This is a genomic window from Plantactinospora alkalitolerans (genome assembly GCF_015690345.1).
Classification (GTDB): domain Bacteria; phylum Actinomycetota; class Actinomycetes; order Mycobacteriales; family Micromonosporaceae; genus Plantactinospora; species Plantactinospora alkalitolerans.
Map to the genome: position 1 here is coordinate 1 of NZ_JADPUN010000211.1, position 57,101 is coordinate 57,101.

At 69.3% G+C, this 57,101-nt stretch carries 54 protein-coding genes and 1 pseudogene (1 of these 55 running past the window's edge); 21 read left to right on the forward strand and 34 right to left on the reverse strand.

Translation table 11 applies throughout. The features are described 5' to 3' along the window. Positions 1-3 precede the first annotated feature (3 nt). Positions 4-873 carry an FAD:protein FMN transferase gene (locus I0C86_RS23130; RefSeq protein ID WP_196203434.1) on the forward strand — a complete coding sequence of 290 codons (870 nt, stop codon included), beginning with the start codon at positions 4-6 and terminating at the stop codon, positions 871-873. Between the two features lie 360 nt (positions 874-1,233). Then, positions 1,234-1,587, forward strand: a complete 354-nt coding sequence (locus I0C86_RS23135; RefSeq protein ID WP_196203378.1) for a hypothetical protein — start codon at positions 1,234-1,236, stop codon at positions 1,585-1,587. Between the two features lie 61 nt (positions 1,588-1,648). Here the strand turns inward: I0C86_RS23135 and serA are convergent, their stop codons facing one another. The 6 genes from serA to I0C86_RS23165 all read right to left on the reverse strand — a co-directional run bounded on the left by serA (position 1,649) and on the right by I0C86_RS23165 (position 11,273). Then, positions 1,649-3,250: a phosphoglycerate dehydrogenase gene (gene serA / locus I0C86_RS23140; protein ID WP_196203379.1), complete on the reverse strand. Its 1,602-nt coding sequence runs from the start codon at positions 3,248-3,250 to the stop codon at positions 1,649-1,651. A gap of 271 nt (positions 3,251-3,521) precedes the next feature. Next, positions 3,522-4,826 (reverse strand): mannosyl-3-phosphoglycerate synthase, encoded by a 1,305-nt coding sequence (gene mpgS, locus I0C86_RS23145; RefSeq protein WP_323373797.1) that lies wholly within the window; start codon positions 4,824-4,826, stop codon positions 3,522-3,524. Between the two features lie 166 nt (positions 4,827-4,992). Next, positions 4,993-6,006: a ketol-acid reductoisomerase gene (gene ilvC, locus I0C86_RS23150; protein ID WP_196203381.1), complete on the reverse strand. Its 1,014-nt coding sequence runs from the start codon at positions 6,004-6,006 to the stop codon at positions 4,993-4,995. Positions 6,007-6,075: 69 nt separating this feature from the next. Next, positions 6,076-6,591, reverse strand: a complete 516-nt coding sequence (ilvN, locus tag I0C86_RS23155) for an acetolactate synthase small subunit (RefSeq protein ID WP_196203382.1) — start codon at positions 6,589-6,591, stop codon at positions 6,076-6,078. Between the two features lie 10 nt (positions 6,592-6,601). After that, positions 6,602-8,551 (reverse strand): acetolactate synthase large subunit, encoded by a 1,950-nt coding sequence (locus tag I0C86_RS23160; RefSeq protein ID WP_196203383.1) that lies wholly within the window; start codon positions 8,549-8,551, stop codon positions 6,602-6,604. Positions 8,552-8,825: 274 nt separating this feature from the next. Continuing rightward, on the reverse strand, positions 8,826-11,273 hold the full coding sequence (locus I0C86_RS23165; protein WP_196203435.1) for a putative bifunctional diguanylate cyclase/phosphodiesterase: 2,448 nt from the start codon (positions 11,271-11,273) through the stop codon (positions 8,826-8,828). Positions 11,274-11,543: 270 nt separating this feature from the next. Between I0C86_RS23165 and ilvD the strand changes: the two genes are divergently transcribed. Then, positions 11,544-13,391, forward strand: coding sequence for a dihydroxy-acid dehydratase (gene ilvD, locus I0C86_RS23170; RefSeq protein WP_196203384.1), 1,848 nt, complete (start codon positions 11,544-11,546; stop codon positions 13,389-13,391). A gap of 52 nt (positions 13,392-13,443) precedes the next feature. Here the strand turns inward: ilvD and I0C86_RS23175 are convergent, their stop codons facing one another. After that, on the reverse strand, positions 13,444-13,749 hold the full coding sequence (locus I0C86_RS23175; RefSeq protein WP_196203385.1) for a hypothetical protein: 306 nt from the start codon (positions 13,747-13,749) through the stop codon (positions 13,444-13,446). A 139-nt stretch (positions 13,750-13,888) separates the two neighbouring features. Further along, positions 13,889-14,497 (reverse strand): TetR/AcrR family transcriptional regulator, encoded by a 609-nt coding sequence (locus tag I0C86_RS23180; protein WP_196203386.1) that lies wholly within the window; start codon positions 14,495-14,497, stop codon positions 13,889-13,891. Between the two features lie 153 nt (positions 14,498-14,650). Between I0C86_RS23180 and I0C86_RS23185 the strand changes: the two genes are divergently transcribed. Beyond that, complete coding sequence (locus I0C86_RS23185) at positions 14,651-15,370, forward strand: siderophore-interacting protein (RefSeq protein ID WP_196203387.1); 720 nt, start codon at positions 14,651-14,653, stop codon at positions 15,368-15,370. Between the two features lie 134 nt (positions 15,371-15,504). Here I0C86_RS23185 and I0C86_RS23190 read toward each other — a convergent pair whose 3' ends face one another. From I0C86_RS23190 to nudC, 4 genes are all read right to left on the reverse strand, one after another. Beyond that, the gene (locus tag I0C86_RS23190) at positions 15,505-16,296 is read right to left on the reverse strand and encodes a maleylpyruvate isomerase family mycothiol-dependent enzyme (protein WP_196203388.1); all 792 of its coding nucleotides are present in this window, start codon (positions 16,294-16,296) and stop codon (positions 15,505-15,507) included. A gap of 183 nt (positions 16,297-16,479) precedes the next feature. Further along, on the reverse strand, positions 16,480-17,115 hold the full coding sequence (locus tag I0C86_RS23195) for a YbhB/YbcL family Raf kinase inhibitor-like protein (RefSeq protein WP_196203389.1): 636 nt from the start codon (positions 17,113-17,115) through the stop codon (positions 16,480-16,482). Between the two features lie 301 nt (positions 17,116-17,416). Next, entirely contained in the window at positions 17,417-17,911 is a 495-nt protein-coding gene (locus I0C86_RS23200; RefSeq protein ID WP_196203390.1) for a hypothetical protein, read from the reverse strand. Between the two features lie 130 nt (positions 17,912-18,041). Beyond that, positions 18,042-18,977, reverse strand: coding sequence for an NAD(+) diphosphatase (nudC, locus tag I0C86_RS23205; protein ID WP_196203391.1), 936 nt, complete (start codon positions 18,975-18,977; stop codon positions 18,042-18,044). A gap of 366 nt (positions 18,978-19,343) precedes the next feature. On the opposite strand from nudC, the gene I0C86_RS23210 reads away from it, so the two are divergent. Next, a complete protein-coding gene (locus I0C86_RS23210) occupies positions 19,344-20,621 on the forward strand; it encodes an LPXTG cell wall anchor domain-containing protein (RefSeq protein WP_196203392.1) in 1,278 nt (425 codons plus the stop codon). A gap of 28 nt (positions 20,622-20,649) precedes the next feature. Here I0C86_RS23210 and I0C86_RS23215 read toward each other — a convergent pair whose 3' ends face one another. Continuing rightward, positions 20,650-21,366: a carbonic anhydrase gene (locus I0C86_RS23215; RefSeq protein WP_323373798.1), complete on the reverse strand. Its 717-nt coding sequence runs from the start codon at positions 21,364-21,366 to the stop codon at positions 20,650-20,652. Positions 21,367-21,528: 162 nt separating this feature from the next. Beyond that, entirely contained in the window at positions 21,529-22,095 is a 567-nt protein-coding gene (locus tag I0C86_RS23220; RefSeq protein ID WP_196203393.1) for a TetR/AcrR family transcriptional regulator, read from the reverse strand. A gap of 69 nt (positions 22,096-22,164) precedes the next feature. On the opposite strand from I0C86_RS23220, the gene I0C86_RS23225 reads away from it, so the two are divergent. Further along, positions 22,165-23,340 carry an FAD-dependent monooxygenase gene (locus I0C86_RS23225; RefSeq protein ID WP_196203394.1) on the forward strand — a complete coding sequence of 392 codons (1,176 nt, stop codon included), beginning with the start codon at positions 22,165-22,167 and terminating at the stop codon, positions 23,338-23,340. A 92-nt stretch (positions 23,341-23,432) separates the two neighbouring features. Here the strand turns inward: I0C86_RS23225 and I0C86_RS23230 are convergent, their stop codons facing one another. After that, positions 23,433-25,340 carry an AfsR/SARP family transcriptional regulator gene (locus I0C86_RS23230; RefSeq protein WP_196203395.1) on the reverse strand — a complete coding sequence of 636 codons (1,908 nt, stop codon included), beginning with the start codon at positions 25,338-25,340 and terminating at the stop codon, positions 23,433-23,435. Positions 25,341-25,517: 177 nt separating this feature from the next. Here I0C86_RS23230 and I0C86_RS23235 point away from each other — a divergent pair, with 177 nt between their 5' ends. The 4 genes from I0C86_RS23235 (at position 25,518) to I0C86_RS23250 (ending at position 31,525) form a co-directional block, all read left to right on the forward strand. After that, positions 25,518-26,030 carry a hypothetical protein gene (locus I0C86_RS23235; protein WP_196203396.1) on the forward strand — a complete coding sequence of 171 codons (513 nt, stop codon included), beginning with the start codon at positions 25,518-25,520 and terminating at the stop codon, positions 26,028-26,030. 265 nt (positions 26,031-26,295) lie between these two features. Then, the gene (locus I0C86_RS23240) at positions 26,296-30,237 is read left to right on the forward strand and encodes a GDSL-type esterase/lipase family protein (protein ID WP_196203397.1); all 3,942 of its coding nucleotides are present in this window, start codon (positions 26,296-26,298) and stop codon (positions 30,235-30,237) included. A 147-nt stretch (positions 30,238-30,384) separates the two neighbouring features. After that, the gene (locus I0C86_RS23245; protein ID WP_196203398.1) at positions 30,385-31,026 is read left to right on the forward strand and encodes a hypothetical protein; all 642 of its coding nucleotides are present in this window, start codon (positions 30,385-30,387) and stop codon (positions 31,024-31,026) included. A 151-nt stretch (positions 31,027-31,177) separates the two neighbouring features. Beyond that, positions 31,178-31,525, forward strand: coding sequence for a hypothetical protein (locus tag I0C86_RS23250; protein WP_196203399.1), 348 nt, complete (start codon positions 31,178-31,180; stop codon positions 31,523-31,525). 94 nt (positions 31,526-31,619) lie between these two features. Here the strand turns inward: I0C86_RS23250 and I0C86_RS23255 are convergent. Continuing rightward, positions 31,620-32,819 (reverse strand): annotated as a pseudogene (locus tag I0C86_RS23255) (3'-5' exonuclease); the annotation flags it as partial. Between the two features lie 50 nt (positions 32,820-32,869). Between I0C86_RS23255 and I0C86_RS23260 the strand changes: the two are divergent. Beyond that, entirely contained in the window at positions 32,870-33,667 is a 798-nt protein-coding gene (locus I0C86_RS23260) for a hypothetical protein (RefSeq protein ID WP_196203400.1), read from the forward strand. Here the strand turns inward: I0C86_RS23260 and I0C86_RS23265 are convergent. The 4 genes from I0C86_RS23265 to I0C86_RS23280 all read right to left on the reverse strand — a co-directional run bounded on the left by I0C86_RS23265 (position 33,636) and on the right by I0C86_RS23280 (position 38,668). Next, positions 33,636-34,496 (reverse strand): galactose-binding domain-containing protein, encoded by an 861-nt coding sequence (locus I0C86_RS23265; RefSeq protein WP_196203401.1) that lies wholly within the window; start codon positions 34,494-34,496, stop codon positions 33,636-33,638. The two genes, I0C86_RS23260 and I0C86_RS23265, sit on opposite strands and share 32 nt — an antisense overlap. Before the next feature lie 14 nt (positions 34,497-34,510). Further along, positions 34,511-36,106: an alkaline phosphatase D family protein gene (locus tag I0C86_RS23270; protein WP_323373800.1), complete on the reverse strand. Its 1,596-nt coding sequence runs from the start codon at positions 36,104-36,106 to the stop codon at positions 34,511-34,513. A 196-nt stretch (positions 36,107-36,302) separates the two neighbouring features. Next, positions 36,303-38,510, reverse strand: coding sequence for a hypothetical protein (locus I0C86_RS23275; protein WP_196203402.1), 2,208 nt, complete (start codon positions 38,508-38,510; stop codon positions 36,303-36,305). After that, positions 38,510-38,668 (reverse strand): hypothetical protein, encoded by a 159-nt coding sequence (locus tag I0C86_RS23280; RefSeq protein WP_196203403.1) that lies wholly within the window; start codon positions 38,666-38,668, stop codon positions 38,510-38,512. Before I0C86_RS23280 ends, I0C86_RS23275 begins: the two co-directional genes overlap by 1 nt. Positions 38,669-39,025: 357 nt before the next feature. On the opposite strand from I0C86_RS23280, the gene I0C86_RS23285 reads away from it, so the two are divergent. Beyond that, a complete protein-coding gene (locus tag I0C86_RS23285) occupies positions 39,026-39,247 on the forward strand; it encodes a winged helix-turn-helix domain-containing protein (protein WP_196203404.1) in 222 nt (73 codons plus the stop codon). A 460-nt stretch (positions 39,248-39,707) separates the two neighbouring features. On the opposite strand, the gene I0C86_RS23290 is transcribed toward I0C86_RS23285, so the two are convergent. After that, positions 39,708-40,433: a hypothetical protein gene (locus I0C86_RS23290; RefSeq protein ID WP_196203405.1), complete on the reverse strand. Its 726-nt coding sequence runs from the start codon at positions 40,431-40,433 to the stop codon at positions 39,708-39,710. A 209-nt stretch (positions 40,434-40,642) separates the two neighbouring features. On the opposite strand from I0C86_RS23290, the gene I0C86_RS23295 reads away from it, so the two are divergent. Then, positions 40,643-40,870 (forward strand): hypothetical protein, encoded by a 228-nt coding sequence (locus tag I0C86_RS23295; protein ID WP_196203406.1) that lies wholly within the window; start codon positions 40,643-40,645, stop codon positions 40,868-40,870. An 81-nt stretch (positions 40,871-40,951) separates the two neighbouring features. Here the strand turns inward: I0C86_RS23295 and I0C86_RS23300 are convergent, their stop codons facing one another. The 3 genes from I0C86_RS23300 to I0C86_RS23310 all read right to left on the reverse strand — a co-directional run bounded on the left by I0C86_RS23300 (position 40,952) and on the right by I0C86_RS23310 (position 42,895). Beyond that, positions 40,952-41,932: a hypothetical protein gene (locus tag I0C86_RS23300; protein WP_196203407.1), complete on the reverse strand. Its 981-nt coding sequence runs from the start codon at positions 41,930-41,932 to the stop codon at positions 40,952-40,954. Between the two features lie 55 nt (positions 41,933-41,987). Continuing rightward, a complete protein-coding gene (locus I0C86_RS23305; protein WP_196203408.1) occupies positions 41,988-42,194 on the reverse strand; it encodes a hypothetical protein in 207 nt (68 codons plus the stop codon). Positions 42,195-42,274: 80 nt separating this feature from the next. Then, positions 42,275-42,895 carry a TetR/AcrR family transcriptional regulator gene (locus I0C86_RS23310; protein WP_196203409.1) on the reverse strand — a complete coding sequence of 207 codons (621 nt, stop codon included), beginning with the start codon at positions 42,893-42,895 and terminating at the stop codon, positions 42,275-42,277. A gap of 144 nt (positions 42,896-43,039) precedes the next feature. On the opposite strand from I0C86_RS23310, the gene I0C86_RS23315 reads away from it, so the two are divergent. Continuing rightward, on the forward strand, positions 43,040-43,933 hold the full coding sequence (locus tag I0C86_RS23315; RefSeq protein WP_323373801.1) for an SDR family NAD(P)-dependent oxidoreductase: 894 nt from the start codon (positions 43,040-43,042) through the stop codon (positions 43,931-43,933). Positions 43,934-44,122: 189 nt separating this feature from the next. Next, complete coding sequence (locus tag I0C86_RS23320) at positions 44,123-45,523, forward strand: restriction system modified-DNA reader domain-containing protein (RefSeq protein ID WP_196203410.1); 1,401 nt, start codon at positions 44,123-44,125, stop codon at positions 45,521-45,523. A 45-nt stretch (positions 45,524-45,568) separates the two neighbouring features. Here I0C86_RS23320 and I0C86_RS44530 read toward each other — a convergent pair whose 3' ends face one another. Further along, positions 45,569-45,697 carry a hypothetical protein gene (locus I0C86_RS44530; protein WP_255527797.1) on the reverse strand — a complete coding sequence of 43 codons (129 nt, stop codon included), beginning with the start codon at positions 45,695-45,697 and terminating at the stop codon, positions 45,569-45,571. Between the two features lie 55 nt (positions 45,698-45,752). Here I0C86_RS44530 and I0C86_RS23325 point away from each other — a divergent pair, with 55 nt between their 5' ends. The 3 genes from I0C86_RS23325 (at position 45,753) to I0C86_RS23335 (ending at position 47,831) form a co-directional block, all read left to right on the forward strand. After that, complete coding sequence (locus tag I0C86_RS23325) at positions 45,753-46,238, forward strand: hypothetical protein (protein WP_196203411.1); 486 nt, start codon at positions 45,753-45,755, stop codon at positions 46,236-46,238. Between the two features lie 49 nt (positions 46,239-46,287). Continuing rightward, positions 46,288-46,695, forward strand: coding sequence for a hypothetical protein (locus I0C86_RS23330; RefSeq protein ID WP_196203412.1), 408 nt, complete (start codon positions 46,288-46,290; stop codon positions 46,693-46,695). A gap of 179 nt (positions 46,696-46,874) precedes the next feature. Then, positions 46,875-47,831, forward strand: coding sequence for a DUF3500 domain-containing protein (locus I0C86_RS23335; protein WP_196203413.1), 957 nt, complete (start codon positions 46,875-46,877; stop codon positions 47,829-47,831). 142 nt (positions 47,832-47,973) lie between these two features. Here the strand turns inward: I0C86_RS23335 and I0C86_RS23340 are convergent, their stop codons facing one another. The 4 genes from I0C86_RS23340 to I0C86_RS23355 form a co-directional block, all read right to left on the reverse strand. Continuing rightward, complete coding sequence (locus tag I0C86_RS23340) at positions 47,974-48,408, reverse strand: hypothetical protein (protein ID WP_196203414.1); 435 nt, start codon at positions 48,406-48,408, stop codon at positions 47,974-47,976. Between the two features lie 80 nt (positions 48,409-48,488). After that, entirely contained in the window at positions 48,489-50,123 is a 1,635-nt protein-coding gene (locus I0C86_RS23345) for an alpha/beta hydrolase (protein WP_196203415.1), read from the reverse strand. Further along, positions 50,120-50,416, reverse strand: coding sequence for a WXG100 family type VII secretion target (locus tag I0C86_RS23350; protein ID WP_196203416.1), 297 nt, complete (start codon positions 50,414-50,416; stop codon positions 50,120-50,122). Before I0C86_RS23350 ends, I0C86_RS23345 begins: the two co-directional genes overlap by 4 nt. Before the next feature lie 65 nt (positions 50,417-50,481). Further along, positions 50,482-51,009: a hypothetical protein gene (locus I0C86_RS23355; protein ID WP_196203417.1), complete on the reverse strand. Its 528-nt coding sequence runs from the start codon at positions 51,007-51,009 to the stop codon at positions 50,482-50,484. A gap of 245 nt (positions 51,010-51,254) precedes the next feature. On the opposite strand from I0C86_RS23355, the gene I0C86_RS23360 reads away from it, so the two are divergent. Both I0C86_RS23360 and I0C86_RS23365 read left to right on the forward strand, forming a co-directional pair. Beyond that, on the forward strand, positions 51,255-53,009 hold the full coding sequence (locus I0C86_RS23360; protein WP_196203418.1) for a hypothetical protein: 1,755 nt from the start codon (positions 51,255-51,257) through the stop codon (positions 53,007-53,009). A gap of 220 nt (positions 53,010-53,229) precedes the next feature. Further along, on the forward strand, positions 53,230-53,679 hold the full coding sequence (locus tag I0C86_RS23365; protein WP_196203419.1) for a hypothetical protein: 450 nt from the start codon (positions 53,230-53,232) through the stop codon (positions 53,677-53,679). 139 nt (positions 53,680-53,818) lie between these two features. On the opposite strand, the gene I0C86_RS23370 is transcribed toward I0C86_RS23365, so the two are convergent. Together I0C86_RS23370 and I0C86_RS23375 are read right to left on the reverse strand one after the other, a co-directional pair. After that, entirely contained in the window at positions 53,819-54,163 is a 345-nt protein-coding gene (locus I0C86_RS23370) for a DUF1801 domain-containing protein (protein WP_196203420.1), read from the reverse strand. A gap of 62 nt (positions 54,164-54,225) precedes the next feature. Then, positions 54,226-54,774 (reverse strand): dihydrofolate reductase family protein, encoded by a 549-nt coding sequence (locus I0C86_RS23375; protein ID WP_196203421.1) that lies wholly within the window; start codon positions 54,772-54,774, stop codon positions 54,226-54,228. A gap of 99 nt (positions 54,775-54,873) precedes the next feature. On the opposite strand from I0C86_RS23375, the gene I0C86_RS23380 reads away from it, so the two are divergent. Further along, entirely contained in the window at positions 54,874-55,344 is a 471-nt protein-coding gene (locus I0C86_RS23380) for a MarR family winged helix-turn-helix transcriptional regulator (RefSeq protein ID WP_196203422.1), read from the forward strand. Between the two features lie 51 nt (positions 55,345-55,395). Here the strand turns inward: I0C86_RS23380 and I0C86_RS23385 are convergent, their stop codons facing one another. The 3 genes from I0C86_RS23385 to I0C86_RS23395 form a co-directional block, all read right to left on the reverse strand. After that, on the reverse strand, positions 55,396-55,866 hold the full coding sequence (locus I0C86_RS23385) for a hemerythrin domain-containing protein (protein WP_196203423.1): 471 nt from the start codon (positions 55,864-55,866) through the stop codon (positions 55,396-55,398). Positions 55,867-56,111: 245 nt separating this feature from the next. Then, entirely contained in the window at positions 56,112-56,588 is a 477-nt protein-coding gene (locus I0C86_RS23390; protein WP_196203424.1) for a DUF1707 and DUF4190 domain-containing protein, read from the reverse strand. Positions 56,589-56,701: 113 nt separating this feature from the next. Then, positions 56,702-57,101, reverse strand: partial view of a cellulase family glycosylhydrolase gene (locus I0C86_RS23395; RefSeq protein ID WP_196203425.1) — the end only. The gene runs 1,598 nt beyond the window's last position; 400 of the gene's 1,998 nt are visible here — the last part of the coding sequence; its start codon lies beyond the right edge, outside the window; its stop codon occupies positions 56,702-56,704.

The window sequence follows — 57,101 nt, forward strand, 5'->3', positions numbered from 1 at the left end:
AACATGCGGATCCCGGGGGGCGGTCGGGGCCGGGGACAGCATCGCCGAGGTCTGTCTCCGGCACCGGCGGTGGGTCGGGGACGGCCCGACCTGCGGCTGGGTGCCGGTAGACGGAACGTCCGGCCGGGCGCCGGGCTCGCCGACCGGGTGGTCGCCCGACACACGGTGCAGACCTCGATCGCCGAATACACCCTGGTACTGAACGGCGTCGGCGAGGTCGGCTGGCGGGGGGTCGGCGACGCGCTCCGGGACGCGGTCGCCGAACTGCGGGCCATCGACCTGACCTACAGCCCGGCCCGACCGGCCAGTCTCGTCTCCCGGCTGCGCCGTGCCGAGATCTCGGCCGAGGCGTACCCGCCGCTGGCCGACATCGTCGCGCGCTGCGCGGCGATGCGGGCGGCCACGGACGGCTGGTTCGACGCCTGGGCGGTACCCGGCGGCTTCGACCCGGGCGGCCTGCTGGTCGGCTGGGCGGTGGAGCGGGCCGCCGCCCGGCTGCGGACCGCCGGAATCGAGAACTACGCCGTGGTCAGCGGTGCCGACCTGACGGTACGCGGCCACGCCCCGCACGGCGGACCGTGGCGGATCGCGGTGCACCATCCGACCGAGAACGACCGCCCGCCGATGATGCTGGAGATGACGTCGGGTGCGATCGGCACCTCCGGCGTCGCCGGCCGGCGCGACCACGTGGTGGACCCGCACACCGGAGAGCCGGCCAACCGGCTGGTCGCGGCTACGGTCGTCGGGCCCGACCTCGCGGTCGCCGACGGCTACGCGACCGCCCTGTACGCCGCCGGTCGGGCGGGCCTGGACTGGTTTCCCACGAAGGACGGCTACCGGGCACTCTTCGCCACCGCACGCCGACCTGCCTGATCAGCCGGTGGCCCGACGCCGACCTGCCTGACTAGTCGGTGGTCCCACGCCGACCTGCCTGATCAGCCGTGCCGGGGCGGCCCGGATACACCCGCCCAGACGCGATCGGCCCCCGCGAACTCGGCAACGGTCGCGGGGGCCGATCAGCGACGAGTGCGCGTGGCTCGCGCACACGGGGGTGCTGGCTACCCGGCCGGCGCGACGCCTCATCACCCGAAGACGAGCCCACGCCCAGGAACGCGCCGGGTATCCGCGTCAATACGCTATCGACCCGACGCGAGTCCTCGCAAGAGTTGCCCCTCCGCGTGTCGGCCGGTATACGGCGAACACCTCCGCTTCGGGATGGCACCCTGTTCCCCCGTGAGTTTCGATCTGATCGTATGGGCCCTCGGACCCGGCGCCTCGCCGGTCGACGTGCGGGCGGCCCACGGCCGATGCCGCCAGGGACACCACGTGGGCGGCACCCTGGAGCCACGGATCTCGTCCTTCTACCGGGCGGTCACCGCCCGCTACCCCGACCGACCAGGTCGGGGTAGCCCGTGGGCGGTGAGCCCGCTGCACGTCGCGGCGGATCACGTCGAGATGAACCTCGACGAGTCCTGTGCGGACGAGGTGCTACTCGACATCGAACGGCTGGCCGGCGTGCACGGCCTGCTGCTGCTCGACCCACAGGACGGTTCCGTCTACCCGCCACCGACTGCCGTGACGGGCTGACGAAGGACGGGGCGGCCGACCTGCGGCTCGCCCCGTCCGGAATATCAGGAGGTTTCCCTGGTCACGACTCGTCGCGCAGGTCGGCGGCGCTCGCCGCCACCGCACCGATCGACTCGGCGGCCGAGTTGAGCAGCTCCGCCGCGATCGCCGAGTCCACGGTCAGGGTCATCAGCGCCTCGCCACCGGCGGACCGCCGGGCCACCTGCATCGCCGCGATGTTGACACCCGTCTCGCCGAGAATCGAGCCGACGGTGCCGACCACACCCGGCCGGTCGGCATAGCGGAAGAACAGCAGGATCCCGTCCGCGCCGAGCTCCAGATCGAATCCGTCCACTTCGGTCAGCTTGAGCACGTCGCGGGTGCCGGTGTGCACGGCGGTGCCGGAGACCGACACGGTCCGGCCGTCCGGCAGCGCGCCGCGCACGGTGACCAGGTTCGGGTGGTCGATGGTCTCCGCGTGCGTGGTCAGGGCCACCGTGACGCCCCGGTCGGCGGCCAGCAACGGCGCGTTGACGTAGCTCACCTGCTCCTCGACCACCGAGGTGAACAGGCCCTTCGTCGCGGCCAGCTTCAGCACCGAGACATCGTTGGCGACGATCTCGCCGCGTACCTCGACGGTCACGCTGGCGGCGACCCCGCCGGCGACCGCGGTGAAGACCTTGCCCAGCTTCTCGGCCAGCGGCAGGAGCGGCCGGACGTCCTCGGCGACAACGCCACCGGCCTGGACGTTGACGGCGTCCGGCACGAACTCGCCCTGCAACGCCAGCTTGACGCTGCGGGCCACCGCCAGACCGGCCTTGTCCTGGGCCTCGGCGGTCGACGCACCCAGGTGCGGCGTCGCCACCACGTTGTCGAAGGCGAACAGCGGGGACGCCGTGCAGGGCTCCTTCGAGTACACGTCGATGCCCGCGCCGCCGACCCGTCCCTCGGCGATCGCGTCGGCCAGGGCCTGCTCGTCGACCAGCCCGCCGCGCGCCGCGTTGATGATCCGTACGCCCGGCTTGACCAGCATCAGCTCCTTCTCGCCGATCAGCCCGACCGTCTCCGGGGTCTTCGGCAGGTGGATGGAGATGAAGTCACTCTCCCGCAGCAACTCCTCCAGGCCGACCAGCCGTACCCCGAGTTGCGCCGCCCGGGCCGGCTGGACGTAGGGGTCGTACGCGATCAGCCGGGTGCCGAAGGCCGCGATCCGCTGGGCGAAGAGCACACCGATCCGGCCGAGGCCGACCACGCCGACCGTCTTGCCCTGGATCTCGATCCCGGTGTACTTGGACCGCTTCCACTCCCCCGCCTTCAGCGCCGCGCTGGCACTTGCGGTGTTCCGGGCCACCGCGAGCAGCAGCGCGAGGGCCTGCTCGGCGGCCGAGACGATGTTGGAGGTCGGTGCGTTGACCACCATCACGCCCCGGGCGGTGGCGGCCGGCACCTCGACGTTGTCCAGTCCGACCCCCGCGCGGGCGATCACCTTGAGCCGCGGCGCCGCGGCGATGGCCTCGGCATCGACCTGGGTGGCGCTGCGCACGATGACCGCGTCGGCCTCGGAGAGCGCGCTGAGCAGGGCCGGGCGGTCGGTGCCGTCGACGTGGCGTACGTCGAAGTCGTGCGCGAGCACGTCGATGGCGGCGGGAGCGAGCTCTTCAGCGATCAGTACGACGGGAGTCATTGGTCCTCGTATGTGTCGGCCGGGCGAGGTCTGCGGCCACGTGGGCGCCGCTCTGCGTCCCGCGCTCCGCCAAACGGGTGAGTCCCTACGGTGCGGACGCACCTATCTGCCGATCGTAGGCGTCGTGCTGCACACGGTGGCCCACAGCCCCGCGTGAGTGCCCTCACAAGCCCGTCCGGCATCTGCCGGACGGGCCCACGTGCCCGACCTGGCCGGTGGAAACGCCCGCTCCGGCGGCGCACCGACGTGGCCGGACTCACCCCGGCACGGCTTACGCCGAGGTGACCACCTCCGGTGCGGACAACCCGGGCAGGACCTGGCGTGGCCGCAACTGGGTCACCCACGCCGCGGGGCCGATCTGGCGGAAGGTCCCGGCCTCGGTCCCCAGTACGTCCCGCAGCAGGTCCAGTTCGAGCGAGCCGACCGGCGGATAGATCCGCTCCCGGGGCGGCTCCTCCCCCGGCGCGAGCGCTCCCTGGGCGACCATGAAGTCCACGATCGCCTGCCGGACCGGCGGAAGCGAGACCGGCGAGTGGTAGAGCACGTTGAGGGCCTGCATCCGCATGCCCTGGACGTGGTCCTCACCCTTGTTGTCGTGGAAGTGCGGGTTCCGGGTCTCGATCTGCAACACCGGCACCGAACTCGCCATCACCTCGGGATGGGCGCTCTCGAGCACACCGCCGAACTGCTCGAACAACTCCACGAACTCGAACGGCTCCACGGCGAACCCGCCGGCGAGCCGCATCCGCAACCCCAGGTCCAGGCTGAGCGCGTGTTCACCGGCATTGCCGGTGGCGATCACCTCGGTACCGAAGCCGGAATACTCGGCGACCAGTCGGTTCAGGAACTCGTTCGTGATCTCCGAGCTGCGGCCCCGGCGGCTGAAGAAGAGTCGGCCGTCCCGCAGCTTCGGTTTCGAGTGCCAGGAGATCCGGACCATCGCGTACGGGTTGGCCGCGAGGTGCAGGCCCGCGGCGTAGACCTTGACGTACTCGTGCACGGCACCCGGTACGTAATTGTCCGCGTCGATATATCCGACGTACTTCCGGCCGGTCAGCGCGGCGACCGCCATGCCGATCAGCATCGCCTCGCCCTTACCGGCCCGGACGAGTCCGTCGTCGTCGATCAACTCCGGCATGCCGGCCGCCTTGAACGCGGCGGCCACCCCCGGATCCCGCTGGTGCAGCACGATCGCCGGCCGTTCGGCCGCCCGGCAGTACTGCTCCAGCGTCTGCACCTCGATCTCGTAACGGTCGACCGGATGTCGGGCGCTGTTCGAGACGAGCACGATCAAACAATCATGAGGAATCCCCGAGAGCACGCCTTCGATTACTCTGCGTGTCTCGTTCATGCAGGGAATGACGATGACCATTTGCCGCTCGATCGCGCGCATCGCCTCGTGCGAGACGATGCCTTCGCCGGTCGTCCCCGTGGCATCTCCCGAGTCCAGCTGTATGACCCGCTGAAGTTCGTGGATGCGAACGGCGCCGAAACGCTCGGTGCGGTGCGTTTGCTCCAGACGCATGCGGCGACAGTACCCGAGCGGACGCATTAACCGCCCGTAACTGCCGACCATTTCCTGATGCCAACAGTTCAGGTACCCATTGGACCCCGAATAGCAATGATCCAGTAACGAGCCAGGTCAAGTTGCGGTAACCAGGTGGATCATCCGCTGTCGTACGCGGCGCCCCCCGGTGTCGGCACGGTCACCGACCCCGGGGGGCGCGTCGCGACGAAGAGGATCAGGCCGTCTCGGTGATCGGCCGGTCGACCCAGCTCATCATCCCGCGCAGCTTCTTGCCGGTCTCCTCGATCGGGTGCGCCGCACCCTCCGCCCGCCACTTGGTGAAGTTGGGGCGGCCCGCGTCGTCCTCGCCGATCCACTCCCGGGCGAACTCGCCGGACTGGATCTCCGACAGGATCTTGCGCATCTCGTCCTTGACCCGGGCGTCGACCACCCGCGGGCCCCGCGAGTAGTCGCCGTACTCGGCGGTGTCGGAGACGCTGTAACGCATCCGGGCAATGCCGCCCTCGTACATCAGGTCGACGATGAGCTTCAGCTCGTGCAGGCACTCGAAGTACGCGACCTCCGGGGCGTAACCCGCCTCGGTCAGCACCTCGAACCCGGTCTGCACCAGCGCCGACGCGCCGCCACAGAGCACCGCCTGCTCGCCGAACAGGTCGGTCTCGGTCTCCTCCTTGAAGGTGGTCCGGATCACTCCGGCCCGGGTCCCACCGATCGCCTTGGCGTAGGCCAGGGCGAGCGGGAAGGCCGTACCGGTGGCGTCCTGCTCCACCGCGACCAGGCAGGGCACGCCCTTGCCGTCGACGTACTGCCGGCGGACCAGGTGACCCGGGCCCTTCGGCGCGACCATCGCCACGTCGACGTCGTCCGGCGGCGTGATGAAGCCGTACCGGATGTTGAGGCCGTGGCCGAACAGCAGCGCCTTGCCGGCGGTCAGGTTCGGCGCGATGGCCTCGGCGTAGAGGGACCGCTGCGCGGTGTCCGGCGCCAACACCATGATCACGTCGGCCTCGGCCGACGCCTCGGCCGGGCTGAGCACCCGCAGGCCCTGCTCCTGGGCCTTGGCCCGGCTCTTCGACCCCTCCGGAAGACCGATCACCACGTCGACCCCCGAGTCGCGCAGCGACAGCGCGTGGGCGTGGCCCTGGCTGCCGTACCCGAGCACCGCGACCTTCTTGCTCTGGATGAGCGCCAGGTCGGCATCGTCGTCGTAGAACACCTCAGCGGTCATGACTTTCCTCTCCTGCGGCGGCCCGAGGCGGGCCCGCCGTTGTCATTCGTTACGCGGGGACAGCCCTGCTCAGGCGGCCCGCAGTGCCGAGCCGGTGGTGATCGAGCGGGAACCCCGTCCGATGGCCACCAGTCCCGACTGCACCATTTCCTTGATTCCGAACGGTTCGAGGTCGCGCAGCAGCGCTTCCAGCTTGTCAGCGGTACCGGTCGCCTCGATCGTGAGGGTGTCCGGCGCGACGTCGACGACCCGGGCCCGGAACAGGTTCACCGTCTCCAGCACCTGGGCCCGCTGGGCCCGGTCGGCCCGGACCTTGACCAGCACCAGTTCGCGGGCCACCGAGACGCCCGGATCCAGCTCGACGATCTTCAACACGTTGACCAGCTTGTTGAGCTGCTTGGTGACCTGCTCCAGCGGTGAGGAGTCGGCGTTGACCACGATGGTGATCCGGGAGACCTCGGGGTTCTCGGTCTCGCCGACGGCCAACGAGTTGATATTGAATCCACGGCGGGAGAACAGCCCGCCCACCCGGGCCAGGACGCCGGGCTTGTTCTCCACCAGCACCGAAAGCGTGTGCTTGCTCATGTCTGCGGCCTCACAGGTCGTCGTCGTCGAAGGCCGGGCGGACTCCCCGGGCGAACATGATCTCGTCGTTGCTGGTGCCGGCCGCCACCATCGGCCACACCATGGCGTCCTTGCCGACCACGAAGTCGACCACCACCGGGGCGTCGTTGATCGCCATCGCGGCCTCGATGGTCCGGTCCACGTCGGCCGCGCTCTCACAGCGCAGGCCGATGCAGCCCAGCGCCTCGGCGAGCTTCACGAAGTCGGGGATCCGATGCTTGTGGGTGCCCAGCTCGGTGTTCGAGTAGCGCTCGCCGTAGAACAGTGTCTGCCACTGCCGGACCATGCCGAGGTTTCCGTTGTTGATCACCGCGATCTTGACCGGGATGCCCTCCAGCGCGCAGGTCGCCAACTCCTGGTTGGTCATCTGGAAGCAGCCGTCACCGTCGACCGCCCAGACCGTGGCGTCGGGCCTGCCGACCTTCGCTCCCATCGCCGCCGGCACGGCGTAGCCCATCGTGCCCAGCCCACCGGAGTTGAGCCAGGTGTACGGCTTCTCGTACGAGATGAACTGGGAGGCCCACATCTGGTGCTGGCCGACCCCGGCGACGTACACGGCGTCCGGCCCGACGATCTCGCCCAGCCGCTTGATCACGTACTGCGGGGCGAGGGTGCCGTCGGTCGGCTCGTCGTAGCCGAGCGGATAGCGGTCCCGCAGGTCGTCGAGCTGCGACCACCACTCGGTCCGGTCGATCCCGGTCCCGGACTGGCCCGCCGCGGTGGCCCGGACCGCCTCGATCAGCTCGTCGATCACGTACCGGGCGTCGCCGACGATCGGCACGTCGGCGGTGCGGTTCTTACCGATCTCCGCCGGGTCGATGTCGGCGTGCACGATCGCCGCGCCCGGGGCGAACGAGTCCAGCTTGCCGGTCACCCGGTCGTCGAACCGGGCGCCCAGGGCGACGATCAGATCCGCCTTCTGCAGGCCGTAGACGGCGGCCACCGTGCCGTGCATGCCCGGCATGCCCAGGTGCTGCGGGTGCGAGTCCGGGAAGGCGCCCCGGGCCATCAGGGTGGTCACCACCGGGATGCCGGTCAGCTCCGCCAGTTTGCGCAGCCCCTCGGTGGCACCGGCCTTGAGCACCCCGCCGCCGACGTAGAGCACCGGCCGCCGGGCCGTGCTCATCAGCCGGGCCGCCTCCCGGATCTGCTTGCCGTGCGGATGCAGGGTCGGCCGGTAGCCGGGCAGGTCCAGGGTGGGCGGCCAACTGAAGGTGGTCTGCGCCTGGAGGACGTCCTTGGGGATGTCCACCAGCACCGGGCCGGGCCGACCGGTCGACGCCAGGTGGAACGCCTCGGCAAGGATCTGCGGGATCTCCTCCGGCGTCTGGACCAGGAAGTTGTGCTTGGTGATCGGCAGCGTGATGCCCTGGATGTCCGCCTCCTGGAAGGCGTCCGTGCCGATCGCCGGCCGGGCCACCTGACCGGTGATCGCCACCATCGGCACCGAGTCCATGTACGCGTCGGCGATCGGCGTGACCAGGTTGGTGGCGCCCGGACCGGAGGTGGCGATGCAGACCCCGACCCGGCCGGTGGCCTGGGCGTACCCCGTCGCGGCGTGCCCCGCGCCCTGCTCGTGGCGGACCAGGATGTGCCGCACCGACGAGTCGTAGAGCGGGTCGTACGCCGGCAGGATCGCCCCACCGGGAATGCCGAACGCGACCTCGACCCCGAGCGCCTCCAGCGACTTGACCAGCGAGCCGGCGCCGGAGACCTGGACCGGCGCTACCACCTGACCGCTCGCGGCGACGGCGCGGGCCGGCGCCTCACCGAGCGGACCGGTCGCCTCACCGGACACCGGGGCGCCCGGCCGGAGTCGGCGGGGGTACTGGTCGGAGGAGGGGTCGTTGACACCCTCGGCAGCAGCGGGCCGGTGCCGGCGCGCACTGTTGGCCAGGGTCTCTGGTGTGGGTCTCGTCATGGCTATTCAGGCCTTCGGCTCGGAGCAGTGTTCTTTTCCAGGTATGGGGGCGGTGCGGATGGGGCCTCGCCTCGGGAGGCGGGCAACTCCGTCCGGCGTGGCCGGATCCGCACGAGCCGGCAGGTCCGGTACGCCAGCGAAGGTGGCCCGCCCTGCCAACGAAGTACGTGGCCAATAAAAACGGCCCACGTGCTGATGCACGGGGCCTGCGCACTCTCGAGGTCGAGAGTGCGCTCAGATAAGTACTCGGAAGGACCTGGTCGACGACATGCGGCTAAGCCTGACGCATCTCACGCGATGAGTCAACTGATCCCGCATTCTGGACGGACTCCGCGTCCGGCCTGGGCTTCTTCCGGTTTCCGGACGGGCGGTTGTCGGACGTCGCCCCGGCCTCGTTGGGGCCGTTGCCCGCTGTCTGGGCGGCCGGCGGACGGGCGTCGACCGGGGTCCGTGGTGCCGGCAGGCGGGGTCGCGACGTGGTCGGGGAACCCGGCGGCGCGGACCGGGCCTCGGGTGGGCTGGCCGCCTCCAGCATCGCCTCCAGATGTTCGGCCGGTACCCCCCAGCCGAAGAGCTGTCCCTGCCCGAACCGGCATCCGGCCTCGACCACGGCCGCCAGTTCGATGGGGTTGGTCACGCCCTCGGCGATCACCTCCAGGCCGAGCTGATGGCCGAGCCGCATCACCACGTCGACCATCGGGGCGAAGGCCCGGCCACCCGGACCCGACGACCGGACCGGCTCCGGCTCGGCGACCAGGCTGTGATCGATCTTGAGGATGTCGATCGGCAACCGGCGGAGCTGCCCCAGGGAGGAGTACCCGGCGCCGAAGTCGTCCAGGGCGATCCGTACCCCGGTCAGCCGCAACGCCCGCAGCCGCCGGATCAGTTCGTCCAGGTCGGTCGCCACCGCGTGTTCGGTGACCTCGAGCACCAGCCGCTGCGGTGGCACCCGGTGCGCCCGCAGCGCCTCGGCGACCTGGACGACGTACTCGGGGGCGTGCAGTTCACGGGGGGACACGTTGACCGAGACCCAGACGTCGTGGCCGTCGGCGAGCCAGATGGAGAGCTGGTGACACGCCCGGTGCAGTACCCAGGCACCGAGCTTGGCAATCATCCCGCACTCCTCGGCGAGCGGGATGAACTCGTCCGGGCCGACGTTGCCCAGCTCCGGATGGTGCCAGCGGAGCAGCGCCTCCGCGCCGACCGGCCGGACCGAGGGCACCGACACGACCGGCTGGAACGCCAGGTGCAGCTCGTCGCGCTCGATCGCCCCGCGCAGCTCGTGCTCCAGCGTGGTGCGCCGGCGCAGCAGCCGGTCGTAGGCCACGTCGTACCGTTCGACGCGGTTCTTCCCCCGCTGCTTGGCGTAGCGCAGGGCCAGATCCGCGTTGCGGAGCAAGGTCTCCACGTCCGCCGCGTCGGTGTGCTCGGCGGCACCGACGCCGGCCGACCCGGCGACGCCGACCGACCCGGCGACCCCGACGCCTGTCGACTCGGCGACCCCGATGCTGACCGACAGGAAGACCGACCCGGCCTCGTGCCGGTACGCCGACCCGACGACGCCGAGCAGCCGCTCGGCGATCCGCTGGGCCTCCGCCGGACGGGCCCGCATCAGCACCGCGAACTCGTCGCCGCCGAGCCGGGCGGCCAGGTCACCGGGGCGGAGGTTGCTCCGCAGCCGCCGGCCCACCTCGATCAGCACCGCGTCGCCGACGTCGTGCCCCCGCATGTCGTTGACGTTCTTGAAGCCGTCGAGATCCAGCCCGAGCAGGACCCAGGGCGTGTCCGAGGCCGTCTCCTGGTGCACGGCCCGTAACAGCCCCCGACGGTTGGCCAGCCCGGTCAACGGATCGGTGTGGGCCAGCTCCCGGAAGTGCGCCTCCCGCTCGGCGAGCCGGCTGGCGTAGCCGCGCACGTCGTTCAACGCCAGGTACTGCCGGGCCACCAGGCCGAAACCCTCGACGATGCCGGCCATCACCGCGAAGATCGTGAACGTGCCGCCGATCACGAGGTGGTAGACGGCGGAGACGGCCATCGCCATCATCGGCAGGAAGGCGTACGCCGTGCCGCGTCGGATGACGTCCGCGTCCGGCCCGCCCGTCGTCTCCGTTCCCTGGCTGGCCCGGGCGACCACCAGCAGACCGCACGGCAGCAGCACCGCGCCGAGCAGCGCCACGGCGGGGCCTACCTGGCAGACCCCGGCGGCGATGGCCAGCCCGCACCCGGTCACCAGGGTCACCCCGCCACCGGCCAGCAGCAGGCCGTGTCCCGGCGACCGCGAACGCGCCCCGACGATGAAGGTGAGCCCGGCCGCCAGCGCCGTGGTGACGGTGGCCACCAGGATCGCCAGGCAACCGCCGGAGGCGAACTCGCCGAGCAGCCGGGTCGGTTCGGCGACCAGCACCCAGCCGACGAACCACAGCGCCGCGCCGATCACCAGCCCGTCCAACACGAGCCGGAGCGCCGCGGCGCCGGTCTCGGCGGCACCGGGCAACCGGAGCAGACCGGCGCAGAGCAGCACCCCGCTCACCGCCGTGCCGACGGAGACCAGGGTCGCCAGTCCGGTCCGCTGGGCCTGCTGATGACTCCAGTGCTCGGCCATCGTGAGGATCGCGACCAGCCCGATGCCGGAACTGACGGCCGCCAGCGCACCGCCCACCGCGAGTAGCCAGAGACCCACCCGGCGGGCGCCCGTGTGGCGCTGGGCGGAGAACGCCAGCATGACCGGCCCGCAGCAGGACGCGAGGCCGGTCGCCACCGCGAGGGCCGGTACGCCGGAGGCGAGTTGCACGCATTCACTCTGCCGGATCGATCGCACTCCATGGGCCCCGTGCGCCTGATCCGCGATCTGGGGCACAGACCCCCCATTCGGGCATCGTCGGCGCGATCGGGGCGTTCGGTCGACGCCTCCCGACGCCACCGGCGTCCCGCTTGCTGGACGGCCCGGACCGGCACAACGGCGGAACGGCGGGCGTAGTGCCACACTTGTCGAATGCCTGACCTGCGGTCAAAGACCTCCACGCATGGCCGGACGATGGCCGGCGCCCGCGCGCTGTGGCGGGCCACCGGGATGACCGACGACGACTTCGGCAAGCCCATCGTCGCCATCGCGAACAGCTTCACGCAGTTCGTGCCCGGTCACGTACACCTCAAGGATCTCGGCGGCCTGGTCGCCGACTCGATCGCCGAGGCCGGCGGCATCGGCCGGGAGTTCAACACGATCGCGGTGGACGACGGGATCGCGATGGGCCACGGCGGGATGCTCTACTCCCTGCCGAGCCGGGAACTCATCGCCGACGCCGTGGAGTACATGGTCAACGCGCACTGCGCCGACGCCCTCGTCTGCATCTCCAACTGCGACAAGATCACGCCGGGCATGCTGCTCGCCGCGCTGCGGCTGAACATCCCGACGGTCTTCGTCTCCGGCGGCCCGATGGAGGCCGGCAAGACGGTGGCGATCGAGGGCATCGTGCACGACAAGATCGACCTGATCGACGCGATGATCGCCTCGTCGAACGACGCGGTCACCGACGACCAGCTCGGTGAGATCGAGCGCTCCGCCTGCCCGACCTGCGGCTCCTGCTCCGGCATGTTCACCGCCAACTCGATGAACTGCCTGACCGAGGCGATCGGCCTCGCACTGCCCGGCAACGGCTCGGTACTGGCCACCCACGCCAGCCGTAAGGCACTCTTCGAGCGGGCCGGCAAGGTGGTCGTCGACATCGCCAAGCAGTGGTACGACGGCGACGACGCCTCGGTGCTGCCCCGCGCGATCGCCTCCCGGGCCGCGTTCGAGAACGCGGTCGCCCTGGACGTGGCGATGGGCGGGTCCACGAACACCGTGCTGCACCTGCTGGCCGCCGCCCGGGAGGCCGACCTGGACTTCGGGGTCGCCGACATCGACGAGATCTCCCGGCGGGTGCCCTGCCTGGCCAAGGTCGCGCCGAACTCCCCGAAGTACCACATGGAGGACGTGCACCGGGCCGGCGGCATCCCGGCCATCCTCGGCGAACTCGACCGGGCCGGCCTGCTGCGTCGGGACGTCCGCTCGGTGCACTCCCCGGACCTGGACGGTTGGCTGGCCGACTGGGACATCCGCAGCGGCGCGGCGACGCCGGAGGCGGTCGAACTGTTCCACGCCGCTCCCGGTGGCGTCCGCACCACCCAGCCCTTCTCCACCAGCAACCGCTGGTCCAAACTGGACACCGATCCGGTCGACGGCTGCATTCGGGACAAGGCGCACGCTTACACCGTCGACGGCGGGTTGGCCATCCTGCACGGCAACCTCGCCCCGGACGGCGCCGTGGTCAAGACGGCCGGGGTGTCGGCCGACCGCCTCACCTTCCGCGGCCCGGCCAAGGTCTACGAGTCACAGGAGGCGGCCGTCGACGCGATCCTCGGCAAGCAGATCGTCGCCGGGGACGTCGTGGTGATCCGGTACGAGGGCCCGAAGGGCGGACCCGGGATGCAGGAGATGCTCTATCCCACCTCGTTCCTCAAGGGACGCGGCCTCGGCAAGGACTGCGCCCTCATCACCGACGGCCGGTTCTCCGGCGGCACCTCGGGGCTCTCCATCGGACACGTCTCCCCCGAGGCGGCCGGTGGTGGGCTCATCGCGCTGGTCGAGTCCGGCGACGAGATCGTCATCGACATCCCCACCCGCACCCTGGAACTGGCGGTGGCACCCGACATCCTGGAAGCCCGCCGCATCGCGCAAGAGAAGCGTGACCGGCCCTACACCCCGCTCGACCGCCAGCGTCCCGTCTCCGCGGCCCTCCGGGCGTACGCCTCGATGGCCACCTCGGCCAGCGACGGCGCCTACCGCCGCGTCCCCGACTGAGGTGTAAGGAAGGGCCCCTTCTTATCGTTTTCTGTAGAAGAAGGGGCCCTTCCTAACGCCTGGGGTCGTCGAGCAGGCGGTCGCGGACCGACGAGGGCAGTACGCCGCCGTCGGGGTGACGGGTCAGCTTTCCCCGGGTGACCAGGTCGTGGACGCCCTGTCGGGTGATCCCGAGCATCGCCCCCGCCACCGCGTACGACACCGATTCGGCGGCGGGATGCCCGACCCGCCGGACGATGATCTGAGCCAGCGGGCTGCGCCACCAGTCGACCGGGGGCTCGAACGGGCCGTCTCCGGGATAGAGCGTCGAGGCGATCCGCATGGCCGTGCCGAGCGCTTCCCGGTCGTCGCCGTTCACCAGCCGGTACGCCCAGTTCCCGGCGCGGACCCGGACGATCGTCCGCAGTGCGTCGACCGCGTCGTGCCCGAGCCGGCGCCCCCGACCGGGCGCTCCCGGCAGCGCTGCGGGTACCCGTCGTCGCGGCGGGTCCGGCCGGTCAGTCGGTGGGCCCGACGGGATTGAGCAGAGCCGTGAGGACGCCGTCCACCCGATCGAGCACCGATCCGGCGGCCGCATCACCGGCGAACGCGGCCTCCATCACCCCGTGCAGGCCGTGCAGGAGGAACTCGACCGTGAACGCGGGGTCGTCGACGGCCAGCTCGCCCGCGTCCACGCCCTCACGCACCAGCTTCAGCAGGCTCGTTCTGATCGGACCGAGTTCGTCGCGCTCCTCGATTCCGACCTCGTGGAACAGCAGGGCCACCAGCGATGCGTTCGCCATCCCGAACCCGAACATGCCGGCGACGAACCGACGTACCCGGTCCAGCGCGGATGTGGCGGGCGAGGCCGACACCGCGTCCGCACCGGCGGCCAGGATCTGCTCGTTGCACCGGTTGCGCAGCGCGGTGAACACCTGGGCCTTCGAGCCGAAGTACTCGTAGACGGTGCCCTTGCCCAGACCGGCCTCGGCGGCGATGCCGTCGATCGTCGCGTCGGGGCCCTCCCGTAACAGCACCCGAGCCGCCGCGTCCAGGATCTGCGCTGGTCGCTCGGCCGGTGCCCGGGGCGCGCGGGAGCGTTTCGTCGTCGGTCTGGTGCCGCTCATATCGCCGGAGCCTAGCGCCGACCTTGACAACCGACCACCGGTCGGTAGGTTGTGTCACACCAACCGACCGACGGTCGGTCGGTAACTGGCCGCCTGTCGTAGCCGTGACGGCGGGCGCCGCCTTGGCGACCCGACCGAGGAAGGACCTGACGCATGAGAAGCCCGGTCGAACTGCTCTTCCTGCCCGGCACCGTCGAGGAGATCGAACAGATCACCAGCCGGATGCGTCGGATACGCATCGCCGTGGAGCGCCTCAAGACCGTTCCGTGGCTGCCCGGACAGCACGTACGGGTCAACGTCACGCCGCCCCGGCAGTGGCTCCGCCATCCCGGCGACGCCCGCCGGACCTACTCCGTCTGGCAGCTCGACCGCACCCGGGGCACCCTCGATCTCTGCATCCTCGACCACGGGGACGGCCCCGGCGCGCAGTGGTCCCGGACGGCTCGTCCCGGCAAACCGGTCACCCTGTCCCGGCCGGAGGGGCGGCTGACCCTACGCGAGTCGCCGTACCACCTGTTCATCGGCGACGAGACCGCCGCCGTCGCCTTCGCCGCCATGCTGCGGGCCCTTCCGCCGCAGACCCCCGGGTACGGGGTCCTCGCGACGGACGCCCCCGAAGGGGAGGTACCGCTGCCGCCCGGCCATCACCTGTCCTGGGTCCACCGTGGCGACGCCGACCCCGCCGATCCCGGAGCGCTGCTCGGGGCCGTGCGCACCCTCGACCTGCCCGACGGGCCGGGCACCGCCTACCTCGCCGGTGAGGCGCGTACCTGCCAGGCGGTCCGGGAGCACCTGGTCCGGGAGCGCGGTTGGAACCGCCGCCAGATCGTCGTCAAGCCCTTCTGGGCACCCGGCAGACGAGGGCTGGACTGATCCTGGGCCCAGTCGTCGACAGGTGGCTGCCGGAGACCGGGCCCATCCGGACCAGTCTGGAGCCGTACAGGTTTCCCGGCACCGTACCGGCCGGCACCCCGGCAACGTTCCGGTGTGCCGGCCGATGCCGGGACTCAGAAGCCGGGGAAGACCTTGCGCAGGTCGTCCAGGCTGAACGGGCCGGTCACGGTCACCCCGTCGGGAGTGTGCTCCGGCGAGAGGCGGCCGGTGGCCAGCCGCAGGAACGCCTCGGCGGGCGCCACCAACTCGCCGTCCGGCTGCTCCGGCGCCTCGGTCAGCTCGACCCGCTCGCCGAGCCGCAGCCCGAGGGAGCGCTCGGGGTCTTCCAGCCGCAACGCCAGGTGCGCCTGCCGGCCGTCGAGCGCCTCCGGCTTCGCGACCCAGCCGAGCAGCATCCCTACCTGGTCCACGAGCAGCGGCACCGCCTCCGGCGCCACCGTCGCGAACGAGTTGAAGCCGACCTCGACGTCCCACTGGTGCAGGGCGAATTCGGTGAGCCGCATCCGGGCGGCGGTGCCAACGTCGACCGGCTCGGGCAGGAAGCCCAGGTCGATCTGCAACTTCTCGCGCGCGGTCGCGTCCAGCGACTCGTACTGCTCGACGAGCTGCCGGTTGGCCTCGAGAAAGCCCTCGGCGTGTTCGAGCGGCGCCATGGCGTCCCATCGGGCCCAGATCCGCTTGTTGAACTCGCTGTCCAGGGCCGGGCTGCCGGTGAGCGCCACGGTCAGGGTTGCCTGGTTGATCTCCGCCCCGCTGCCGAGGTGGCTCAGTACCTGGGACACCTGCCACTGACTGGCCCCGGACGGCCGGACCAGATCGGTCGGACCGAGATCCCGGACGAGCGCGGCGAGTTCGTCGTGGCCCGACCGCAGGGCGGCGATGGGCTGGTCGGCAAAGGTGGCCATGGTCTTCCTGTCTCCCGAGTGGTACGCCGCCGACCCCGAACCGGCCGACGCGACAGAACAATCATGCCCGGCGCCGCCGACAACCCGCCGCCGCTTCGATCGGCGACCACACCGACGCCGTCGGCGGCGCCACGGTCAACTACCGAAGCGGCGCCAGGACCAGCTACCGAAGCGGCGCCAGGATCAGCTACCGAACAGGCCGGTCAGCGTGCCGGTGCCGACCGCTAGGGACTCGATCACCTTGCGTGCCTCGTTCCCCTCGGCATCGGCAGCCAGGCCGGGGTCCGCCTTGAGGGCGTAGACGGTGAACCGGTAGCGGTGCTGGCCGCTCGGCGGGCACGGCGGAGCCCAGTTCGCGAGGCCGGCCGAGTTCTGTCCCTCCAGTACCCCGGACGGCAGGTCGCCCGCCGGCAGCGCACGGGTGTCGGCCGGGATGTCGAAGACGACCCAGTGCAGGTAGGTGAAGCCGGGCGCGTCCGGATCGTCCACGACGACCGCGAACGAGACCGCCTCGGCGACGTCGCCCGACCACTCGATCGCGGGCCGATCGCCGGCGCCCTGGCAGGTGTACTGCTCCGGAATCCGTCCACCCTCCTGAAAGGCCGGACTGGTCACCGTGAGCGTCCGCTGCGGCGGCGCCGTGCTGGCCGGCGCGGGATCGTCCGCGCCGCAACCGGACAGCGTCGCGCCGGCGACGGCCAGTACGGTCAGGGCAAGCCGGAGCTGCCGTCGGGGCCGACGCGGCGCCTGTCGGCTGGCCGGGTCGCGAGGTTCTCGACGGCCGAACATCGCGGAGTCCACAGCGGACGATCTCGGCATCGCGGTCGGTCCTTTCGGTGGGAGCGCTTCCATCGCTCACTGAAGCACACTCGGGAATCCCTCCGACAGCCTTTGATCGACTTCCTGCCGATCACGACGAGTTCTCTGTCGGGCGTACCCATCGACATGACCGAACGGCCACCCGCTCGTCATCCCTTGCCCGCAAGGGCGACTCCACCCGGCGCCGCTGCCTCCACTGAGGACCGACAGACCCTGGGCGAGGCACCGGATCGGACCGGACGCCGGCCTGGGGCGCCGCCGTACCGGCGGGGACGGCGGCGCCCCATGGCGTACCCAGGACTCAGACGGCGCAGTCCTCGTCGATCATGGTGCCCACCTGTACGAGGTCGGTCTCGAGGAACTTGACCGGGTCGGACGACTTGGCGCCCGACTCGAGCCTCGCCACCATCTTCTCGATCAGGGACTTGATCTCGGGATCGTTCGCCTTCTCCGCCTGCACCTCCAACTGCTCGGCCAGGCTCGCGAGGGTGGTCCTGATCTGCTTCGCCTGCGCGGCCTGGTTCAGCCCCTTCTCGATGGCCTTCACCGAATCGTCGGCGATCTTCACGCTGCCGTCCAGGAAGACGTCGAGAACCGCCGCACAGACCTCCTTGCTGTTCGTCGGGCCGGCTGGCGTGGCGCTGGGAGCCGCCGCGCTCGGGCTACCCGCCGAGGCACCGCTCGACGGAGCTGCCGCCGTTCCTTTCCCGCCGTCCGGCTGGCAGCCGGCGGCGAGCACCGCCACGACCGTGAAGGACAACGCGATATAACCCGCTTTAAACAAACTCTTCCTCATACAAGCTCCCATGTCTTGATCAACGGCGGAAGAGTAACAACGACGATCAAGGGCGGGCTGAAGCCGAACCAGCGGCACCGGGCGGGACGGGCTCGGTAGCCGAACCCCCGCCACGACCAGGGACTCGCGCTCAGCCGGGCTGGCTCGCCCCGTCACCGGCGTCGAGCCAGTACTCCAGCAACAGCCGGTCGATGGAGTCCGGCGTACCCAGGCGACCCCGTGCCGCCCGTCGGGCCCGCAGGTCCGCCCGGCTGAACCACCGGGTCTCCAGCAGTTCCTCGCCGTCGACCCTGGTGACCTCGCTACCTGCCCGGGCGACGAAGCCGACCATCAGCCCGGACGGAAAGGGCCACGGCTGGGACGCGAAGTAGCGGACCGAGTCGACGACGACGCCGGCCTCCTCCGCCACCTCCCGCCGGACCGCGTCCTCCAGGCTCTCGCCGATCTCGACAAAACCGGCCAGCAGGGCGAAGGAGTCCTCGTCCGCTCCGGCGTGCCGGGCCAGCAGGCACCGGCTCGGCGGCCCGGCGAACTCCACCAGCATGATCACCGCAGGACTGATCCGGGGAAAGATCGGCAGGTGGCAACCGGTGCACTCCCGGGCCGCGCCGCCCTCGACCGGTCGGGTCCGCGCACCGCAGGTGCCGCAGAAATGCTGGTTGCGGTGCCAGTGGCAGAGGCCGCGGGCGTACCCCAGCACTGCGGCCTCGGTCGGATCCAGCCGGTGCACGACCTTGCGTACGTCCACCGTCCGGTCGGCACCGACCGCGCCGAGCGCCTCCGCCTCCGGCACGTCGCTCAGGTCGACCGCGAACACGGGCCGATCGGCATGCAGACCGAGGAACACCAGGTCGTCGCCCCCGGCCGGCAACCGGTGCCGGTCGGTGCCGACCAACCGGATCACCGCCTCGTCCGTCACCAGGCAACGGTCCCGCCACAGCGGGATGACCTCGGCACCGTCGCGGCCCGCCAACGTCCGCAACGCCACCGGATCGCGCCGGAGTTGACCCGCGCGATCGAGGGCACCTCCGGCGTACGGCGTGACGACCTCACCGCCGAGGCTCACGACCCGGCACCGCCGGGCCGACGGCCCAGGCCCGTACCCGTACCAGGACCGGGACGGCCACCCGCCGAGCGCGACATGGTCAGAGGCACCATCGCATGCTACGGCCCGGCCGGAGCGGTAGTCCGGCAACCGGCGGGGCCGCCGCACTCGTTCCGGTGGTCGGCGGGGCCGGGCCTCCGGTGCGGTGGTCGACCAGGCCGGCCAGCCGGCGCGGTGGTCGATCAGGCCGGCCGGAATTCCTTCGGGCCGGACAGCGGGCCGGCGGACCTGAGGAACAGCGGAGCGCTGACCATCGCCGGGGCGGCTCGGTAGGGCGACTCGCCCCTGAATGGACGCTATGTATTCGCCGGGTTCACGATCGGCGAGGTGGAGGAGTACGGTGACGGCGTCCCGGGACAGATGGCCGTGATAGTGCTCTTGAAGGGTATCGAGATGCGACCGTTGCGAATTGTCCTGGCGGCACTGCTTTTCGCCGCCGCAGGTCCGCTCGCCGCCACTCCGGCGAGCGCCGCCGCGGACACGGCACCCCCGACGCTGGGAGACATCACGATCTCGCCCGACACGGTCGATGTGGCCGGGCTGGACCTGATCCCGGTGACGGTGGCGGTCCGGCTGCGCGACGAGTCCGGAGTGGTACAGAGCGGCGAGGTGGGCGGGGGCATGACGCCCTTCGTCGGCCTGCAACGGGTGAGCGGTGGCAGCGGCCACAACCTCGCCGGAGGAGAGCTGGCGCTCACCTCCGGTACGGTGCAGGACGGCATCTGGAGTGTGACGATCCAGGTGCCCTCCACCTGGGACGGCCGGTGGGAGGTCAACCACGTCGTCGCCGACGACGCCGTCGCCAAACGGCTCGACGTCGACCCCCGCACGGCGGGGCAGACCGTGACGCTCGACGTCACCGGGACCCACCAGCCCGCCGTGAGCATGCAGTTCTCACCCGACCCACTGGTCGGTGACGGTCCGTTGACGGTCAAGGGACGGTTCTACTTCAAGGACACCAACCGGGGGATCCCCAACCAGCCGATCTTCTTCGGTGCCGACAACCTCTGCGTCGAGTACGACGCGACGCCCAACGGCCGTACCGCCGCCGACGGCACCTTCTCGAAGACGTACCCGAAGGGCGACGGCTTCCTGCGGTGCGTCGGCATCCTGCGACCGTCGAACAGCGCCTTCCAGCCCGCCTTCATCGTCGTCACCAGCGGACATCCACGGGTCAGGCCCGCCGTTACCGCGACCGCGAGCCGGACCAGCGTGACGGCCGGCACGAAGATCACCATCAGCGGTACGGCGTTGCCGTTCGGCGTGGCGGGCACGGTCCGGCTCCAGCAACTGCGGAATTCGTCCTGGCGCACGCTGGGCAGTACCCAGGTCGACGACCGGGGCCGGTACACGTTCGACGTCCGGCCGCAGACGGCGGGCGCCAACCGGTACCGCGTCATCAGCCCCGGCAGCGAGGAAGATCTGACCGGTGTGTCGCCGACCCTCGTCGTGACGGTGGGATCGTCCGGCGGCGGTGGCGGCGATGACGAGACCCTGCCGATCACCGGCCCGGCACCGCTGCCGATGGCGGGTGGCGCGGGCATTCTCCTCCTCGTCGGCGCGGGCCTCCTGCTGTTCGGCCGCCGACGCCGGATCGCGGCGTAGGCGGCCTTCCGGGTGTCGACGCCCCGCGTCAGCCGAGCAGCACAACTCTCCCGCTGTCGAGGTCGTACCGGGCACCGACGATCGCCAGTTCACCAGCGTGGACCTTCTCCCGAACGGTCTCGCTGACCTCGGTGAGGTGCCGGGCCTGGGCCAGCACGTTGGCCCGGACGGCCGCCTCGACCACGTCGCCGGGCCCGCCGATCAGCGGCTCGACGACCGGACGCAACGCCTCGACGATCGCGCCGATCGCACCCGGGGCGTGGCCGCCGCTTCCGATCACCTCGACGGCGGCGGAGACGGCACCGCACCGCTCGTGACCGAGTACCACCAGTACGGGCGGAGCGAAGTGCTCGACCGCGTACTCGATGCTGCCCAACATGATCGTATCCACGATGTTGCCGGCGACCCGGTTGTCGAACAGGTCTCCGAGGCCCTGGTCGAAGAGCACCTCCGGCGATACCCGGGAGTCGGCGCAGCCGACGACGATCGCGAACGGGTCCTGCCCGTTCGCGAGTTCGCGGATGTCGCGCGGCGACTGGTGCGGATGCCGGCCGCGTCCTCGGACGAATCGCCGGTTGCCCTCCCTCAGGCGGGCGAGTGCCGCCTCCGGGGTGTCCACGGGTGCGTCCCCGGACGGTTGCGCGGCGGCCGGGCCGGCGAGTCCGACGGTCCCGGCGGCGGCCAGCCCGCCGACGGCCAGAAGTGATCGGCGGGAGACGGGCTGCTGCTGTGGAATGTCCTGCACAACCAGTCAACGTACGCCTGCGGATGCTCTTTGCCACGTATCTCCGCTGCGACCGGTTTGTGGCATCGCCGATGCGACCGGTTCTGTGCTCTCGACGCGGCCGCTCGACCGTCGGGTTGGGTTGTTCCTACCGCCCCCGCTGCTGCAACCTCGGACGGCGGATCACTGCGGGCGCAATCCGTCCATCATGACGGTGATGTAGGCGTCGGCGAGTTCGCCGGACGTTGTGGAGGATCGGGCGATCGCGAATGCCGACTCGCCGATCAGGACCGCGATGACCTCGGGTTCCAGGTCCGCCCGGACCACGCCGTCGCGTCGAGCGGCGGCGATCATGTCCTCGACAGCGCGCACCAGCTCCGCCCGCAGTGTTGTGGTGGCGGGCAGGTCGAGGCCGCCGAGTTGCTCGCTGATCAGGTGATGGCTGGACTGGAATGCGATCAGCTCGGCCAGAAACACGCGAAGGGCCTGTTCGGGGCCGGTCTGGGCGAGCAGATCGCGGGCGCGGGCGACCACGGGTTGGAGCAGCCTGGAGACCGCCGCGTCGACCAGCGCGTCCTTGCCGCCGAACGCGCGCACGACGGTCCCCGCCCCGAGACCGGCCTTCCTTGCGACCGCCTCCACGGTGAGGGTCGCACCCGGCTCGGACAGCAGCGCAATCGCCGCATCGAGGGCCAGTTTCCGGTTGCGTACCGCGTCCGCCCGGCGACCGCCTCCGGCCACAGTTGACATCTGGAACGACCCTTCCACATAATCAATTGGAATGTGCGTTCCAGTTAGCCTACGTGAAAGGACGCCTCCGTGAACGAGCGGATCCTGATTTCCGGCGCGAGCGTCGCCGGGTTGACCGTGGCACACTGGCTCGCCCGGTACGGCTTCCGCCCGACGGTCGTCGAACGCGCCCCCCGCCTGCGCCCCGGCGGCAACGGCGTCGACGTGCGCGACCACGCCGTCGAGGTGGCCGAGCGAATGGGCATCATGCCCTCCATCCGGGCCTCGGCCACCGATGTGCGGGGGATGAAGTTCGTCGACGCCGCCGACCGCACCGTCGCCCGCCTCGACATGGCAGCAGCCACCGAGGTCGAGATCATGCGCGGCGACCTCGTCGCCCTGCTGCGTCACGCGACCGATGCCGGGGTCGAGTACCTGTTCCACGAGTCCATCCGCAGCCTGGTCCAGGACGACGACGGGGTAACGGTCACCTTCGAGCACGCCGGCAGCCGCCACTTCGACCTCGTCATCGGCGCCGACGGCATGCACTCCAACGTCCGAGAGCTCGCCTTCGGACCGGAGTCGCAGTTCCTGCGATACAAGGACCACTACTTCGCCTTCGCCGACGCCGACGCGACCCTCGGCGAGAACCGCTGGGTGACCATGTACAACCAGCCGGGCAGGATGGCCGGCATCTACCGCTCCGGCAACCACGCCCAGGCCAAGGCGTACTTCATCTTCCGCTCCACACCGCTGCGGTACGACTACCGTGACGTCGAACAGCAGAAGCACCTGCTCGGCCAGGTGTTCGGCGGCGACACCTCCTGGCGGATCAAGGAACTGCTCGCCGGAGCGCTGGCCGACCCCGACTTCTACTTCGATGCGCTCAGCCAGGTGCACATGCCCTCCTGGTCGACCGGCCGCGTCGCGCTGGTGGGCGACGCCGCCTGGTGCGCCTCGCCAGCCTCGGGCACGGGCGCGGAACTGGCCCTGGTCGGCGCCTACCGGCTCGCCGGGGAACTGGCCAGCGCGGGCGGAGACCATCGGGTCGCGTTCGCCCGGTACCAGGAGGGCCACCGCGAGTTGGTGAACAAGAAGCAGCAGATCGGGCCCAACGTACGGCTCATGGTCCCGAAGACCCACGGCGGCCGGTGGATCCGCGACGGGCTCGCTCGGCTGCCGATCCTGCGTGCGATGTCCGCCGTCGAACGCCGCCTACCGAGCAAGGCTCCCCGCCCGTTGTCGGACTATGTTCCGGCCCGCTGACCGGCGTCACGTCGCTACCGGGCGAACGGGCGAGCGATCGGCGCGGGCGTGACTACGGCTGCTCGGGCGTGACTACGGCTGCTCGGGCGTGACTACGGCGGCGCGAGTGGCAGCGGTCCACGGTGCCGCTCGACCATCTCGTCACCGGGGTACGCGCTCTGCAGATAGTGCTCGACGATGGGCTCGAGGGTGGTGTGGCGACGGGTCGCGTCGTCGGCAGTCTGCCCGAGATCGGCGGCGTAGGCCCGCAACAGGTCGTGGAACGTGAACCGGCCCGAGGTGTGCTCGGTGAGCAGGTTCGCCCGCACCAGTTCCGCCAGAACGGGCCCGACCTGCGCGACGGGCATCCCGGCCAGACTCGCCGCCGTCGTGGTGCCGAACTCCAGGCCCGGGTACAGGCCCAGGGTGCGGAACAGGCGCGCGCCCTGCGGGCTCAGCATCTGGTAGGACCAGGCGAACACCGTGCGGATGTTGGTCGTCGGCTCTCCGGCGGCCAACGCGTCGGGGCGGCTGCCGGCATCTCGCAACTCCCCGGCGAGAACGGAGAGTGGCGTCGCCGGGTCGCCAGCGGCCCTGGCGGCGACGATCGCGAGCGCAAGGGGCAGCCGCGCCGTGAAGGCGATGACGCTGTCCACCGCCGACGGCTCGGCCACGGCGTACGGGGTCCCGATCCAGCTGGAGAGCATCTCACGGGCCTCGGCATCGGTCATCAGGTCAAGAGCGAGGGTGCGCGCGCCCGGCGCGGTGACGACCCCGGAAAGCGAGTCGCGGCTGGTGACCACCACGACCGCACCCGGTGCCGAGGGCAGCAGCGGCCGGACCTGGTCGGAGTCCCGCGCATTGTCCAGCAGAACAAGGATCCGCTGGTCGGTCAGGATGCTGCGGTAGAGCGCGGATCGGGCCTCGAGGCCAGCCGGGATCCGCTGGATCGACACACCGAGGCTCCGCAGCAGCTCGCGCAGGGCTTCGGCCGGATTCATCGCCGGCCTGCCCCGGTCGTAGCCGTGCAGGTTGAGGTAGAGCTGCCCATCGGGGAACAACCGCCGCATCTGGTGGGCCCACCGCACGGCCAGTGCCGTCTTGCCCACGCCAGCCGTGCCGCTGATGATGCCGACCGGCGGCGCCTCCGGCTGGCTGCCGCCCGGGTCGGCCAGCGCATCAAGCCAGCGCAGCTCGGTGTCGCGGCCGACAAACGTTGGCACGGCGGCCGGCACCTGTTGCGGTACCGGGGAGATGCGCGGCCGAGCGGGCCCCGCGACCGCGTCGGGTCGGGCCGGCGCAGACCAGCCGAGCACCAACTGCTGTGCCTCGCGCATCTGCGGTCCAGGATCCACCCCGAGCTGATCGGCCAGGCGCGCACGCATCCGGGTGAACACCTGCAGTGCGGCAGCCTGCTCGCCGCTGCCCGCCAGCGCCACCATCAACTGCGCATGAAGCCGCTCGTTCAGTGGGTCCTCATCGGACAGCTCCCGCAACCAGCGGTTGGCCCGCGCGTGCTTTCCGCACGTGAACGCCAGCTCGGCGAAGGCCATGGCGACCTCTACCCGGCGCCGATTCCAGGTATGTGTGCGGGGATGCCGTCGCAGCCGGTCGTCGCTGTCGGCGAGCACCGGCCCCCGCCAGCATTCCAGCGCCTGTTCGTAGAGCTGGAAGGCGCGCGGCAGGTCGCCGGTTTTGGCCACCCGCTGCGCCTCGGCCGCGGTGTTGTCGAAGCGGGTGACGTCGAGCTGCTCGGGCGCCAGGTCCAGCTTGTAGGAGGCGCTCAACGCCACCAGCACCCGGCTGGGCGTACGTCGGTCACGGGCCGGCTCGATGAGCGCGCGCAGGCGGTTGACGTGTACGTGGATCAGGTTGCGCCACGACGGCGGCTGCTGTTGCGGCCAGAGCAGCTCGGCGATCTCGGCGATCGGTACCGCGTAGCCCGGCCGCAGGGCCAGAAAACCGACGAGGTTGCGCTGGATCAGCGACGGGATGACCACCGGTTTCCCGTTGAGCGTCACTGTTAGCGGTCCAAGTATCCCGATAGTGAGTAGATCGTGCCCGAGCGCCCCCACAGTCACTCCTCACTCGGCGATGCCTTAAGCCGCAAGTAAGTACGCAGCAATTGTGGCTGCCTACAGTAAGCCAGGCAACGACGGTTCGATTCACATCCTTCGACCACCTCTTGAGGAGGAAAGTTGCTTCTACGACTGAGACGTAGGCTGCTCGCGGCGACGCTGGCCGCCGTGGCGAGTGCGGGACTGGTGCTGGTGCCGGTGACGCCAGCCATGGCTGCCTGCCATGACGTCGGCTGTAACGGGCTGGACCCGAGCGCGCACTGCTCGACCACCTCGACTCCGGACGAGGTGGGCTACTGGGGCAGTGTGCCCGCAGCCACCCTGCAGATCCGGCGCAGCTCCGGATGCGCGTCGTTCTGGGCGCGCGGGCTCAAGGACTGCATACCCAGCGTCCCCAACCCGGTGGCGTATGTGCGGATCACTCGCCAGGTCTACGGTTACTACGGCTACTACACGTCCAACCAGTACTACTCGCCGCAGGTTCCCTGCGGTGGCAGCCCCGTCTGGAGCCCGATGGTCGCCGACTACGGCAACGACCGCGCCCAGGCCTGCTGGTCATGGGGCTACGTCTACGATCCACCGCAGACGTTTCCGGAGCACTACTGGAGCCTCTGCACCGACTGGATCTACTAGTCCCGGTCATCGAACCGGGTCATGATCTTGACGGCCGGGACGGACCCACCGCGACGGCGAAGTGCCTACCACGCAGACGAACTGATCGGTGTCGAGTCGTTCAGTGTTCCACGCGCGGAAGGCACTTCGTCGGACTTCGTGAGACTTCGTGGCCGCGGATTACCGACCGGTCGGACGAGGACCTCCCCGCCCACCGTCGGGATCCCATCCCCCTCGTCGTCACCTGCGCCATCACCGGCGAGACGCCGCGTGGACGGAGAAAAATATGGACTCTGTCAGACTGATCATGTCCACGGTGCTCGTAGCGGGAGCGGCAGTCTTCGTGCCGGCCACACCCGCCACGGCCACCCCTCTCGCGCCACTTCCGCGAGCCGTCCCCGTGGTGTCCGATCCGGACACCGTGCCGGATGATCAGCGGGATCGACTGCTGCCCAAGGACTGGCAGACCGCCGATGACATGGCCTGGACCACCAGCGGCGATTCCTCCGGCTTCCATCTGCTGGTCGCGGAATCCCACAACGGCTACACGTGGCGCACCATCGCCACGCTCGCCGAGCCAGGTGTCGAGGCGGACAGGTGGATTGGAAACGCCTGCCTGACCGGCTCCGGGATCCGCGCCGTCGTGGTGTACGCCCCGAGGACGTTCACCAACCGCCAGCAGACCTTCGATCGCGGTGGCTTCGTGGCCGTGGTCAACCTCAGCAACGGCCAGGTCACCAAGCTGCCCATGCGTGCCAGCCTGGCCTATTACAACCCCGGCTGCGGTACGGGCGAAAGTGCGGTCCTCACCCAGTCGGGTGTCGTGGACCTGGGTCGCACGCGCCTGCACGTCGTCGACACGGTGCGCGGCTCCGTGTCGCGCAGTCACGAACTGGCCGGACAGGTGACCTCGGCGACGCCGCTGGGCGATCGGATCGTGGCCGCTGCCGGTGGTGGGCTCCTGGAGGTCGATCGAAACGGGGGCGAGCGGATCGTGGCCAGTACCCGGGGCGCGCCGTTCGGCATTCGACCCGACCGCACCGGTGGAGTGGCGTTCGTGGAGCGTGCTGGTGATTCCGGCGTGGTCAGGTACGTCTCGGATCCCGCACGTGGTGGCGTACGCGAACTGGCTCGCGGCCCGCTGGAGAAGATCGACCTCCAGGCGGGCGGCGATGGCCGGATCTTCGTCACCGGCGCTCCCACCAGCGTGGCCAGGAACCTGCCCAGCACCGTCAGGCAGATCGCCGCACCCGTCGAGGCGGAGATCTCCACCGCCGGAGCGGTCGCCACACGTCACGGCGACGCGGCAGCGGTCACCGCGCTGGCCCAGCCCCGTGACCCGGACCAGCCCCGGCCTCTGCTGCTCAAGGCGAAGGTTCTCAGCACTGGTCATGACGTGGACTTCCAGGTGTTGCCCGGCGCCCGCCGTACCGACGTCGCCATGCAGGGGCGGGCATTGAGCCCCGCGCTGGAAATGCCCGGCGGGGCGTCGCCCCGGGGGCGGGCGGCACCGAACGCTGCCTCGCCCACCGATCCGGTGGACACCGACCGGACGTGCTCGGTACCCAGAAACGACAGGGCGATCCAGGTGGAGCAGCCCCACTGGAAGCAGGTCGAGTGGGCTGCCGACCTCGCGGTCAAGGGGGCATTGACGGTTCAGCGGCCCGCCAACTGGAAACACTCGGGGCCGCCGGTGGCGTGGACGCCGCAGGGGATGTTCCCCCGAGTCGGGCTGACCAGCTCCTTCTCCGGCTCCACCGTGCCCGCCTCCATCCTGCTGGGCGTCCTGTCCCAGGAGTCCAACCTGTGGCAGGCCTCCTGGCATGCGCTGGAGGGGGTGACCGGCAATCCACTGGTCGGCAACTTCTACGGCTTCGACTACAAGGGCGCAGACCCGTGGGCGATCCGTTGGAGCGCATCCGATTGTGGCTACGGCGTGGCACAGGTCACCGACGGGATGCGGGTGGGCGACACCCTCTGGACCTCGAACCAGCAGCGCGCCATCGCTGTCGACTACGCCAGCAACATCGCCGCCGGCCTGCGGATCCTGGAACAGAAATGGAACCAGACCTACAACGCGGGCATACGCGTCAACGACGCCGACCCGGGGAACATCGAAAACTGGTTCGCCGCCCTGTGGGCCTACAACACGGGCATCAACCCGCAGGCGAGCACCGGGTACCCCAACGGCTGCACGCCGAGCCCGAACTGCACCGACAGCCGCGGGAACTGGGGACTCGGTTGGACCAACAACCCGGCCAACCCCGACTATCAGGCCAGCCGCAGGCCCTTCCTGCACAACTCTCCCGACGACGCGAGGCATCCGCAGGACTGGCCCTATCCGGAGAAGGTCATCGGCTGGGCGGCCTCCCCCATCGTCAAGTACGACTTCCGCACCGACGACTTCGAGGCCGCGTACGCCCAGGCGTGGTGGACCGACGAGACTTACCGGTTCGATGCCAAGCCACCGATCGACGCCTTTTGCAGCAGCGCCTCAGGCGGCAATCGCTGCGACATCAACCAGTCCGGAAACCCCTGTGCGGAAGCCGACTTCCACTGCTGGTGGCATCTGCCGGTGGCCTGGAAACCGGGATGCGAACGAAACGACGGTGGCACCGTCGAGTACACCTGCGGCTTCGACAACAGAACGTACGCCCCGGGCTCACCCGAGCCGGCCGGAGGAACCCATTGGCCACCGGTGTGCAACCGCGACAGACTGCCCACCGGTGCCATTGTCGTCGATGACGTGCCCGACGGCGTTGGCATCGTGCGGCCCAACTGTGCCGGCACCGTCAGCGCCGGTGAGTTCAGCATGGCCTTCGGTGCAGACTCAAACGGAACATATCCCTCCAAGGCCGACTTCCACCAGGTCGGCAGCGGATTCGACGGGCACTTCTACTTCGCCCACACCTGGTATCCGGGCGGCAACACGCGTTTTCAGGTAACCGGGACGTGGAAACTGGACCGGGTCTGGACCGACACGTGGGCGCGGGTGATGGTGCATATCCCGGGGCACGGAGCGCACACGCAGCAAGCTGCCTACAAGGTGGACATCGGTGCGAACACACCCCAGAGCAAGGAACGATTCCGAACCCGCCACGTCAACACCGCCAGCCGGTACCACCAGCCCGTCGACCAGACGGGAGACCGCTGGGTCTCGCTCGGTGTGTTCAACTTCAACGGCACGCCAAGCGTTTCCCTGAGCAACCTGACCTCCGACGGCAACGGCAGCCACGACATCGCCTTCGACGCCGTCGCCTTCCAACCCATGGCGGCCAAGCCGCGGCACATGATTGCCGTCCTCGGTGACTCCTACAGCTCCGGCGAAGGCGTGTCGGAAGGGCCTTTTCCCAACTACCTCAAAGAGACCGACAACGGCGACACCGGAAACCGCAACGCCTGCCACCGTTCCTACAACGCATGGTCCCGGATCGCCACCCTGACCGACAATCCGAGCCAGACCATTACGCAGCGTGACGTAGGATGGGACAACTCGCTCGACTACCACATGGTCGCCTGTTCCTTCGCGCAGACGGAGAACCTGCTGCCAGCGAACGTCACGAACTCCTGGGGCGAGCACGGCATCGGGGCCTACCGCGAGGTCTCCCAGATAGAGCAGGGCTACCTGGACGAGAACACCACGTTGGTGGCCTTCACCATCGGCGGCAACGACCTCGGATGGGACAAAGTGGTGATGGCTTGCGCGTCCAACGTTCCCGTCATCGACAACTGCGCCGACGCCCCCCTGCCCGGGGAGACCATGTCCCTGCGACACCGGCTGCCCCAGCTGATGACGACCAAGGTGATTCCGTCGATCGAGACGGTGATCAGTCAGATCCGGTTGAAGGCCGACCACGCTCGAATCGTCCTGATGGGATATCCGCGGCTCATCTCCCTCGGCGCGTGGTGCCTGCTGGGCCAATACACCTTGAGCCTCGCAGAGGTGAGCTTCATCGACGAGATGTCCGACCTGCTGGCCCAGAAGATGCGCGAGCTGGTCGAGCGCCTCGACGACACGATGCCGATCACCTTCTCCGACCCCCGGGACGCCTTCCAGAACAAGGGTGTCTGCGGCATTCCCGAGGGAATCCACGGCATCATCGCGGCCAAGACGCCGGGCGAATACCCTGACGCGCCGATTTCACAGCAGTCCTTCCACCCCAACATGCGCGGCACGACCTACTATGCCGACACCTTCAACGCCACGCTCCGCTCGTTGGGACTGTGATCAATCCTGTGGCGGCGACCATGTCGCCGCCACAGGGCGGTCATCACCGACGTACCCGCCACGTCACGTCGCTTGAAAGTCCGAGGGCGCCGGGAAGGAGGGGCGCGGCGGCCATCAGGGCGCTGAGGGCTCGTACGGGAGGATCGGATGGCTGGGTGGGACGGCGGGCCGTCCGAGACGGGGATGGCGTACGACATCTACGCGCCGCTGTGGGGGCTGCTCGACCTCGGCGCGCTGGTGAGCTGCGACTTCGCTCCGCCTTCGGCGGACTCCTTCACCCGGTACGTCACCTCGCGGCGAACCCAGGTCGACCGCCTGCTGGACCTCGTCAGAGCCCTGGGCGACTTCCATCCCGAGACAATCGGGATCTTCGAGAAGCAGGGCGGGTGGGGGAACGATTCCCGGCGGGAGCCGGAGGCGGTCCTGGCCGCATTGTTGCTGAGCGCCGGTTTCCTGGAGCGTCATCCGGTGGACCCGGGCGACACCACGACGATCCGTCGGCTGGCCCGGGCGGCAATCGATCGACAGCTCGTCAATCTCCTGGACGCGCTGGTCGGCGTCGCCCAGGTGCGGAGCCGCGATGTCGCTTCGGCATGCGCCGACGTGCTCGAGGCGCTGGCCATCGCCTGTTCGCTGGTTGAAAGGAATGTTCCGGGGACAGTGGCCGACACCGTGCGATCCTGGCGTACCTTCGTCCTCCCCGATGTCCTCAGACCCGGCTCGCCGACCTCCGATGCGACGAAGGACAGGCTGCGGGACATCCTTCACCGGCTGGAGCGGCTCGTCTGACCGTTGAGGAGGCATCGCAGCGACACCTCTCCGGCACCGTCACCTTCACCCAGATCGACGACGACTAGATCGAGATCCGCGGTCGAGGCATGATCACGGGCGAGGTGGAAGGCCTTCCGTTCGCCGAACCGTGGTGACCGGAGGAATCGTGGTGACCGGAGGAATCGTGGTGAGCCAGGAGGCAGGCATGACCGAGCAGGCGCTGACCCGCGTGGCGCTGTACACATTCGCCCGGCACGACAAGCGGCGGGTGGCCGAGTTCCGTTGGCAGCCGGGCCAAGCGGTGTCGCTGACAGTCCTCGACCCCGAGTGGAGCGCGCCTGCGCAGGACTTCTACGACAACGGCGTGCCGGTCGGCGCGGGGCGGGTGCCGCCGGAGGCCGGTCCGGAATTCATGCGTGCCCTGCTGCAACGCTTCCGGATGAGCTACTACAAGTTCGTGGACGAGAGCGACGGAGCCGGCGGACCGTCACAGGGTGCGAGTGAAGCAGAGCGGTAGCTGGGCTCCTCCTGCACGGAGGGGTCTGTCATCCGGACGCCATAGGTGATCGGTCAGAGGCCGAGGGCGCAGTCGTTACCCCGATCTCGAACGGTCAGGCCGTGGGTGGTCGCACCAGATGGCTGGTAAGAAACGGGCTCGGCGTACCGTGCCAGAAGACGGCCAACTCGTCACGGGCCCGAGTGGCGGCGACGAAGAGCAGCGACCGGTCGCGCTGACGTTCGCGCTGGTAGCGCTTTGGATCAGTGTCCCGGTGCCGGTTGATCATCTGCCGGGGAACCAGCCCGTCGCTGACTCCGGCGATGATGATCCGCTGGTATTCGAGTCCCTTGAACCGATGCATCGTGCCGATGTGTACGCCGTCGGGTCGCTTCGGCCCGTCGGGGCCGATTTCCACCGCGGGTATCCCGTCGGCCTCCAGCCGCGCGGCGACCTCGCTGGCCAGTTCCCGGGTGGGTACGGCGATCGCTACCGACCCGTCGGCCGGATTTCCCCACGCCGCCAACTGCCCGACGACCAGTTCGCGTTCCTGATGCCACGATCCGGCGCCCCGGAACGTCGGCACCCCGCCCCGAAGCAGCGACCGGTAGCCGGCGAGATTCTCCGCGCCACCGTCGAGATCGTCGTACGTCTCGCCGCTCATGATCTCCAAAGCCGCGGCGAGGATCTGCCGGGTGGTGCGGTAGCTCAGGGTCAGCCGGGCAGACCGGCCACGGATGTTGACACCGAGGCTGCCCAGCGTGACGTGGTTGTCGTAGATGCGCTGGTGGGTGTCGCCGGTCAGGAACAGGTCGTTCGGTCCGGACGCGACCATGGCACGCAGCATCTTCCAGTGCGCGGCGCTCAGGTCCTGCGCCTCGTCCACCACGATGTGCCGGTAGCGGTGCCGCAGGAATCCTCCGGAGTCCTCCGGGGGCAGGCCCTCGCTGCGCGCGGCCCGGTCCATCTCCTGCCGGGCCGCCCGTTCGGCCACCTGACGCCAGGTCCACCTGCCCTGGTCGTCCAGCCACTTGGTGAACCGCTCGGTGAGCTGCCAGACCTGGTCCCGCTCGGCCCGGCTGAGGGTGCGTCCCCGGCCGGGGCGACGGGCGCTGAAGTATTCGGCCCGGGAACCAAGCACCTGGCCCAGGATGACCTGGGTCCATTCGGCCGCCAGGAACTCCGGATCCCAGTTCGAGTCCCCGGTTTCCAGCAGGAAGTCCTGCCAGAGGTCGGGCACCTTGTTGTCGTCGACGATCCGCTTACCCGCTCCGGCCTTCGCCTCGGCGACGACCCGGCTGGCCAGCCGGTCGATGACCGCGCGCCCGCAGCCAGACTCCGTTCGGATCGGTCGCGCCGGCCCAGATGTTCGACTACGACGTGCGACTACTCCGGGTGATGGACATCCTGCGGCGGGAGGAGTTCGTCTTCGTACGCGACTTCGACGGCACGATCTCGGGCATCATCACCGCCGCCGATGTCGTGCTCACCTACGACGAGACCGCCACACCATTCCTGCTGATCGGCGAGGTCGACCAAGAGCTGCGGCGGGCTGTCCGGAACGCCTTCGATCTGCGTACGGTACGGCAGGCGTGCACCTCCGCCGGCGTGCAGCCGCCCAAGTCGTTCGAGCGGATGACCATGGGAACGTACCAGGCCGTGCTGAACGATCCGGGCTGCTGGCAGCAGCTTGCCTGGCCGCTCGACCGCGAGGTCTTCATCAAACGCCTCGACGAGCTTCGAAGAATCCGCAACACCGTGATGCACTTCAACCCGGATCCGGTCAAGTCCGGCGACGTCGCTCGACTCCGCTACTTCCTGGACCTGATCCGCACCTTCATTGTCTATAGGCATCACCTCCGACTCAGAAGAGCAACCACGTGTCTTGGATGGACGATCCGCCCCGCTTCCGCCAGCACCCTCGGTTCAACCACCGGAGGGTCCGCATCTCAGACCTGTTGGAAGCCGGCCTACTTCGGCCAGGGCAGAAGCTGCTCTATCAGCGGCGACAGGGGAAGCACCTCACGAATCTGTGTTCAAGGCGTCGTCAATCCGGCCGGCGCCGCCGGGGCGCCCCAGCCCGTCGCGTCGACGGGCGGGACGCCCAGCGTCGTGCTCGGGTTGGCCGGTTCTACTGCGGGCCGTAGACCTCGAACTCGATGAGCCGTGAGTAGTTGCTGCCGCCGAGGTGAACGAGCACGCGTACGGCGTCGGTCCGCTCGGCGGGAAACGTCGTGACGATGTGCTCCTGCGCGTTGCCGATCACCTGGGCGATGGTGCGCCAGGACTCGCCGTCGCGCACCTGGAGGTCGAAGTCCCGGATGCCGTTTGTGGCGGCGGGAGTCTTGGTCCAGAGCTCGATCCGGTCGATCGTCTGGGCGGTCGGCCACTCGACGCCGTACCAGTCGGGGAAGACCCCACTGGTGGCGTCGTTCCAGCCGGTCAGAGTGTCCCAGTGGCTCTGATCCCTGTCACCGTCGACGGCTCCGCACAGCGTGAAGTTCCCGTGCGTGGACGAGGCGATGGCCTGCTCGCCGTAGGCGAGGTTGGCCCCCGGCTCGCGCGGTGGGACCGGCCGGACCGTGACGGGCACGACGTCCTTCTGCTTCCCGCTGGTCACGGTGATGTCGTACGTTCCCGGCTTCGTGCCACGGGGTACCTGCACGCCGAAAGACTTGGCCACCGGCTGGTCCGGGTTGCTGGCGGGGAGGTACGTCGAGAACACCGTGTCAGACAGGACGAGCGGCCTGTCGGCCTCAAGGATCGCGTCCGCGAAGACAGGCTCGGCACCCGTGTTGGTCAGCGTCACCGCGATCGAGGTGGGCAGACACGGCAGCTCGCTGGCCGACACGGCGGCGGGCGAGGCCGACAACACGACCTCCGAGCGCGCCTTGCCCTCCGGGCTGGCGACGGCGGTGTCCACCGGAGCCGCGAGGGCGACCCCCACGGCCACCCCACCAGCGACCAGGGTCGCGATCACAGTCTTCTTCATGATGGTCGTTCCTCTCATGCCTGCTGGACAGCGGCGACGCCGCTCTCGACGGCGAGCCTGGCGCGCGTGCTCACGGTGCCGTTGGGCACCGTGACCCGGTCGCACACCCGGAACTCGGACAGCCAGGCGTCCGGGGTGATCTCGCAGCTGACGTAGCCGCGCTGGAAGTTGCCGAACTTCATGTGCGGGTTCTCCTCAAGCAGCACCCGCCCGCCAGCGTCGAGGTCCTGCCCGTCCTGCCCCGAAGTGATGGAGGTGCCGACGAACTCGGTCGCGACGACCTTCGAGTCCGGGTCGTTGAAGTCGAGCGCGAGGTCGCTGACCACCGTGCGGTGCAGGTCACCGGCGAGGCTCACGACGTTTTTGATGCCGCGCTCGTCGATGCCCCCGAGGAGGCGGTCACGCGAGGCGCTGTAGCCGTCCCAGGTGTCCATCGGAACGGCCACGTTGGGGCCGGAGACCGTGTCGAGGAGCGTGATGGCGGTCTGGTGACCGAGGACATTCCAGGTGGCCCGCGACGTGCTGAGGCCGTCGAGCAGCCACTTCTCCTGGGGAAAGCCGAGGATCGAGCGGGTGGGGTCGGCCGTGGCGGCGTTGGGCGCCTTGGTGCCGTCGCCGTTCGCCTGGTCGTTGCGGTACTGGCGGGTGTCGAGCATGGAGAACTCCGCCAGTTGGCCGTACTGCAAGCGGCGGTAGAGCTGCATCTCGGGGCCGTTCGGGCGCTGCGGCGCACGCAGCGGCATGTTCTCCCAGTAGGCACGGAACGCGTTGGCCCGCCGGACCAGGAACTCGTTGGTGGGGGTGCTCCCGGCGTACATGTCGGCCCAGTTGTCGACGACCTCGTGATCGTCGAAGACGGCGATCCACGGAGCGGACTGGTGTGCCGCCTGCAGGTCCGGGTCGGTCTTGTAGTACGCGTAGCGCTGGCGGTACTCGTCCAGGGTGACTGCCTGCCGGGTCCGCAGCAGGTCGTCGTCGCCGGGGCGAACACCCCGGTCGTTGCCGAACTCGTAGATGTAGTCGCCAAGGAACAGCACGACATCGTGGCGGCGGGCGGCCAGGTCGCGGTGTGCGGTGAACCAGCCCTCCCAGCTAGCCTGGCAGGAGGCGAAGGCAAGGGTCAAGCTCGACAACATCTGGTGCGGCGCCGGAGCCGTCTTCGTCCGGCCGGCCGGGCTGACGAACCGACCGCTGCGGAACCGGTAGTAGTACTCGTGAGCCGGCTTGAGGCCGCGGACGTCCACGTGCACGGAGTGGCTGTACTCGGGGGTGGCCTTCGCAGTACCGCGCTTGACCACCTGCCGGAAGCGCTCATCGGTGGCGATCTCCCACTGGACCGAGTAGGCCCGCCGATCCATGCCGCCGAAAGGCGCCAGCGGGTCAGGAGCGAGACGGGTCCAGAGCACAACACCGTCCGGCAACGGGTCACCGGAGGCGACCCCGAGCGTGAACGGGTCGAGCTTCGTAGCGTCGGTGGTCGCAGCGGTGGCAGAGCTGACCCCAGGCAGGGCACCGGCGAGGGCAAGCCCGGCGGCCGCCCCGGTGACAGTCAGAAAGCGCCGGCGTGTCGCCGCGCTCAGCCCAGGGGGAAGAGTTGGAGAGTTGATCACGCACGAACGATGCCGGGCCCAGTTGAACAGACGGGCGACGCCCGGTGAACTGCAACGTCAGGATCGCAGCACGAGCCGGCACGGTTTCGAACCACGCCCGATCCCAGCCGAAGCGGGTGCGACCGCCGCCTCCACCGCCTCAGGTCCCTGCGGCGGTCGCCCGACTCGACAGGAGCGGGGCGGCTGCCGGGTGGCCTCAGTTCTGGTCGATGCCGAGGGCGGTGATTGCGGCGGGGAGGGTGGGTGCGGTGGCGAGCTGGCGTACGTCGTCGCGCTCGCGGAGCCACACCTGGCAGGTGATGCCGTCGTAGTGGACGGCGACGGGTTGCCCGGGATGGTGCCGGGCGAGCCGGCGCAGCAGGGGTACGGGGTCGTCGACCACGATCGGGGTCGGAGTCTGCGGCACCGGGATCGGCTCGTCGGGGTTGTCGGGGACGTTGCTGGCGATGGCGAGTTCGAGATATTCGAGGCAGAACGCGATCGCGGCTTCCGGGTTGGATCGGCTGGGCGGGTCGGCCGGGGCCGGCAGTCGGCCGACGACGTTGATGGTGACGTCCCAGCTCTCGCCCTGGATGAGGCGGAGGTCGCCGGCATTGCGGATGTGGTCGACGAGGGTGATCGTGACCGTCAACCGCAGTCCGAGGACGAGCCGGACCAGGTCGGCCAGGGGCGGCACGTCGGGGCGGCGGGCCAGCACGAACAGCCGGCCGCCGGGTCGACCCCGGGCAGCCCAGCGCAGGTACTCGGTCAGCGGGTCGGCGTCGGACCGGTGCAGGGTGACGGTGCCGTCCCGGAGGTTGTGGTCGAGGCTGCCACCGCCGTCGAGTTCGACCAGGTCCTCCGGGCGTACGCCGAAGTGGTCGGCCCAGCCGGCGAGCCGGAACTGGGCGGGGAGCTGGTGCAGGGGTTTGCCGCCGGGGTGGGTTGCCACGCGGGGTGCCGGCACCCGCTGGCCGGTCCGCCAGGTCTCCTCCCCCACCTGCCAGGCCCGCCCGTCACCCGGTCCGGCCCGATCGGCCTGCCGGCCGGCGAGGTCGCCGTGCCAGGCGAATTCGCCCATACGCCAGCCGGACGCGTCGGCCCGCCAACTGAGGTGCACGACCCGGCCGGCCAGGTCGGTGATCGTGATCGCCGCCTCCGAGTGGAGCCGGCGGGCGCCCCGGCAGGTGTGACAGCGCAGCAGTGACGGGCTACGACCGGAGCCGGCACATCTCGGGCAGTCGGGGTCGACCCGACCGGTGGCCAGTCGGCAGTCACAGCGTTGCAGCCGGCTGTGCGGGTCGCAGTCGGGGCAGTCGACGTACGCGATGGGGGTCGGGTCCTGCCACGACGGTGCCGGCGGTTGCCATCCTCGGCGCAGCGTCGGCGCGTGCCGGCTAAAGATCTGTCCGGTCGACCATTCGGTGAGGACTTCCCTCGTCCCGGCGGCGCGCAGGCTGGTGTGCCACCAGCGGCCGTCCCGCCAGATCGCCTGCGCCCCGGCAGTCGGGCCGCCGGTGGCAAGGTCGAGACAGTCGGCGAGGATCCGCCGTTCGAGCTGGTCCAGGTCGACCGGCGGCGGGTCGGGCGGCGGCTCCCCGATGGTCAGGTGGTGGGCGGGGGCGGTCAGGCCGCGCTCCTCCAGCCCGTAGCAGGCGTCGAGATCGGTCGTGCTGGTGATCGCGGCGGTCAGGTCGTCGGCGTAGCCCCGGGCCTCGGCCGGCACCGGCCCACCCGGCACCTCGAACCGGATCGCCCAGGTCAGCCCGGCCGTGGCGACCAGGCGGCGGGCCTCGACCACCAGGTCGAGGCAGAGCAACTCGGCCAACCGGCACAGCCGGCCCAGCTCGGCCGCCGCCTCCCGGGGCGGCGCGCCCGCTGCCCGGCCGAGGTAGAGCCGCCACGCGTCGTTGCTCTCCCCGGCGATCGCCTCGGCTTCCAGCGCCTCCCGGGCCGACGCGGGATGCCCCGGCCGCCAGGAGCGCGGCAGGAAGACGAGCGGCCCGTCCGGCTCACCGGGCTGACGAACATCCGTCCACGTGCCGACGCCGACGACGGCGGCCAGGTCGCGGAGCAGCGGGGCGAGCGGCAGATGCCAGCTCCCACCGCCGTCGTCCGGCCAGGGCACGGGTTCCACCACCCCGGGTACGACGTTCGCCGAGGCCACCGCCCCGGTGTCCAGGTTCGCCATGGTGAGTACGAGTTGGGCGCGGCGCCGCCCGGTCTGCTGGCAGTCGTGGCAGGGCTGGCCGACCGTGCCGACCCCCTGACACTCCCGGCAGTCCTGGTACGCCTCCCCGGCGGGCCGGCTCTTCTCGTCGGCGTTGACCAGGAGTTGGTTGCCGCCGTACGTGCAGCGGCACGGGTCGAGGGTGAAGGAGAGCCCGTCACACGATCGGCACTGCACCACCGGCAGCCCGGCCATCAGCGCCGCGCCAACTCGTACGCCGTCTGCGCCTGCCGGGACTGCCACCGCCGGAGCGCGGTCTTGATCCGGGCGTTCTGCTCCCGGACACCGGCCAATTCAAGCCGCCGTAGCGACTGCCCGTCCCGCCGGAACAACCATCGGAGCAGAGCACGCACAACCTCTCACCAGCCTCTCGGAGAACAGGACATGGACGGGTGGCCCCGGACCGAATCGCCGGCACGCGCACCTCGAACCGGGGCCACCCCGCCCCACCGCCGCAGCCACAAGCAGCACGTACAGCAGCAGGGCGTGTCTCAGGGCTGGCACGGCCAGTGGGTAAGCACCAGCCGTGCCAGCGCGGATGCCCAACCGGAGGGCCGGTTGCCTACCAGGCTTTCCGTTGCCAGGCGTCCCGCAGAGGCAACTTACAATGCAAAGCATGGGAGGACAAGAGCTAAGCATGCAAAGCAGGCAAAGTCTTGAGGCTTCGTTAGTGATCATGAGAAGATGCAGGGGCCTACCAGGAAGTTGCCATGCCCCGAATCTCAGATCGCCAGCGCATCGCGCAGGACATCCGCGACAAGATCACGTCGGGTGAGTACAAGCCGGGTGACAAGTTGCCGTCGCTCCGCGAGCTGATCGCGATCTACGACGTGTCCGCCGAACCCGTCCGCTCAGCCCTGCTAATCCTGCAAGCGGAAGGGCTCTTGGAGGGCCACCAGGGCAAGGGTGTCTTCGTAACTGAGTCGAAGTAGAGGTTGCCACGATTTGGCCTCGAGGAGGCCACACGGCAGGAGCCTCGAGGGTGACCACGGCTAGCATTGAAGGCCGTTGAGCAGGCAGGGGCACTGAGGGCCCGCAGCGCCCTGACCCTGACCGCAGGACGGCTTGAACTCAACCTCGGACTGCTGGCACGACGCCGGTCGTGCCCGCTGGCTGCCCGGCGTCGTCACGGCCAGTCAACGTTACTCGCTAGGTGGCGTGCAGGCGCGCGCGTGTACATCTAGGTGATCGCATGGTGGGGGCGTTGATCCGCCGGCTGGCAGCGCGACCTACAACTCATATCTGCTACTGGTGATCGGCGAGTCGTCGACTGATTCCGCCTACCCCAGTGGACGGACGAGACGGTAGTCGCCGAGCTGCTGCAACGCGGGTGGCACAGTCACGCGCCGGATCGCCTCCCCATAACGATGGCCCTCAGCACATTACCGGCGATCACCGTGGCGGTGTCGTCCGATCACTCCCCCGTTGCGGCGGAATGCTCCGACCCGGACGGCGTGACGGGAGCGACGGATCATCCGATGGGGGTAGCCCGATCGCCTGTTGCCATCGGTCGAGTGCGGGTAGCGGCTCCCAGCCCACCTCTCGACGCCAGTACGCGGCAATGGCGCATCGGGCCCGCCAGGTCAACTGGTCCCGTTGGAGGTCTGGCCCGATGAGCTGATCCCGCAACTCGGCGAGGGCATCGAGCGAGTGCTGAAAGGACAACCGCTCCCGCATCCATTCCGGACGGTGCATGATCCAGTCGAGCTCTCTGCCTCCGCAGGTCGTGCAGCCACACCACCACAGGTTGCTGTCCGGGTGCCGTCGCTTCGTTCGCGCCACCGTGCCGAGCCGCCTGTACGAGAGGCAGCCGGACACGACGACGGAGGGCGCCGGTCGGGACAGACGGCGCCGCGACGGCGTCGGGACCATCGGGTAGAGGTGACGCAGGGCCGCGCGGGTGCCGACCGCCGCCGCAACCGCCCCGCAGCAGAGCGCGCCCAGCGCGGAGACGTCACAGCGCAGCACGAGCAGTGGCACCTCGCAGTTCAACAGTTCGATCAGGCCGTCCACGACGCCCCGTACGCCGAACGGGTCGGCCTCGTACTCGACGACGACCGCGACAGGTACGGCGAAGGCCCGCACCTGTCGCAGCAGAACGTCTCGGGCGCTTGGCACCCTGAGCCAGGACATGGCGCTCGGCGTCGCGGGTGGCTCGTTCGTTGCCTCACGCTGGTCACTGGCGCACGACCAGGGCGGCATCCTGAGCTTCTGGATCGTCGGACCCGAGTGGGCTGCTGGTCGCCGTCGCGCTCGCTGCGGCCTGGCGCAACCGGTCCTTCAGCGCGGGGCTGCGCACCGGAGCCCTGTCCGGACTCGCCGCCCTGATGGCCGTGCTCGCGGTCGGCATGCCTGAGGCCGCGGTCTGGGCAAACCGGCAGGCCGGATACCTGAGCACCGGCGACGCCGTGCCACCGACGTGGCAGTCGGCGGTCCTCGACGTGCTGCGCCCGGACTTCCTTCTCGTCATGATCGTCTTCTGGATGGTGGGCACGGCCGGCGGCGCGGCCCTGGGCACGGCGCTCAGGCGCCAGCCCGCAGGCACCCCCGACTGATCGCACACCACGACCGTTCTGCACGCACGACCACACCTGCTCGCCGGGATCCTCCCGGTGGTCGACCTCGACAACCGGGCCCTACCGGTTGCCGGCGTGCGCGGCGGATGGAAGGTGCCAGACGGTTGCCACCTCAAGGTTCTCCTCGAGGTAGAGGTCCAGGCCGAAGACGTTCTCGGCCAGACCGACCAGCGTTACGGTTTCGGCCTCGGCAAAGCTTGGGGGCAGGGCGATGCGGCCCTCCGGGACCAGCTCTGCCGTGCAGATCAGCGGCATGTTCTCGGCAACGGACAGGATGACGCGGCTCTCGGACAGGAAGCAGCCGTACACATCGAAAACCTCATCCTCGGCCAGGACGTCTTCGGACAGTTCATGCAGCGGCGTCAGGTCCGGCCAGGACAGCACGCGGACCGCATCGTCGAAGCTCGGGTGGGGGGTGACCAGCAGCCGGCTGCCGGACGGGTTGAAATCGGCGGCCACCGCATTCTCCAGGATGCGCTGGACGCGCAGTTCGGCTCCGTCAACCCGGACGCGGAAGATCGCACCGCCGTCCTGACCCTCGCCCGCGGTGAGGATCACCGAGCCGTCCTGCGGATGCGGGAGCGCGGTCACACCCGCGTCGGTGACGTTCAGCGTCGCTTCGTGGATGATCGTGCCCTCAGGATCGATCAGCAGCACCCGATGGGCATCCTTGCTGGTATATGTGTGCCCCTCCGAGCTGCGCTTCTCGAACACCGGCGCGGTCACCAGCAGCCAGCCGTCGTCCAGCAGGGTCGCCGAATCCGCGCCCGGCACCGCCAGCCGCACGTCCACACCGCTGCGCCGGACAACCAGGTCGTCGCCGTCCGACACGACCACGACATCCAGCTCCGGCGACGCGTTGAGCAGCTTGCCGGGCGGGGCGGCAGCCGTTCCAGTCGAGCGAAGCTGCGGGTCCAGCGCCTCCACCCGACCCTCCACCATCCGGTACGCCCGACCAGGCCCCAGCATGGTCGGACTGAGGTCCCAGGCGATCCTCAGATCGGTGCGCTGCGCGAGGAGTTCGGCGGAGATACGTCGCATCGGCACAGATTAACTTTGACCCTCGCACTGGCCAGCGACGCAAGCCGGTCGGCGCCTAGTCCAGTGTGGAGCGCCACTCGCCCGACGCCGGCCGGAACGGGGTCCGGATCCGCAGGTACGGACCCCGGAAGATGCCCTGCTCGGGGTGGGTGAGGAAGGCTTCCAACCCGCGTCGTACCGGCTCGTCGGTCAGCCCGAAGGTGGTGGTGAGGTACTGGGTGAGCGTCCCGCGAAGGGTGTCGGCGGCGATCGTGGGCTTCATGAGCGACTCACCGCAGGCATGCTACCCGTCAAGATCTAGATCAAACTGTCATGAATGCGTCTAAGGTGGACCGCTTTGGGTCAAGGGCGGGTCGGCGGGCGGAGCCCGTCGACTATCACGGCCAGCGTGAGGTCCCGTACCCGGGAATCCCCACCGGCGTGCTCGGCGGCTCGCGAGCCGCCGATCAACAGCGCGATCAGGCCGGTGATGTCCATGTCCCGGCGGACGGCACCGGCCCGCTGAGCCCGGCCGAGCAGAGTCGTCATCACCTGCCGCAGGTCCTGTACGGCGTCGGCGATCGCGCCGTCCGCCGCCGCAAAGTCCACGCTGGCGCCGCCGACCGCGCCGGTGAACGCGTGCTTCGCGGTGGACTGGCCGAGCGCCTCAATGAAGAACGCGAAGAACGCGGCGCCCGGGTCGGCGGCCGCGCACAGCGTCTGCGCCTTGTTGGTCAGCCAGCGCAGACGCTCGACGAAGACCGCCTCGATCAGGGCTTCCTTGGTGGGGAAGTGCCGGAATACGGTGCCGACGGCGACCTCGGCCCGCTGCGCGATCTCCTCGGTCGACGCAGCCGGCCCCTTGGCGGCGAACGTCACCTCGGCCGCTGCCAGGATCCGCTCCCGGTTACGCCGGGCGTCGGCGCGCAGCGGCCGGTCGGCCGCCGTCTCCGCGCTACTGCCCGGGTGGGCGCGTGGCGTCACCGTGGTCAGCCCCTTCGATCCGTTGACAAGCTGAGTCAGCGACTCATATTATCCTAACCTGAGTGCGTCACTCATCTTACCTGCTCGGGCTTGAGAAGATCCGACGTGGTCAAGTGACCGTACACCCGGGGGAGATCTGCGGACGTGAAGACGATTGTGATGACCGGCGGGACCTCCGGCCTCGGTGCCCACGCCCTCAAGCAGATGGCGCGGGAGCCCGGCACTCGGGTGCTGCTCGGGGCGCGCACCAAGGGGCCGGTCGGCGTGGAGACGCTCCCCCTGGACCTTGCCCGACTCGACAGCGTGCGGTCCTTCGCGTCCGCGCTCGAAGCGGCCGAGATCCACGCGCTCGTGCTCAACGCCGGGCTGAGCCTGCACGAGGGCAGCAACCGCACGCCGGACGGCTTCGAGACCACATTCGCCGTCAACCACCTCTCGCACTACCTCCTACTACGACTACTGCTGCCACGGATGGCCCGCAACGGCATCGTCACGTTCACCGGCAGCGCCACGCACGACCCGGCCGCGAAGACCATCATCCCGGCGCCCCGGCACGCCGACGCCCAACTGCTCGCGTATCCGGACCGGGATCCCGAGCGCGACGATCAGTCGAGGACCGCTGGCGGGCGGGCGTACTCCTCGTCCAAGCTCTGCGCGGTACTGACCGCCCGGGCGCTCGCCACCCAACCCGAGGCGCACGCGGCGGCGCTGACCGTCGTGGCGTACGACCCGGGACCAACGCCCGGCACCGGCCTGCTGCGCGACGCCCCCGCCCCGGTCCGCGCGATGTGGCGAATCCTCGGCACTCCGATGCGGGCCGTGGTGCCGCGCTTCAACAGCGTCGCGGCTGCCGGCGCCGCCCTGGCCGACATCGCCACCGGTTCGACGGTGCCGCCGCCCGGCGAGTACCACGCCCGGTTGGTTCGCGGCCGACTCACCTGGCTCCCGCCGTCCGAGCTGGCGCGCAGCGACGACGCGATGGAGGCCCTGTGGCACGACAGCGCCCAACTCGTCGGGCTGCCGGCGATCAGCCGCTGACCGGCGCCGCAGGACGAGCGGCTGGGCCTCGTCCGGGATGGTCGGCGCGCCGTCCGGAGCACGCCTCCGGAGAGATCCGTTGCCCGTTGCTACCATGCGGTCGCGCTCGGCTCACGTTCGGCACGACAGCAACCGCCGTCATGGCATACCTGCCCAGAACCCAACAGTGCCCCCATGGAGTTCACCGGCATGTCAAACGACTCTCCCCGCCGTAGGCACCCCCTGATCAACGGCCGCAGGCTCCGGGTCTCGGACCTGCTCGACGCCGGGATGGTCAAGGTGGGCCAAGCCCTCTCCTACCGGCCACCGCATTCGACCGCCGTGCACAAGGCCGCCATCACCGACCGGGGTCGGATCAGGCTCTCCGACGGCCGGGAGTTCAGTACGCCGTCCGGCGCCGCCACCGCCGTCAACTCGGCCCGCGCCGTCCACGGCTGGTACGCCTGGCGGCTCGACGCGGACGGCCCGTTCCTGCACGATCTGCGGCAGCAGTTGATGCGCGCCGTCGCCGACGACACATCCGAGGTCGACGGCGCCGACGAGGGGGTTGACCGCCGAGCCGTACGGCGACGGTTCGCCCGACTCACCGAGGCGCGTCGGCAGGCTGAAGCGGGCAACGCTGTGACACTCACCGTGCGGGAACTCGTCCGGCTGTGGGATTTCGAGGACAGGGACCCGACCGCCAGCCAACAGATCGACGCTGACCTGGCCAACCACGGCCTCACCACCGCACCGGATTTCCGGGCGGTCAACCTCGACCGGACCGTCACGCTCGTCACCGTGCCCGGTCCGGGCGAGGGGACTCAGGGCAGCGCCGCGGTCGGCGACGAGTCCGGGACCCTCCAGGCGGAACTTGCCGAGGAGGGTGTCGCGGAGATCGGGTTGACCCTCGGCAACCTGCTCTCCATCGACGCGCCGCTGGTCTCCGTGTCGCCGTCGGCCTCGCTGGAGGAGGCCATCACCACCATGCGACTGAACGACTTCTCCCAGCTCGCGGTCCTGTCCAGCCCGTCCGAGTTGCATGGCGCGGTGAGCTGGAAGTCCATTGCCCAGGCCCAGCACAGCAACCCGAACGCGCCCTTCGGCAGTATGGTCGCGCCGGCCCAGGTGTTCGACTACGACGTACGACTTCTCCGGGTGATGGACATCCTGCGACGGGAGGAGTTCGTCTTCGTACGCGACTTCGACGGCACGATCTCGGGCATCATCACCGCGGCCGATGTCGTGCACACGTACGACGAAACCGCCACCCCGTTCCTGTTGATCGGCGAGGTCGACCAAGAGCTACGCCGGGCGATCCTGAACGCCTTCGACCTGGAGACGGTGCAGCGGGCCTGCACCAGGGCGAAGATGTGGGCACCGAAGTCGTTTGAGCGGATGACGATGGGCACGTACCAGACCGTGCTGAACGATCCAGACTGCTGGCAGCAGCTCGCCTGGCCGCTCGCCCGCACGGTCTTCATCAAGCGCCTCGACGAGCTGCGGAAGATCCGTAACACCGTCATGCACTTCAACCCGGATCCGGTCAAGCCCGCCGATGTCGCCAGGCTCCGCTACTTCCTCGACCTGATCCGCAGTTTCACCGTCTGAAGAACCTCACCTCCGACTCAGGAGCGCAGCGCCGAAAGTCGGGCGCTACCCGTCGCGATCATCGACGGCATGGCCGGGGGGCAAGACCATAGCCCTCGCGACATCGCTCAACGTCGCTGTCACATCAGTCAGATGGTGAACATCCCACGCCTCTTGGATGTAGTAGTCGATCATTTACTTACAGTAAGCTGGCGCCGCCAAACGATTTGGGGGCGACGTGGAATACCGGATGGGCAGGCACGTGGCGATCACCGCCGCACTACCGTCCTGGTACATCGACTTCACCGACGAACATCCGCAAATCGATCAACGCCCCCAGCCCGCCGAACAGTCGACAGCGGTCGAGATGCAGCTCCCCGTGATCAACGGCTCCGTTGATGTACGCCTGGAACGTGCACGCCCCAGCCAAATCTTCGGCGCGGGCTTGATCCTGCTGACATATCCCATTTTGCTGTTTCTTAGCGCAATCAAGGCCGTGGCCCAGTTCGTCAGGCGAACGTGCCGGTTCCTGGTGCGAGCACTTGACCTCCAACTCCCACACCCGGCGCCGGTGAACATCTCGCCCGACCAGTCCGTGGAGCGCGTGAGCCAGAGCGTCGAGCGGGTGGGACAACTCCTTGGCGAGACACTCACCTCGATCGACCGGCATGCGCAGGCTTGCACGACACAGACAGCGCCACGCCCCGCGCCGCCTCGGCAGCGGCAGGCGAGCTGACCCGATCGATGCGCCTCCCCCTCCTTGGCATCTGAAAGGACCCAGCCGGGTGACAGAGCAGGTGCGCGCGTCCGACAGCGCGTCTTGGTTCCAGACCGAACAGGCCTGGGAACGGATCTCCAAGCAGCACCCCGATCCCGCAAAGGCGATGGATGCCCTGATGGAGCTCGTCCGCTGCGACATGGATCATCGGCACAGCCAGGAACGATCCGCGCGACGCCGGCAGTGGGCGAACTGGTGGCTGAGACTCGTCCGGGTCCTGTTGGGGTTCGGCGCGCTCGTCCTTATCGCCCGGGTTGCCGTGGAGTTCCTCAACCAGCAGGCACCGGTGCAGGGCATGGTCATCCTGCTGGTCGGCTCCGTGCCCATCACCGCGCTCTTCGTCACGGGAAAGACCGAGGCAGCCCCCAGACCGCCGCGCGAGGCCCTGCAGTCCCCGGCGCCGCCACCTGTTTAAGCGGTCGTCCCAGCCGGCGAGCACGCTTGGGTTGCGGACCGGAGGAATTGTTGAGAGCACCCAGGCTGCGGTCGAGCGCCGCCTCGCCGCTGTCGCCACCCGCCACCGGCCGGTCGGTACGTTTGCTTGTGCCACCATCGCGCAAGGACTGTGTGCGCCACGGGTCTTGGGAGGACTTCATGACGACCGCCGCCGATGACGCCCGCCACTGCGCGCGCGCCCTCGTCGCAAGCCTCGACGACCAGCAGCGCCACCTCGTCCGCGGTGACCTCGCCGAATTCGACCTGCGACAGTGGACCTATCTGCCTGGGCAACGCCCCGGGCTGCCGATGGAGCACCTCACCAGCGCTCAGCGCACACTCGCGATCGAATTGCTCCGGTCGGCCCACTCTCCCAACGGCGGCGATCTCGCCGTCGGCGCCGTCGAGATCGAACGCGTCAGACGGGAGTTGGCGACCGGCTCACCACCCGAGGGCGACCGCTACTGGCTGCGGGTGCTCGGCGACCCGGACGGCGACGAGCCGTGGGGCTGGCGGATCAACGGTCATCACCTGGCCGTACACGTCGTCGTGACGCCGGGTGGCATCACTTTCACGCCGCACTTCGTCGGTTCCGAACCGGCCGTCATACCCACCGGGCCGCGCGCCGGTGGCCGGATCCTCGGCCCGGAGGAGGACCTGGCCCGCCAGTTGGCAATCGGGCTCGATCCCGACCAGCGCACGCTGGGCATCAGCGCCGAGGCCGCTCCCGACGACATCCTCACCCGGGCCGACCCGGTGGCCGACCCCACCCTGCTGCCCGAAGGTATCGGCCGCGACCTGCTGCGGCCGGCGCAGCGGGAAGTCCTCGACCAGTTGGTCCAGCGCTATCTCCACCGCGCGCCGGCGCCGTACGCCCAAGCCTGCTGGCGCGACGCCGAGGCGGCGGGCCTGCACCGGATCCGGTTCGCGTGGGCGGGCCCGACCACCGTGGGCGAGGGCCACTACTACTGCATCCAGGCACCCGACTTCCTCATCGAGTACGACAACACCCAGGACAGCGCCAACCACGCCCACTCCGTGTGGCGGCACCTGCGCGACGACTGGGGCACCGACCCGCTCCGCGACCACTACGCACGGCGCCACACCGCCGCCTGACCTGCGAACGCGAGCGGCGGCCAGATGCATGGTCCCGTCGGCCCTGGGTAATGGTTGAGGCAGGAGCAGGGAAATGCGGAGGCCGCACCCAGACCACCCCTGGATGCTCTCCAGGCTCCGATGCCGCGCCGTCCAGCCTCCCTTACTGCGGGTTCGGCGTGCCGTTCTGCCAGATGCAGGGTGAGGTGGCGGACAGGGTGAACTCGTAGGAGGCGCCCCGGTCGTAGCGTCGGACGGAGACGAGGTATCCGTCGGCGTTCTCGACGGTGTAGCGGGGGTCGGGCCGGTCCCGCAGGTCGTGTCTGACCTCGAAGCCCTGCTGCTGCCAGTACGCGACCAGCGGCGGTATGACCATGTCGGTCTTCCACGCGCCGAAGCTCTCGGACGAGACGATCCAGTGGCGGTGCTCGACGATGATCCGGCCCGCGGGGCCGTTGTCGGTGGGATCGTCGCAGGCAGCCTCGTTGCTGCGGTAGTCGTCCTTGAGGGTGGTGCCGGCGGGCAGTTGCGCGAGCGCGTCCTGGATCAGCTCCTCCACCCGCTCGATGGCGGTGGTCTGGGTTTCCGTGGGCTGCAAGCCTTTTTCCTTCCCCACACATGCGGCGAGAGCCAGGCTCAGCGCCATAACCGACACGGTCGCTACCACTCGTCTCATGTTCATATCAACTTCTCGGTCTGACCGGTGGCAATGAACGCGATGTTGTCGCGCGAGACGTTCCCCTCGTCCCAGTACTTGGAGTGGGTCGCGGCCTCGTCGTCGGGGTCGCCGGGGTCGCTGGCGAAGACATTGGCGCCGAAGTCGTCCCGGGTGGGATCGTTGCCGTGGACGATGTCCCAGTCGGGAATGCGGGCGATCATGTCGTGTTCGGCGCGGGTGGCGTACACCTGGCTGGGATGCACGCCGGTCAGCTCGTTGGCATGGTTGACGTCGACGCCCGGCGATCCGACGAAGACCAGCGCGTCCGCGTTGATGCCGCTGCTCATCGCACCGTGTCCGATCACCGTGGAGCCGTAGCTGTGTCCGAGCACGGTGTTGCGGGCCGGGGTGTCGCCCTCGTGGGTGACGCGCAGGCCGGTCTGGAATCCCCCGAGGTCCTTGCCACCGTCCTCGGCGAATCCGCTCTGGCCAGCCTGCGGAATGCTGTTCGGGGCGTCGTAGCCGAGCCAGAACACCGTTGCGGTTGTCGCCGAGCGGTCGGTGGCGTTCGCGTCCAGAGCCATCCGGTTGGCTCGGTCGATGTCGCCGCCGACCTTGGACAGGTCGCTGCCGGTGCCGGGCACGTACGTCAGGACGTTGTCGGCCAGGTCGGGGTTGCCGACCGACACGATCGCCTTACCGTCGCCCTCGGTGGACACCCCCAGCAGGTACGCCCGAGGCTGGTTCGGATCCTCCAGCCGGCCGTTGATCGCGTCCAGACCCTTGAGCTTGCCCTCCAGTTCGGACCGCTGATCGGCCAGGCGCATCAGCTCGGTCTCGGCGGCGGTCACCGGGTCGCTGGCATCGGGATACAGCTCCCAGATGCGACCCTGCTCGTGCATGCTGCGGATGAGTTCTTCCCGGCTCTTCGTCTGGTCGAGGCTGGCCTGGGTGGTTTCCTGCGCATGGTCGAGCGCGAGCCGGTTGGCGATATCGCGGCTGGCGGCCGGCACACCGTCGAGCCAGCCGATCTGCTCGAAGTTGTTCATAATCAGATAACGCTGTTGTTCCGGTGTGAGGGAGTCCCACCAACGTTTGACGGCGGCCGGGTCGGTGCCCCGGCCGGGGATACTCTTCGGGTCCACGAAGGCCGCCGGCGTGCCCGCGGCCGTCGCGGTGTTCTGGGCGAGGACGCCGGCCAGCCGGCCGTCCAGCTCCGCCGCGCGTTGCAGGATGCCGTCGCGGACGTGCACGACCGAGTTCATGCTCTGCGCGGTGGAGGCGTTGGCGGAGCCCGGGTTCATGCTGACCGTGCCGTCTGCGGCGATCGTGATGCTCAGCCGTTGCGCGTCCGCGACCAGTTCCTGCGCCTGCCCCTTCAGCTCCGAGATGCCGTCGGCCCACTCGGCCAGCGCCTGCGCGATGGTCAACATCGGCACGTACGCGTTGTCCAGCTCGCCGCGCATCCCGTTCAGGTGCTTCGCGGCGGACTCCGAGGCCGGCCCGGACGGCCACACCTCCGGCAGCTTCCTGGAACTGGCGGCCATCGCGTCGGCCTGGTCCTCAAGGGTGGCGGCGAGCTTGTCCCAGGCCGGCGCCGCCTGCCGGACCGGCCCGACGTCGACGGCGAGGAGCGCCTGCCAGGTGACGCTCATCGGCCACCGAGCCGGCCCGAGACCCGCTCGTCCGCCGCCTGGTACTGGGCAGCCGCCGTCACCAGCGACTGGCCCGTCTCGTTGACCCGCTTGGCCAGGCCCCGCAGATAATCCGACCATCCGGTGGCGGACCGGTCCGCCTGGGCCAGCAGTGCCCAGGGTGAGCCTTTCGCTCCCGTCGGAGCCAACTGCGGCACCGCCTCGGACACCGTACGTGTCAACGTGTCGCCCTGTTGCCCGACCCGAGTTCCCAGATTCCGCAGCTCAGGTGGGTCGACTTCAAACTGGCTCATGTCACTCCATGCGCCGATCCCCGAAAGCACGAATGTTATCAATCTTCCGCCACGGCAGGTGGCCCTCAGAGGCCGAGGGCACCGATGGCGGCCGGAAGGGTCGGGGCGGTGGCGAGCTGGCGTACGTCGTCGCGCTCGCGAAGCCACACCTGGCAGGTCACGCCGTCGTAGTGAACGGCGACGGGTTGCCCGGGGTGGTGGCGGGCGAGCCGGCGCAGCAGGGGTACAGGGTCGTCGACCACGATCGGGGTCGGAGTCTGCGGCACCGGGATCGGCTCGTCGGGGTTGTCGGGGACGTTGCCGGCGATGGCGAGTTCGAGATATTCGAGGCAGTGCGCGGTCGCGGATTCCGGGGTGGAATGGGTGGGCGGATCGGCCGGGGCGGGCAGTCGGCCGAGGACGCTGACGGTGACGTCCCAGCTCTCGCCCTGGATGAGGCGCAGGTCGCCGGCATTGCGGACGTGGTCGACGAGGGTGATCGTGACGGCCAGGCGCAGCCCGAGGACGAGCCGGAGCAGCTCGGCCAGGGGCGGCACGTCGGGTCGGCGGGCCAGCACGAACAGCCACCGGGTCGGCCCCGGGCGGCCCAGCACAGGTATTCGGTCAGCGGGTCGGCCTCGGGCTGGGTCCGGCGGCGGCCATTGAATCGGATTCTTCCGACCTGGACGGTGTGCGGGCGACAGCGGATCGGCTGACGGTGATGGGCCGATCGCTTCCGGCCATCGGTCGAGCGTTGCAAGCCTCCCCGGCCGCGGTTGGCTGGTCGTATCTTGAGGGGTGCTCGCGGTGACGCGACGCAAGATCGCCGAGGCGTGGCGGCCCGGAAAGAGCGGGAGACATGAGCAGCAGCGTTGAGATCTATGTGCGGTACTCAGGCGATGGATCGGGGCTGGCTCACCGGGCGGCGGAGGACTTTGGCGCTTTGACGTACTTTTCAACCGACGGAAGCAGTGCTGTTCCGATCCAGGCACAACCATGGATCGGTATTGAGGGCTGGGCCCACCTGGACCTCGAACCGACCGATCTGACCCTGTATGGCGAGCCGGGCTCAGCCGAGGACACCGCCCTGGCCCCGTACGAGTGGGTGTTCTCACTGTCATTTCGAGTCGGTCCACCGGACGATCCGGCGGAGGTGCTGGAGCGTTTCGGTCGGGTGGTGTTCGACCAACTGACGACGCTCGGCCTACCGTTGGCGTACGGCGCGGGTGGCTTGATCTACGCTGACTTCCTGCCCGGGCGAGGTGTCCGCGAGTTCCCGCCGGACACGGACGTCGAGGAACCGGGCCAGGCCTGGTGGTTTGAACCGCGGCTGCATGGCCAACCACTTGAGCCCTGGTCCGTCGACGTCGCACCGCTGTCGGTCCCACCGTCGAACCCGGTGACGGTCTTCGTCACGAGCAAGGTGCTGCAGTTCGTGCCGAGGGTATGGGACGGCGCAGACTGGTACTGGGGCACGCCGCGCTCCTCGACCCCGATCACGGCGCAGCCGCGCGAGATCGCGCTGATGCTCAGCCACGCGCAGCGTACGAGGCCGGGCCGAGCGGCTGACGAGAGTGAGTCGATCCTCAGCGTGCTGGCCGGGGGAATCCTCACGTCCATTGAGGATTACCGCGCGCAGGCTATCTCGATCGAGATCGGGACCGACGCCGATGGCCTCTTCGCCGCGCCCCATGGACCCTGCGACACCGAGTCCGGCAGCCGTGAGTTGCTGGGTCCGGCGTTGGACGGACTTGTTCGCCGGCTACCCGAACCGGTACGGCCGGAGGCTCTCGGCGAGTTCCTGCTCAGCCTGATCGCCGCCACGCGCTCGCAGCTCAAGGAAGGACCGCACTTCGGAAGGCGGAGTGAAGCTCACATGGCCAGCAAGGTTGTCTACCTGGTTAGCGCGTTTGGAGAGGTCGAGCAGCCATTGCTGCAGCAACTGCGGGCGGACCTCGGATTGCGGGGAGGCGGCCGTCTGACTGACGCTGAGGACGAGGAGTTCGGATCCCGCGGGGAGTCTGTCGGTGATGGCGAGGAGACGAAGGTCCTGCTGTCGCTGTGGCGTAGCGGTGCGACGGTCTGGACTCTGCGGATGTCCTATGACGGGGACACGCGGCCGCCTGAGGCGTTGATCGACGACTATCGTGCCGAATGCCTGCGTGCCTTCGAACGTGCGGGAATGGTCGTCCGTCGCGAGCTCCGTCGAGGATCACCAACGAGACGGGGAGTGGGGCCGGAGGGCTGCCAATATCGTGCACCGCAGCAGCGGCATGACGAAGGAGACACTGAGATGTTCGGAAGGGCGATGACAATCCACTTGGCTGGCAACATTGACCGGGAACGAGTGGACGCTCTGCGCTCGTCGTTAAGCCTTCAAAGGGAGGGCCGGTTCGACGACGACTACGACCAGAGGCTTGGGCGCCGCACCGACGATGTGGAGGGCGGCCGGCTGAGGATCGGACTGTACCGCGACGACACCCATGGCCCATGGTCCTTCCGGGTGCTCTCCGAGGGTGAGCCGACCGCTGCGGCCCTGCGTGCGGTGGAAGAGGAGATCATCGCCGCGGTCCGGGCTAACAATCTCGATGTCGAAAGGTTGTCCCTTAGCTGAACCGTTGACCGGCAACTGGTAGTACCTCGTTAACGCCGGTGTCGCTTGTGGTAGCTCGTCGAGGCGGTCATGGCGATCGGCCCAGACTTGCTGGTGCCGCGCGATCCAGCCGACGGCCGCGTTGAGGCGCTCCGTATTCAGGACGCAGGGCCTCCCCGTAGTTCCAGTAGACGGAGGACATGATCGTGAGCACCTCGCCTAACAGGGCAAGGAGGTCTCGGTGAAGTTCGTGTTCTCGCGGGACAATCCCGACCAGCACGGAACGTCGTTCGAGCTGGGCGACATCCGGGTCATCGGCGCCCGTGGCGAGGCGACCTCGGCCGGAAAGATCCCCAGCCAGTCCATGTTCATCTATCTTTCTCTTGTGGACCTGGCCGACGGGATGCGTTTGCTGACCGAAAAGAAGGAGTCGCATCACCACTTCGCGGCCGTCAATTCGTCGTTCACCATCGAATTCCACCGCCGCGCGGCAAAGTTGATCGAGGTGCGGTCAGCCGAGGTGGCCATCGGTTCGGAGTCGCTGACCGGCGTGGTCGACGGGATGCTCACCGGATTCGAGACGTTCATGAGCGATCCGAGAAACGTCCTGGGCACGCAGGAGCCGGCGTCGACAGACTTGACCACGGCAGTCAGGGAGTTGAGAGTCGCACGGGAGCGATCGGGCGGCTGAGCGGGAGGTCGGGCCGTCGGTGTGGTTTCCTCACCCGCCTCGGCAGTGCACCGGTCCGGGTGAGCGTGTGACCCGGGTGCCGTAATTCCCCTTATCCCGATGCCGGGATAAGGGGAAGAAGGGGATCGACGGTCGGCAGCTACAGGGCGGTCGCGGTCTTTTCCAGGATGCTGGCAAGTGCGCCGTAGTCGACGGTTTGCCCTTCTCTGATGTCAACGGCTTTACGTTCACCGTTCCCCAAGGCCCGAAGGAACCCCTTGACCACCGGAATGTCCGATGCGTTGAACACCATGAACGAGACCTTGTCCTTGGCCACCGCGATGACAGCCGCGTAGGCCCCGTTCTTGAGGTAGTGCGGCTTGCCGTACTGAAGCCGCTCCTCGACATCTGGAATGGTCTGGCCGACCATGGCACGTAGTTTCTCGCACACATCGATCTGCCACGGCTGTGCCTTGTTGATGTACTGGGTGACATCGTCACTCATGATGTTCTCCTCCACGTCCTCATTAGTGGGAACGGCCTATGTCCAGGCAGCCGGGTCTCGTCTCAGGGGCGCGTGGGGCGGTAGGTCAGGACGACGACGCCCGAGGTGAAGGTGGTGCTGTCGACGAGTTCGACGGTGCCGGCGTTCTCGGGGCGGAAGAGGGGCTCGCCGCCGCCCTTGATGACGGGGTAGATCCAGACCTTGTACTCGTCCAGGAGCCCGTGCTCGGCCAGACCGTCGGTGAGTCGGCCGTTGCCCCAGATGAGAATGTCCTTGCCGTCTTCGGACTTCAGCGCGGCCACGGCCTCGACGAGTTTGTCGCCCGGGATGATGTGGGAGTTGTCCCACGCGGCCGGCTTTTCGAGGGTCGAGGACACGGCGTACTTGGCGATGCTGTTGACGTGGTCGGCGTAGGGGTTGCCACCCATGGTCGGCCACGCCTGGGCCATGCCTTCGTAGGTGACGCGGCCGAGCAGAAGCGCGTCGCAGCCGAGCGTGAGGTTCAGGGCGTACGCCATGGCGTCCTCGCTGTTGTGCTGCATGGACCACAGGTGCGGGTTGTCGATGAACCCGTCGAGGGTGGCGTATGTCGAAGCGATGATCTTGCGCATGTTGGGCTTCCCCGTCTTCGTGGCCGTGGCGATCAACTGAGACGAACTGTATAGTCAAGATCCGTGATAGTCAAGCTTCGTGACTAATTTGGAGGGCTGATGGGTGACGACCGGCCGGAACCGGACGTGGGCATGCTGACGGGCACGTTCATGCGTGCCGTTCAGGACGAGCTGTTCGAGACCCTGGCCGAGCAGGGACATCCGGACGTACGGCCGCGCCACGGCTCGGTGCTGGCGTTCCTGGATCGCGATGGGACTCGGGCGACCGAGTTGTCCCAGCGATCGGGCCAGCACAAGCAGATCATCGGCACGATCGTCGACGAACTCGTCCAACTCGCCTACGTCACACGTGAACCCGATCCCCGCGACCGCCGAGCCAAACTCGTCGTCCCCACCGCCCACGGCCTCGACGAGATCAGCCGAGCCCGCGCCATCCTTGCCGCGATCGAACGCCGCCACGAGCAGGCGTTCGGCGCAGAGGAATACACCAGTTTCAAGGCGGCGCTACAGCGGATCACACGCCTGCAGCGGCAGTGGCGCGACCACCGCGGGACACAACCCAGGGAGTAGAACTGCTGACCCGCGGCAGTCGACTCGACCGAAGTCGCAAACGTCTGACGGTCACAGCGGTCCCAGCACGGCGTCCGGATCCGCGTCCAGCGCCAGGGTCTCCAGCACCGCCAGGAGCTGGCGTTCCTCGTACCTGAAATGCGACTCCATGATTGCCGCCACGCCCTCCAGGTGCCGATCCAGCTCCGCCGGCGAGGCGGCCCGGGTCACGGCGGCCTGGAGACCGCCCAGCAGATGCTCGATCATCGAGTGGTCCTGCCGCAGGTAGCGCAACGTCTCCCGCAGCTCGGGATGCTGCTCGGCGATCGCCGGGAACAGGTCCCGGTCCTCACCCTCGTGGTGTGCGGTCAGTGCGGTGCAGAACCCGTGGCAGAACAACAACAGGTCTCTGGTTGCCGGCTCCGCCGGCTCGCCATCGGCCACGGCCTGCTGGGTGACGCGCAGCGCCTCGCGAAGTCGTTCGTGAACGCGGCGCAACTCTCGACTCCAGGCCACCAGCCTGGTCTTCTCGCCCTCACCCACAGGTGACGGGCGAAGGGACGACAGTGATCGTCGTATTCCCTTCGGTCCGGCGCCTCCATGCCTGACACGGTCTGCCACCGGCACGCGACGCTGGGACCGAAGTTATCACGCCGCACCACTGAACGATTCCGCGCCTGGAAATCTCGACACACAGGTCGGTCACCACCGACGTCCCGGTGGTGACACCGCCGAGCATGTGGCTCATCGTCATGTACGAGTGACGCGGTGGCGAACGGGCGGAAGCGTTACTGCGCGGGGGGTGTATCCGGGGCAAAGAAATAGACGAGGACTACGAAAATGGACGAGAGGATCCCGAGACAGCCCAGGATAAGTCCCGTAAGCGCCTTGCCGTGGTCGCCCGTGCCACGCATCCCGGACCTGCCCAGGACGACCGCGGCAAGCCCGAACAAGCCTCCCACGCCGAGACAGATGGCCAGCGGGATGGATGTTATCCCGAGTACCAGTGAGGCGACCGATGCGGTGGACGTGTTCGATGGGCTCGCACTGCGCGGCGCCGCCGGCGGGGGCACCCGTCTGGGATCCCATTGGAACTGCGGCGGAAGATCTGCAACCTGACCCGAAAGTTCGGCCACGGTCTTCGCGGAGGTTGCCGCGCTCATCCGCTGGTCGTACTCAGTGAGGTCCAAATAGCCTTGCCCGAGGGCCTCGCTGAGCAGCCCGACGACCTGCGTTCGCTGAGCCGTCCCGACCCGCTCGTTCATCCAGCCCCACCCTTTCACCGAACGATCCTCGCAGGACGGTTCGTAGGGCCGCATCCGCCGATCGACCGACTCCCCAACTGCCCTCCCCGTAGGGATGCGGCAAGGTGAGGCCGCTACTCGGCGCGCAGGTGGTCCAGGTCGACGTTGCCGGGGCTGACCCAGACCAGAATCCCGCGTACGTCGGCAAGCGCCGCCGCGTCGCAGGACATCTCGGTGAGCAGGTCGGCCACCACGGTCGTCTCCCGGCCCTGCGACACCCAGCCGAAGGTGGACTGGCACCAGGCGTACTCCGGGCCGGTCTGGAGCGCGATCGCGGTGGAGGTGCTGGCCGTCGGATCGGTCCGCAGGTCGTACCTGAGGGTCGCCTTGCCGGACAGGTCCACCGGGCTGGGCAGGGTCACCCCGAACCAGCCGCCGCCGGTCGCGGCGACCCGCAGCCCGGCCGAGCCGTGGGTGTGGAAGTCGGTGGTCTGGGCCACCGTGCCGGCATCTGGCTGCCAGTTGCCCGGCGCC

Coding starts and splice junctions, on each gene's coding strand:
- I0C86_RS23185 (WP_196203387.1), top strand. CDS start 14,651: ATGAGAAGCCCGGTCGAACTGCTCTTCCTGCCCGGCACCGTCGAGGAG.
- I0C86_RS23360 (WP_196203418.1), top strand. CDS start 51,255: ATGAGCAGCAGCGTTGAGATCTATGTGCGGTACTCAGGCGATGGATCG.
- I0C86_RS23375 (WP_196203421.1), bottom strand. CDS start 54,774: ATGCGCAAGATCATCGCTTCGACATACGCCACCCTCGACGGGTTCATC.
- I0C86_RS23165 (WP_196203435.1), bottom strand. CDS start 11,273: ATGCTGGCGTTCTCCGCCCAGCGCCACACGGGCGCCCGCCGGGTGGGT.
- I0C86_RS23320 (WP_196203410.1), top strand. CDS start 44,123: ATGTCAAACGACTCTCCCCGCCGTAGGCACCCCCTGATCAACGGCCGC.
- mpgS (WP_323373797.1), bottom strand. CDS start 4,826: ATGGTCGGCAGTTACGGGCGGTTAATGCGTCCGCTCGGGTACTGTCGC.
- I0C86_RS23285 (WP_196203404.1), top strand. CDS start 39,026: ATGCCCCGAATCTCAGATCGCCAGCGCATCGCGCAGGACATCCGCGAC.
- I0C86_RS23180 (WP_196203386.1), bottom strand. CDS start 14,497: ATGAGCGGCACCAGACCGACGACGAAACGCTCCCGCGCGCCCCGGGCA.
- I0C86_RS23325 (WP_196203411.1), top strand. CDS start 45,753: ATGGGCAGGCACGTGGCGATCACCGCCGCACTACCGTCCTGGTACATC.
- I0C86_RS23190 (WP_196203388.1), bottom strand. CDS start 16,296: ATGGCCACCTTTGCCGACCAGCCCATCGCCGCCCTGCGGTCGGGCCAC.
- I0C86_RS23260 (WP_196203400.1), top strand. CDS start 32,870: ATGTTCGACTACGACGTGCGACTACTCCGGGTGATGGACATCCTGCGG.
- I0C86_RS44530 (WP_255527797.1), bottom strand. CDS start 45,697: ATGATCGACTACTACATCCAAGAGGCGTGGGATGTTCACCATCTGACT.
- I0C86_RS23390 (WP_196203424.1), bottom strand. CDS start 56,588: ATGAACGAGCGGGTCGGGACGGCTCAGCGAACGCAGGTCGTCGGGCTG.
- I0C86_RS23160 (WP_196203383.1), bottom strand. CDS start 8,551: ATGACGAGACCCACACCAGAGACCCTGGCCAACAGTGCGCGCCGGCAC.
- ilvN (WP_196203382.1), bottom strand. CDS start 6,591: ATGAGCAAGCACACGCTTTCGGTGCTGGTGGAGAACAAGCCCGGCGTC.
- I0C86_RS23380 (WP_196203422.1), top strand. CDS start 54,874: ATGGGTGACGACCGGCCGGAACCGGACGTGGGCATGCTGACGGGCACG.
- I0C86_RS23195 (WP_196203389.1), bottom strand. CDS start 17,115: ATGCCGAGATCGTCCGCTGTGGACTCCGCGATGTTCGGCCGTCGAGAA.
- I0C86_RS23345 (WP_196203415.1), bottom strand. CDS start 50,123: ATGAGCGTCACCTGGCAGGCGCTCCTCGCCGTCGACGTCGGGCCGGTC.
- I0C86_RS23335 (WP_196203413.1), top strand. CDS start 46,875: ATGACGACCGCCGCCGATGACGCCCGCCACTGCGCGCGCGCCCTCGTC.
- I0C86_RS23130 (WP_196203434.1), top strand. CDS start 4: ATGCGGATCCCGGGGGGCGGTCGGGGCCGGGGACAGCATCGCCGAGGT.
- I0C86_RS23300 (WP_196203407.1), bottom strand. CDS start 41,932: ATGCGACGTATCTCCGCCGAACTCCTCGCGCAGCGCACCGATCTGAGG.
- I0C86_RS23275 (WP_196203402.1), bottom strand. CDS start 38,510: ATGGCCGGGCTGCCGGTGGTGCAGTGCCGATCGTGTGACGGGCTCTCC.
- I0C86_RS23245 (WP_196203398.1), top strand. CDS start 30,385: ATGGCTGGGTGGGACGGCGGGCCGTCCGAGACGGGGATGGCGTACGAC.
- ilvC (WP_196203381.1), bottom strand. CDS start 6,006: ATGACCGCTGAGGTGTTCTACGACGACGATGCCGACCTGGCGCTCATC.
- I0C86_RS23220 (WP_196203393.1), bottom strand. CDS start 22,095: ATGTCAACTGTGGCCGGAGGCGGTCGCCGGGCGGACGCGGTACGCAAC.
- serA (WP_196203379.1), bottom strand. CDS start 3,250: ATGACTCCCGTCGTACTGATCGCTGAAGAGCTCGCTCCCGCCGCCATC.
- ilvD (WP_196203384.1), top strand. CDS start 11,544: ATGCCTGACCTGCGGTCAAAGACCTCCACGCATGGCCGGACGATGGCC.
- I0C86_RS23295 (WP_196203406.1), top strand. CDS start 40,643: ATGGCCGTGCTCGCGGTCGGCATGCCTGAGGCCGCGGTCTGGGCAAAC.
- I0C86_RS23370 (WP_196203420.1), bottom strand. CDS start 54,163: ATGAGTGACGATGTCACCCAGTACATCAACAAGGCACAGCCGTGGCAG.
- I0C86_RS23305 (WP_196203408.1), bottom strand. CDS start 42,194: ATGAAGCCCACGATCGCCGCCGACACCCTTCGCGGGACGCTCACCCAG.
- I0C86_RS23265 (WP_196203401.1), bottom strand. CDS start 34,496: ATGAAGAAGACTGTGATCGCGACCCTGGTCGCTGGTGGGGTGGCCGTG.
- I0C86_RS23240 (WP_196203397.1), top strand. CDS start 26,296: ATGGACTCTGTCAGACTGATCATGTCCACGGTGCTCGTAGCGGGAGCG.
- I0C86_RS23350 (WP_196203416.1), bottom strand. CDS start 50,416: ATGAGCCAGTTTGAAGTCGACCCACCTGAGCTGCGGAATCTGGGAACT.
- I0C86_RS23200 (WP_196203390.1), bottom strand. CDS start 17,911: ATGAGGAAGAGTTTGTTTAAAGCGGGTTATATCGCGTTGTCCTTCACG.